General features: G+C 67.8%; 42 protein-coding genes. 17 read left to right on the top strand and 25 right to left on the bottom strand.

Annotated elements, in window-relative coordinates:
• From tsaB to OXQ33_RS12690, 4 genes are all read right to left on the bottom strand, one after another.
• Positions 1-502 (bottom strand): tRNA (adenosine(37)-N6)-threonylcarbamoyltransferase complex dimerization subunit type 1 TsaB (gene tsaB / locus OXQ33_RS12705; protein WP_267435064.1); only part of this gene is annotated, 502 nt, incomplete at its 3' end.
• An 8-nt stretch (positions 503-510) separates the two neighbouring features.
• Complete coding sequence (locus tag OXQ33_RS12700; protein ID WP_267435063.1) at positions 511-1,101, bottom strand: malonic semialdehyde reductase; 591 nt, start codon at positions 1,099-1,101, stop codon at positions 511-513.
• A complete protein-coding gene (locus tag OXQ33_RS12695; RefSeq protein WP_267435062.1) occupies positions 1,101-1,673 on the bottom strand; it encodes a NifU family protein in 573 nt (190 codons plus the stop codon). Before OXQ33_RS12695 ends, OXQ33_RS12700 begins: the two co-directional genes overlap by 1 nt.
• Positions 1,674-1,795: 122 nt before the next feature.
• The gene (locus tag OXQ33_RS12690; RefSeq protein ID WP_267435061.1) at positions 1,796-2,575 is read right to left on the bottom strand and encodes an aspartyl/asparaginyl beta-hydroxylase domain-containing protein; all 780 of its coding nucleotides are present in this window, start codon (positions 2,573-2,575) and stop codon (positions 1,796-1,798) included.
• Between the two features lie 218 nt (positions 2,576-2,793).
• On the opposite strand from OXQ33_RS12690, the gene OXQ33_RS12685 reads away from it, so the two are divergent.
• The 3 genes from OXQ33_RS12685 to OXQ33_RS12675 all read left to right on the top strand — a co-directional run bounded on the left by OXQ33_RS12685 (position 2,794) and on the right by OXQ33_RS12675 (position 9,570).
• Positions 2,794-5,733, top strand: coding sequence for an insulinase family protein (locus OXQ33_RS12685; RefSeq protein ID WP_267435060.1), 2,940 nt, complete (start codon positions 2,794-2,796; stop codon positions 5,731-5,733).
• Between the two features lie 249 nt (positions 5,734-5,982).
• Positions 5,983-7,824 (top strand): translational GTPase TypA, encoded by a 1,842-nt coding sequence (typA, locus tag OXQ33_RS12680; RefSeq protein WP_267435059.1) that lies wholly within the window; start codon positions 5,983-5,985, stop codon positions 7,822-7,824.
• A 126-nt stretch (positions 7,825-7,950) separates the two neighbouring features.
• The gene (locus tag OXQ33_RS12675; protein WP_267435058.1) at positions 7,951-9,570 is read left to right on the top strand and encodes an alpha-L-arabinofuranosidase C-terminal domain-containing protein; all 1,620 of its coding nucleotides are present in this window, start codon (positions 7,951-7,953) and stop codon (positions 9,568-9,570) included.
• 325 nt (positions 9,571-9,895) lie between these two features.
• Here the strand turns inward: OXQ33_RS12675 and OXQ33_RS12670 are convergent, their stop codons facing one another.
• Together OXQ33_RS12670 and OXQ33_RS12665 are read right to left on the bottom strand one after the other, a co-directional pair.
• Positions 9,896-10,783: a TIGR00730 family Rossman fold protein gene (locus OXQ33_RS12670; protein ID WP_267435057.1), complete on the bottom strand. Its 888-nt coding sequence runs from the start codon at positions 10,781-10,783 to the stop codon at positions 9,896-9,898.
• Between the two features lie 33 nt (positions 10,784-10,816).
• Positions 10,817-11,479, bottom strand: coding sequence for an extensin family protein (locus OXQ33_RS12665; RefSeq protein ID WP_267435056.1), 663 nt, complete (start codon positions 11,477-11,479; stop codon positions 10,817-10,819).
• 296 nt (positions 11,480-11,775) lie between these two features.
• Between OXQ33_RS12665 and OXQ33_RS12660 the strand changes: the two genes are divergently transcribed.
• The 5 genes from OXQ33_RS12660 (at position 11,776) to OXQ33_RS12640 (ending at position 17,614) form a co-directional block, all read left to right on the top strand.
• A complete protein-coding gene (locus OXQ33_RS12660; protein ID WP_267435055.1) occupies positions 11,776-12,933 on the top strand; it encodes a phosphoserine transaminase in 1,158 nt (385 codons plus the stop codon).
• A 98-nt stretch (positions 12,934-13,031) separates the two neighbouring features.
• Positions 13,032-14,609, top strand: a complete 1,578-nt coding sequence (gene serA, locus OXQ33_RS12655) for a phosphoglycerate dehydrogenase (RefSeq protein WP_267435054.1) — start codon at positions 13,032-13,034, stop codon at positions 14,607-14,609.
• Between the two features lie 158 nt (positions 14,610-14,767).
• The gene (locus OXQ33_RS12650; protein WP_267435053.1) at positions 14,768-15,109 is read left to right on the top strand and encodes a DUF559 domain-containing protein; all 342 of its coding nucleotides are present in this window, start codon (positions 14,768-14,770) and stop codon (positions 15,107-15,109) included.
• On the top strand, positions 15,106-16,212 hold the full coding sequence (locus OXQ33_RS12645; protein WP_267435052.1) for an ATP phosphoribosyltransferase regulatory subunit: 1,107 nt from the start codon (positions 15,106-15,108) through the stop codon (positions 16,210-16,212). The genes OXQ33_RS12650 and OXQ33_RS12645 overlap by 4 nt, the downstream gene beginning before the upstream one ends.
• 112 nt (positions 16,213-16,324) lie before the next feature.
• Positions 16,325-17,614, top strand: a complete 1,290-nt coding sequence (locus OXQ33_RS12640; RefSeq protein ID WP_267435051.1) for an adenylosuccinate synthase — start codon at positions 16,325-16,327, stop codon at positions 17,612-17,614.
• Between the two features lie 198 nt (positions 17,615-17,812).
• Here the strand turns inward: OXQ33_RS12640 and OXQ33_RS12635 are convergent, their stop codons facing one another.
• The 6 genes from OXQ33_RS12635 to OXQ33_RS12610 form a co-directional block, all read right to left on the bottom strand.
• Positions 17,813-18,229: a hypothetical protein gene (locus OXQ33_RS12635; RefSeq protein ID WP_267435050.1), complete on the bottom strand. Its 417-nt coding sequence runs from the start codon at positions 18,227-18,229 to the stop codon at positions 17,813-17,815.
• Positions 18,230-18,292: 63 nt separating this feature from the next.
• Positions 18,293-19,360 (bottom strand): chorismate synthase, encoded by a 1,068-nt coding sequence (gene aroC / locus OXQ33_RS12630; RefSeq protein ID WP_267435049.1) that lies wholly within the window; start codon positions 19,358-19,360, stop codon positions 18,293-18,295.
• Complete coding sequence (locus tag OXQ33_RS12625; protein ID WP_267435048.1) at positions 19,357-19,902, bottom strand: N-acetyltransferase; 546 nt, start codon at positions 19,900-19,902, stop codon at positions 19,357-19,359. The genes aroC and OXQ33_RS12625 overlap by 4 nt, the downstream gene beginning before the upstream one ends.
• Positions 19,903-20,111: 209 nt before the next feature.
• Positions 20,112-20,903 (bottom strand): enoyl-ACP reductase FabI, encoded by a 792-nt coding sequence (fabI, locus tag OXQ33_RS12620; RefSeq protein ID WP_267435065.1) that lies wholly within the window; start codon positions 20,901-20,903, stop codon positions 20,112-20,114.
• A gap of 8 nt (positions 20,904-20,911) precedes the next feature.
• Positions 20,912-21,883, bottom strand: a complete 972-nt coding sequence (locus OXQ33_RS12615) for a YihY/virulence factor BrkB family protein (protein ID WP_267435047.1) — start codon at positions 21,881-21,883, stop codon at positions 20,912-20,914.
• A gap of 7 nt (positions 21,884-21,890) precedes the next feature.
• Entirely contained in the window at positions 21,891-22,850 is a 960-nt protein-coding gene (locus OXQ33_RS12610; protein WP_267435046.1) for a J domain-containing protein, read from the bottom strand.
• A gap of 112 nt (positions 22,851-22,962) precedes the next feature.
• Between OXQ33_RS12610 and OXQ33_RS12605 the strand changes: the two genes are divergently transcribed.
• Positions 22,963-23,193 (top strand): hypothetical protein, encoded by a 231-nt coding sequence (locus OXQ33_RS12605; protein WP_175311729.1) that lies wholly within the window; start codon positions 22,963-22,965, stop codon positions 23,191-23,193.
• Between the two features lie 307 nt (positions 23,194-23,500).
• Here OXQ33_RS12605 and OXQ33_RS12600 read toward each other — a convergent pair whose 3' ends face one another.
• Both OXQ33_RS12600 and OXQ33_RS12595 read right to left on the bottom strand, forming a co-directional pair.
• Entirely contained in the window at positions 23,501-24,394 is an 894-nt protein-coding gene (locus OXQ33_RS12600; RefSeq protein ID WP_267435045.1) for a transglutaminase family protein, read from the bottom strand.
• The gene (locus OXQ33_RS12595) at positions 24,391-26,847 is read right to left on the bottom strand and encodes a circularly permuted type 2 ATP-grasp protein (RefSeq protein ID WP_267435044.1); all 2,457 of its coding nucleotides are present in this window, start codon (positions 26,845-26,847) and stop codon (positions 24,391-24,393) included. Before OXQ33_RS12595 ends, OXQ33_RS12600 begins: the two co-directional genes overlap by 4 nt.
• Before the next feature lie 163 nt (positions 26,848-27,010).
• Between OXQ33_RS12595 and pdxH the strand changes: the two genes are divergently transcribed.
• From pdxH to OXQ33_RS12580, 3 genes are read left to right on the top strand one after another with little or no spacing between them, the layout of a single operon-like run.
• Positions 27,011-27,592: a pyridoxamine 5'-phosphate oxidase gene (gene pdxH / locus OXQ33_RS12590; RefSeq protein ID WP_267435043.1), complete on the top strand. Its 582-nt coding sequence runs from the start codon at positions 27,011-27,013 to the stop codon at positions 27,590-27,592.
• A complete protein-coding gene (locus OXQ33_RS12585; protein ID WP_267435042.1) occupies positions 27,589-28,539 on the top strand; it encodes a cation diffusion facilitator family transporter in 951 nt (316 codons plus the stop codon). Before pdxH ends, OXQ33_RS12585 begins: the two co-directional genes overlap by 4 nt.
• Positions 28,539-29,342 (top strand): PhzF family phenazine biosynthesis protein, encoded by an 804-nt coding sequence (locus OXQ33_RS12580; protein WP_267435041.1) that lies wholly within the window; start codon positions 28,539-28,541, stop codon positions 29,340-29,342. The genes OXQ33_RS12585 and OXQ33_RS12580 overlap by 1 nt, the downstream gene beginning before the upstream one ends.
• 222 nt (positions 29,343-29,564) lie before the next feature.
• On the opposite strand, the gene OXQ33_RS12575 is transcribed toward OXQ33_RS12580, so the two are convergent.
• Together OXQ33_RS12575 and OXQ33_RS12570 are read right to left on the bottom strand one after the other, a co-directional pair.
• Entirely contained in the window at positions 29,565-32,951 is a 3,387-nt protein-coding gene (locus tag OXQ33_RS12575; protein WP_267435040.1) for an AAA family ATPase, read from the bottom strand.
• Positions 32,952-33,066: 115 nt separating this feature from the next.
• A complete protein-coding gene (locus OXQ33_RS12570; protein ID WP_267435039.1) occupies positions 33,067-33,528 on the bottom strand; it encodes a hypothetical protein in 462 nt (153 codons plus the stop codon).
• Positions 33,529-33,609: 81 nt separating this feature from the next.
• On the opposite strand from OXQ33_RS12570, the gene OXQ33_RS12565 reads away from it, so the two are divergent.
• Complete coding sequence (locus tag OXQ33_RS12565; protein ID WP_267435038.1) at positions 33,610-33,831, top strand: hypothetical protein; 222 nt, start codon at positions 33,610-33,612, stop codon at positions 33,829-33,831.
• Here the strand turns inward: OXQ33_RS12565 and OXQ33_RS12560 are convergent.
• A complete protein-coding gene (locus OXQ33_RS12560) occupies positions 33,828-35,105 on the bottom strand; it encodes an FAD-binding oxidoreductase (RefSeq protein WP_267435036.1) in 1,278 nt (425 codons plus the stop codon). The two genes, OXQ33_RS12565 and OXQ33_RS12560, sit on opposite strands and share 4 nt — an antisense overlap.
• A gap of 33 nt (positions 35,106-35,138) precedes the next feature.
• Between OXQ33_RS12560 and OXQ33_RS12555 the strand changes: the two genes are divergently transcribed.
• Entirely contained in the window at positions 35,139-36,152 is a 1,014-nt protein-coding gene (locus OXQ33_RS12555) for a 4-hydroxyproline epimerase (RefSeq protein WP_267435035.1), read from the top strand.
• 295 nt (positions 36,153-36,447) lie between these two features.
• Here the strand turns inward: OXQ33_RS12555 and OXQ33_RS12550 are convergent, their stop codons facing one another.
• Both OXQ33_RS12550 and OXQ33_RS12545 read right to left on the bottom strand, forming a co-directional pair.
• Positions 36,448-37,644 carry a Xaa-Pro peptidase family protein gene (locus tag OXQ33_RS12550; protein WP_267435034.1) on the bottom strand — a complete coding sequence of 399 codons (1,197 nt, stop codon included), beginning with the start codon at positions 37,642-37,644 and terminating at the stop codon, positions 36,448-36,450.
• Positions 37,645-37,850: 206 nt separating this feature from the next.
• Positions 37,851-39,362, bottom strand: coding sequence for a peptidase S10 (locus tag OXQ33_RS12545; protein WP_267435033.1), 1,512 nt, complete (start codon positions 39,360-39,362; stop codon positions 37,851-37,853).
• A gap of 149 nt (positions 39,363-39,511) precedes the next feature.
• Here OXQ33_RS12545 and uvrA point away from each other — a divergent pair, with 149 nt between their 5' ends.
• The 3 genes from uvrA to OXQ33_RS12530 all read left to right on the top strand — a co-directional run bounded on the left by uvrA (position 39,512) and on the right by OXQ33_RS12530 (position 43,651).
• Complete coding sequence (gene uvrA / locus OXQ33_RS12540; protein ID WP_267435032.1) at positions 39,512-42,412, top strand: excinuclease ABC subunit UvrA; 2,901 nt, start codon at positions 39,512-39,514, stop codon at positions 42,410-42,412.
• Positions 42,413-42,687: 275 nt separating this feature from the next.
• Entirely contained in the window at positions 42,688-43,089 is a 402-nt protein-coding gene (locus OXQ33_RS12535; RefSeq protein WP_267435031.1) for a glycine zipper 2TM domain-containing protein, read from the top strand.
• Positions 43,090-43,327: 238 nt separating this feature from the next.
• On the top strand, positions 43,328-43,651 hold the full coding sequence (locus tag OXQ33_RS12530) for a hypothetical protein (protein WP_267435030.1): 324 nt from the start codon (positions 43,328-43,330) through the stop codon (positions 43,649-43,651).
• Here OXQ33_RS12530 and OXQ33_RS12525 read toward each other — a convergent pair.
• From OXQ33_RS12525 to queA, 6 genes are all read right to left on the bottom strand, one after another.
• Entirely contained in the window at positions 43,639-44,676 is a 1,038-nt protein-coding gene (locus tag OXQ33_RS12525) for a cell wall hydrolase (protein ID WP_267435029.1), read from the bottom strand. The genes OXQ33_RS12530 and OXQ33_RS12525 overlap by 13 nt on opposite strands.
• Positions 44,677-45,319: 643 nt before the next feature.
• Positions 45,320-48,172 carry a pitrilysin family protein gene (locus tag OXQ33_RS12520; protein WP_267435028.1) on the bottom strand — a complete coding sequence of 951 codons (2,853 nt, stop codon included), beginning with the start codon at positions 48,170-48,172 and terminating at the stop codon, positions 45,320-45,322.
• 25 nt (positions 48,173-48,197) lie between these two features.
• The gene (locus OXQ33_RS12515; RefSeq protein WP_267435027.1) at positions 48,198-48,410 is read right to left on the bottom strand and encodes a hypothetical protein; all 213 of its coding nucleotides are present in this window, start codon (positions 48,408-48,410) and stop codon (positions 48,198-48,200) included.
• A 10-nt stretch (positions 48,411-48,420) separates the two neighbouring features.
• Positions 48,421-49,551: a tRNA guanosine(34) transglycosylase Tgt gene (gene tgt / locus OXQ33_RS12510; protein WP_267435026.1), complete on the bottom strand. Its 1,131-nt coding sequence runs from the start codon at positions 49,549-49,551 to the stop codon at positions 48,421-48,423.
• Positions 49,548-50,039, bottom strand: a complete 492-nt coding sequence (locus OXQ33_RS12505; protein ID WP_276040139.1) for an EF-hand domain-containing protein — start codon at positions 50,037-50,039, stop codon at positions 49,548-49,550. The genes tgt and OXQ33_RS12505 overlap by 4 nt, the downstream gene beginning before the upstream one ends.
• Positions 50,039-51,076 (bottom strand): tRNA preQ1(34) S-adenosylmethionine ribosyltransferase-isomerase QueA, encoded by a 1,038-nt coding sequence (queA, locus tag OXQ33_RS12500; protein WP_267435024.1) that lies wholly within the window; start codon positions 51,074-51,076, stop codon positions 50,039-50,041. The genes OXQ33_RS12505 and queA overlap by 1 nt, the downstream gene beginning before the upstream one ends.
• Positions 51,077-51,158: the final 82 nt, after the last annotated feature.

Below are 51,158 nucleotides of genomic sequence, written 5' to 3'. Positions count from 1 at the left end.
CCACCGCCAGGTCGGCGTCCAGCGCGGTCAGCCAGCGCACGCCGTTGCCGACCGCCGTCCGCCCCTCGAGCGACGCCAGCGCCGCCTCGGGCTTCATCGAGGCGAAGGGGGTGACCGGCGTCAGATCGCGGGCGAAAGCCTGTACGAAGACCTCGCCATGCCCGCCCTCCAGCACGACCGAGACGCTCTCGTCCGGCACGCCCGCGAAGAAGGCGGCGGCGACCAGCGCCAGCGAGTTGTAGCCCGACGCACTCACCCCCCAACCGAGCGCCAGTCCGCGCGCGGCGGCGATGCCGACGCGGATGCCGGTGAAGCTGCCCGGTCCGCAATCGACCAGGATACGCTCCGCCCGCCCGCCGTCCGGCAGGGCCGCGATCATCGGCACCAGCTTTTCGGCATGACCGCGCCCGACCACGTCATGCGCGCGGGCGATCACCCGGTTGCCGTCGAGCAGGGCGACCGAGCAGGCGGCGGTGGCGGTGTCGATGACCAGCGTGCGCAAGAGACGGCTCAGACGATCCGGTTGGCTTGTTCGAACGCCAGGCGCGGATTGCGCGGGTGCAGCGTGCTGCGGTCGCCATAGCCGATGGTCGCGATGAAGTTGGACCGCACGCCCGGCTGGTCGGCGAAGAAGGCCTTGTCCACCGCACCCTGATCGAAGCCCGACATCGGCCCCGTATCCAGCCCCAGTGCGCGCGCGGCGAGGATCAGATAGGCCCCCTGAAGCGAACTGTTGCGGAAGGCCGATGCCTCGCGCAGCTCGGTATTGCCGTCGAACCAGCTCTTGGCATCCACATGCGGGAATAGCTGCGGCAGATATTCGTGGAAATTCACGTCCATGCCGATGATCACGGTGGCGGGAGCGGCGCGGATCTTCTCGGCATTGCTGCCGCTGGCGCAATCGGCGAGCTTGTCCTTCGCCTCCTGGCTCAGGCACCAGACCAGCCGCGCGGGGCTCTGGTTGGTCGAGGTCGGGGGCATCTTCACCAGGTCCCAGAGCGCCCGGATCTCGTCCTCGCCCACGGGCTTGTCGAGATAATGGTTGAAGGTGCGCCCCTCGCGGAACAGCCGGTCCAGGCTGGCGTCGTCGATCGGGTTCATCAGACGGCCCTCACTTCGGTGACTTCCGGGACATAATGGCGCAACAACTGCTCGATGCCGTTCTTCAACGTCGCGGTGGACGAGGGGCAACCGGCGCAGGCGCCCTGCATCTTCAGGAAGACCTTGCCCTTGTCGAAGCCGCGATAGACGATATCGCCACCGTCATTGGCGACGGCGGGTCGCACGCGGGTTTCGATCAGCTCGCGGATCTGCGCGACGATGTCGGCATCCTCGGGATCGTCGGTGAAGGTCTCTTCCTCGCCCGGCACCGCGAAGTCCGCCGCGCCCTGCTTGAACAGCGGCATCTGCGCCGAGAAATGATCGAGCAGGATACCCAGCACATCGGGCTTCACGTCCGACCATTCGGCCCCCGGCGCGATCGTGACCGAGACGAAGTCGCGACCGAAGAACACGCCGGTCACGTCGCCTAAGTTGAAGATCGCCTCGGCCAGCGGGCTGGCACCGGCTTCCTCGGGGGAGGCGAAGTCGCGGGTTCCGCTGTCCATCACCTTGCGGCCGGGCAGGAACTTCAGCGTCGCTGGGTTGGGCGTGGGTTCGGTCTCGATCAGCATGGCCCCCATGTGGCGCGGGCGGCGGCGGGGATCAAGCGGGACACGGGAAAGGATGCGTTTCCAGCGTGCAACCTGGGGCTGGGCGGTTCGGCAAAATCCTCCCCGGTCCGGGGAGGATCGGATCAGATCCGCCCCCGCAACAACCGCAGCACCGCCTCCGCCACCCATTGCCCCGGCTGTCGCAGCGGACGGGCGAAGCGGATGCGCAGGACGATTCGCTGTCCTGCGGCGTCGTTGTGGATCTCGTGATCGAAGCTGTCGTCGAAGATCAGCGTCTCGCCCTCCGCCCAGCGGAGGATGCGATCGCGGACGCGCATCCGCGCCCCGCCGTCGCGCGGGACGACCAGTCCGAGGTGACAGGTGATCAGACCCTTGGTCGCGCCGCGCCGTGCCGGGATATGCGCATCCGGCGCGAGCGAGGCGAAGGCGGCGTCGTACAGGCCGGGGATCGCCCGAAGCGCCGCCAGGGTGCGCGGGCACCCCGCCGCACGGACGGCCACCGCCCCGCCGTCCTGCCAGAGCGGCATCAGGCCGGAGGGCGCCATCGCCACCGCCTCGGCGCGAATCGCGGCCCATTCGCGGCGCAGGCCGGCGGTCCAGGGGAAGTCGCGAACGTCGAGAACGGGATCGGTGGAGGCCAGCGAATGGAACGCGATCAGCCCGTCGAGCAGGCGGCTGAACCGGTGGAGCATCGCGCCGCCGGTCGGGCCGGGAGAAACGGTACCGGCGCCGGGTCCGGCGACAGGCGGCGGAACCAAGGTCGCGATACGCTCGACCCGGCCCGAATCGCTACGCAACGGCCGCGCGGCGGGCATCGGTCCATCGCCATCGGTTTCGCCCGATTCATGCCATATTGTGTCCGATGCCCGACGCCGGGCACCGGCATTCATCGACTTGGTCATCACGTTCCGTACATCCCCGGCCTGCTCCCGCATCCGGGCCTTTGACGGGCCCTTGTCATGCAGGATCAGTGACATCGCCCTAAGCGCATAGTGCGCCCAAATGATGGCGCGGCGGCCGGCGGCGCGGCGCGATCAAGGCGCTTTGGGGCAATTTAGGGGCGGCTGGCGAAGCGGCGGGCCACGGGTTAAGAGGGGGAATGGCGTTTCCGTCCCGCGCAATGCGCTGTCTTGCCCTGCCGGTCCTTCTCGGACTGGCACTTCCCGTCATCGGTCAGGCTCCCCGGACCGACCGGCCCCAGGACCCATCGGTCCCGCAGGGTATGCCGGTCCCCGCCACCGTGGCGACCGCGCCCCAGCAGCAGACGGCGCGCGATCCGCTCGCCCCGCTGCCGCCGATACCGGGCGTCGACCAGAGCCCGTGGCTCTACAAGGATTCCGACCTGCCGCAGGACAAGGCATGGAAGTTCGGCACCCTGCCGAACGGCCTGCGCTATGCCGTGCGGCGCAACGGCGTGCCGCCGGGGCAGGTGGCGGTCCGGGTGCGGATCGACGCCGGTTCACTCAACGAAAGCGATTCGGAGCGCGGCTTCGCGCATCTGATCGAGCATCTGTCCTTCCGCGGTTCGCAGCATGTGCCCGATGGCGAGGCCAAGCGCATCTGGCAGCGTCTGGGCGCGACCTTCGGTTCGGACTCCAACGCCTCCACCACGCCGACCCAGACCGTCTATCAACTCGATCTGCCCGGCGCGACCGAGCAGGGGCTGGACGAGAGCCTGAAGATCCTCGCGGGCATGATGTCCGCGCCGTCGATGACCAGCGAGGCGCTGAATGCCGAGCGGCCCGTCGTGCTGGCCGAGCGGCGCGAACAGCCGGGGCCGCAGGTCCGGTATTCGGACAAGCTGCGCGAGACCTTCTTCGCCGGACAGCCGCTGGCCGAGCGGTCGCCGATCGGCCAGCTCAAGACGCTGGAGGCCGCGACGCCCGACAGCGTGCGCGCTTTCCATGACCGCTGGTATCGCCCCGAAAATACGGTGGTGATCATCTCGGGCGATCTCGACCCGCTGCTGTTCGCGCGGCTGGTCGCCAAGAATTTCGGCGACTGGCAGGGCGTCGGTCCCAAGCCGCCCGCCCCCGATTTCGGCAGCCCCAAGGCGGATGCCGCCGTCGCGGGCGCGCTGGTCGAACCGGCGATCCCGCCGGTGGTGGCGATGGCGGTGCTGCGTCCCTGGAAATATCAGGACGATACCGCGATCTTCAACCAGAAGCGGATGGTCGACATGGTCGCCGCGCGGCTGATCAGCCGCCGTCTGGAGAATCGCGCGCGGGCAGGGGGCAGCTTCCTTCAGGCCAGCGTCGCGCTGGACGACGTGTCGCGCTCGGCCAATGTGACCACCGTCAATGTCATACCGATCGGCGACAATTGGGAAGCCGCGCTGAAGGACGTGCGCGCGGTCATCGCCTCCGCCATGGCGACCAAGCCGACCCAGGCCGAGATCGACCGCGAACTCGCCGATTACGATGCGATCCTGCGCACCCAGGTCGACACCGCGCGGGTGGAGGCGGGGGCCAAGCAGGCCGACGACATGGTCGGCGCGCTCGACATCCGCGAGACGGTGACCGCGCCCGAGACGAGCTATCAGATCCTGCGCCAGGCGATCGACAAGAAGATGTTCACGCCGGACTCGGTGCTCGCCTCCACTCAGAAGATATTCCAGGGGACGGCGACCCGCGCGCTGGTGAACACCCGCACGCCGGAGCCGGACGCGGTGGCGCGCCTGACCGCCGCGCTGAAGGCCGATGTCCGTCCGCTGGCGGAAAATCGTCGTCGCCAGGGCAATATCAGCTTTGCGCAGCTCCCCAGGCTGGGCACGCCCGGCAAGGTCGTGTCGCGCGAGAAGGTCGACGAGCTGGGGGTGGAGAAGATCACCTTCGCCAACGGCACGCGGTTGCTGCTGCTCGCCAATGACGGGGAGACGGGGCGCGTCTATCTACGTGCGCGGTTCGGGCGGGGCTATAATGCGCTTCCGGCCGACCGGGAGAGCCCCGCTTGGGCGGCCGATCTCGCGCTGGTCGCGGGTGGCGTCGGCAAGTTCGACCAGGGCGACCTCGACCGGCTGACCGCCGGGCGGCGTATGGGGATGGACTTCGATATCGACGACGATGCCTTTTCCTTCAACGCGCTCAGTTCGCCCGGCGACTATGCGGACAATCTGAAGCTGATGGCGGCCAAGCTGGTCGCGCCGCGCTGGGACGCCGCACCGGTCAATCGGGCCAAGGCGGCGATGCTGGCGGGCTATGACGGGTTCGACGCCTCGCCCGACGGGGTGCTGGGCCATGATCTGGAACGGTTGCTGCGCGACGGCGATCCGCGCTGGGGCACCCCGCCGCGCGCGGCCATCCAGGCGACCACGCCCGAATCCTTCAAGGCGCTCTGGGCGCCGCTGCTTGCCACAGGGCCGATCGAGGTTTCGGTCTTCGGCGACGTGAAGTCGGACGAGGCGATCGCGGCGGTGGCGAACAGCTTCGGCGCGATCCCGGCACGGCCCGCGACCGTGGGGCCGGTGCCGCCGGTCCGCTTCCCCGCGCATGTCACGACCCCGGTGGTGCGCACCCATACCGGCCCCGCCGACCAGGCGGCGGCGGTGATCGTCTGGCCGACCGGCGGCGGATCGGCGGACGACCGTATCCGCAACCGGCTGGACGTGCTGGCACAGGTCTTTTCCGACCGGCTGATGGACCAGCTCCGTTCGAAGGCGGGGGCGAGCTACAGCCCGCAGGTCGCCAGCCAATGGCCGGTCGGGCTACCCAGTGGTGGGCGGATGATCGCGATCGGCATGGTCGCGCCCGACAAGGTCGACTTCTTCCTGACCACCGCGCGCGCCATCGCCGCTGACCTGGCCGCCAACCCGATCGGCGCGGACGAGTTGCAACGGATCAAGCGGCCCATGGCGCAGCGTCTGGCGCGCATGGCCTCGGGCAACCAGTTCTGGATGCAGCGTCTGGCCGGGGCGGCCTATGACCCGCAACGGGTCGAGGCGACCAAGCGGCTGGCGCAGGACTTCGTCTCGATCGGTCCGGCGGATTTGCAGGCGGTCGCGGCGCGCTTCCTGCGGCCCGATACGGACTGGTCGGTGAAGGTGGTGCCGAAACAGAAGTAAATTCCTCCCCTTGCCAAGGGGAGGGGGACCATCCGAAGGATGGTGGAGGCGTGTCCCCGCCGGCCGTGATTCCCCTCGGTCAGCCCTGCGGGCTGCCGCCTCCCCTTACAGGGGAGGAACAAGGTGTCCGGCTGCACGTTTTCGCCCTGAACAAGCTTTGTGCGCCGCAAAATCCGCGCCGCCCTTTCGCTCGCGCCGCATTTCGGCTATGGGCCCCGGCGACATACCCTCCGAACAAGAGAAATTTGCATGAGCCTCCGCAACGTGGCGATCATCGCGCACGTCGACCATGGCAAGACGACCCTGGTTGATCAGCTGTTCCGCCAGTCGGGCACCTTCCGCGACAACCAGCGTGTCGAAGAACGCGCGATGGACTCCAACGACTTGGAAAAGGAGCGCGGGATCACCATTCTCGCCAAGCCGACCTCGGTCGACTGGACTCCGCCGGGCAGCGACGAGTCGATCCGCATCAACATCGTCGACACCCCCGGCCACGCCGATTTCGGCGGCGAGGTGGAGCGCATCCTGTCGATGGTCGACGGCGTCGTCCTGCTGGTCGATTCGTCGGAAGGCGCGATGCCGCAGACGAAGTTCGTGACCGGCAAGGCGCTGGCGCTGGGCCTGAAGCCCATCGTCGTCGTCAACAAGGTCGACCGCGCCGACGCGCGTATCCAGGAAGTGCTGGACGAAGTGTTCGACCTGTTCGTCTCGCTCGACGCGAATGACGAGCAGCTCGACTTCCCCGTCCTCTACGCCTCGGGCCGCAACGGCTATGCGTCGACCGACATGGACGCGCGCGAAGGCACGCTGATCCCGATGTTCGAGACGATCGTGAACCATGTTCCCGCCCCGAAGGTGGAAGTGGAGGACGTGCCCTTCACCTTCCTGGTGACGCTGCTCGACCGCGACAACTTCCTCGGTCGCATCCTGACCGGCCGCGTCAACTCGGGCACGGTCAAGCTGAACCAGGCGATCCACGCGCTCGACGCCGATGGCAATGTCATCGAAACCGGCCGCGCGTCGAAGATCCTGTCCTTCCGCGGTCTGGACCGTGTGCCGGTCGAGGAAGCCAAGGCGGGCGACATCATCTCGCTCGCCGGTCTGGCGGTCGCCACTGTGGCGAACACCATCGCCGACACCAGCGTCACCGTGCCGCTCCAGGCGCAGCCGATCGATCCGCCGACGCTGTCGATGCGTTTCGCGGTCAACGACTCGCCGATGGCGGGCCGTGAGGGCACCAAGGTGACCAGCCGCATGATCCGCGACCGCCTGATGCGCGAAGCGGAATCGAACGTCGCGGTGAAGGTCACCGAGAGCGACGACCGCGACAGCTTCGAGGTTGCCGGTCGCGGCGAACTCCAGCTGGGCGTTCTGATCGAAACGATGCGCCGCGAAGGCTTCGAGCTGGGCATCAGCCGCCCGCGCGTGCTGTTCGGCACCGACGAGAACGGCAACAAGACCGAGCCGTACGAAACCGTCATCATCGACGTGGACGAGGAATATTCGGGCACGGTCGTCGAGAAGATGAACCTGCGCAAGGCCGAGATGACCGACATGCGTCCCTCGGGCGGCGGCAAGACCCGCATCACCTTCTCCGCGCCGTCGCGCGGCATGATCGGTTATCATGGCGAGTTCCTGTCGGACACGCGCGGCACCGGCATCATGAACCGCCTGTTCGAGCGCTATGGCCCCCACAAGGGCAAGATCGAAGGCCGCAAGAACGGCGTTCTGATCTCGAATGGCGCTGGCGAAGCACAGGGCTATGCGCTGGGTCCGCTCGAAGAGCGCGGCATCCTGTTCGTCGGCCACGGCGAGGCGCTCTATGAGGGCATGATCATCGGCGAGAATGCCAAGACGGATGACCTCGAGGTCAACCCGATGAAGGCGAAGCAGCTGACGAACTTCCGCGCGAGCGGCGGCAAGGACGATGCCATTCGCCTGACCCCGCCAAAGAAGATGACGCTGGAACAGGCGATCGCCTATATCGACGACGACGAGATGGTCGAAGTGACCCCGAAGTCGATCCGTCTGCGCAAGCGCTTCCTCGACCCGAACGAGCGCAAGCGCGCCGCGCGGTCGAAGGCGGCGTAAGCGGAACACGCGAACAGGGAAGGGGCCGGGCGGAAACGTCCGGCCCTTTTTCTTTGTCCGTCCGATTTGCCCTCCGTCGAAAATGCCGGATAATGTCCGGCAAATAACGATCATAAGGGGAGTGGGATGACGCGATTGAGACAGACGGCCCTGCGTGTGTTGGGTGGGGCAACGGCGCTATTGACGATCCTGTCGGCCCCTGCGCTGGCGCAGGAGCAGGCGGCTCCCTCGACTCTATTGCTGCATGTCGACCAGCCCGGTCCCCGGATCGCCCCTGAAATCTATGGCCAGTTCGCCGAGCAGCTCGGGCGCGGCATCTATGAAGGCATCTGGGTCGGGCCCGATTCTCCCATCCCCAACACGCGCGGTATCCGCAAGGATGTGGTGGCGGCGCTGCGCGAGGTGAAGGTCCCGGCGGTGCGCTGGCCGGGCGGGTGCTTCGCCGACGGTTATCACTGGCGCGACGGGATCGGTCCCTATGGCAAGCGCCCGCGCGGGATCAACGCGGCCTGGGGCAACGAGCCGGACCGCAATGCCTTCGGCACCCACGAATATATGGATTTCCTCGAGCAGATCGGCGCCCAGCCCTTCGTCTCGATCAATGTCGGTTCGGGCAGCGTGCGCGAGGCGGACGAGTGGATGCGCTACATGACCGCGCCGCCCGAGAGCACCCCCGGCGCGGAGCGAGAGGCGAACGGCCATGCCGCGCCATGGTCGGTCCCCTATGTCGGTATCGGCAATGAAAGCTGGGGCTGCGGCGGCAATATGACCGCGGAGACCTATGTCGCGCAGTTCCGGCAATATGTCTCCAACGTCCGCAGCTTCTCCGGTCCCAAGGCCCGACTGATCGCGGTCGGCGCGGATACCGACGACTATGACTGGACCGAAAAGCTGATGGCGGGGGCGATGATGTGGCGTCCCGACCCGACGCCGCTCGCCTATATCGACCGCAACCCGTTGATGTGGGGTCTGTCGCTCCACTTCTATACTTTCACGGGCAATGACTGGTACGCCAAGGGGCGCAATGTCGATTTTACTCAGGCCGACTGGGCCAGGGCGCTGGCGCGTGCCAACCTGACCGATGAGATCGTCGCCCGCCATTCGGCGATCATGGACCGCTATGACCCCGACAAGAAGGTCGCGCTCGTCGTCGACGAATGGGGTGCCTGGTTCGACAGCGAAAAGGGCGCACCCTCGGCGCTCTATCTGGAAAGCACGACCCGCGACGCGGTGATCGCGGGGCTTAGCCTCAACATCTTCAACCGCCATGCCGACCGTGTCCGCATGGCGAATCTGGCGCAGATGGTGAACGTCATCCAGTCGCTGGTCCTGACGCGCGGCAAGGACATGGTGGTCACGCCGACCTGGCATGTCTTCGATCTGTACAAGGTGCATCAGGGCGCGACGCTGATCCCTGTCGATGTCGCGACGCCTGATTATGTCGAGGGCCAGACCCGGCTGCCGACGCTCAGCGCCTCGGCCTCGCGCGATGCGGGTGGCGTGGTGCACCTGTCGATCGTGAATCTCGATCCCGTGCGGCCTGCGCCCGTCCGTGCGGTGCTGACCGGGATGCAGGGGCGGAGTGCCAGCGCCCGCACGGTGACGGCGGAGCGGATCGACACGCGCATCCGGTTCGACGCACCCGATCCCTTCGTCCCGCGTGATCTGTCCGGCGTGGCGATCGCGGGCGACACCCTGTCGCTGACGGTTCCCGCCCGGTCGGTGACGATGGTCACGCTGCGTTAGGGTGGATCGACATTCGGTAGAGCTGTTTCTTCCCTCGCCCCCTCTTCGAGGGGAGAGGGTTGCGCAGACTTAGGCTTTGCGAAAGCAAAGGCTTAGTCGGAGCTGGGTGAGGGGTGTTGCGCTCGCGCAAGCGCGCGCGCGAGCCTGTGGCTCGCTCGACCCCTCACCCAAGCTGCGCTAGCCAGCAGGCTGGCAAGCTCCGCTAACCCTCTCCCCTGTCCAGGGGAGAGGGAAAGAAGAATCGATGGGGATTTTAATTCGACCTAAAACAAAAAGGCCGCCTTTCTTGCGAGGGCGGCCTTTTTCCATCCGGGGATGAGGGCGATCAGGCCTGTTCGGCTTCCTTGCGGGCGCGCTCCTCATAGAAGTTGCGGACCACGTCCCAGGCCTCTTCGGCGGTTTCGACATAGGTGAAGATGCCGAGGTCGCGCTCGGACACCACGCCTTCCTCGACCAAAGCCTCGAAATTGACGACCCGTTCCCAAAAGGCGCGGCCGAAGAGCAGCACCGGGATAGGCTGAATCTTGCCCGTCTGGATCAGGGTCAGCAGCTCGAACAGCTCGTCGAACGTGCCGAACCCACCGGGGAAGGCCGCGAGTGCGCGGGCGTGCAGCAGGAAGTGCATCTTGCGCAGCGCGAAATAGTGGAACTGGAGCGACAGCGAGGGCGTGACATAGGGGTTGGGGGCCTGTTCGTGCGGCAGGACGATGTTCAGCCCCACCGACTCGGCGCCGACGTCATGTGCGCCGCGATTGGCGGCCTCCATGATCGACGGGCCGCCGCCCGAGCACACCACGAATTGCCGCATGCCGCGATCGTCGCGGGGCAGGCGGCTGGTGATCTGCGCCAGTTCGCGCGCGATGTCGTAATATTTGCTCTTGGCGACGAGATTCTTGGCGATCTTGCGCGACTTGTCGTCATGCGCCAGCGCCAGCAGCGCCTCGGCCTTGGCGGGCTCCGGGATGCGGGCCGAGCCATAGAAGACGAAGGTCGAGGCGATCTTGGCCTCTTCGAGCAGCAACTGCGCCTTCAGCAGCTCCAGCTGGAAACGGACGGGGCGAAGGTCTTCGCGCAGCAGGAAGTCCATGTCCTGAAAGGCCAGCGTATAGGCGGGGCTTTCGGTCTGGGGCGTCGAGACGATCGTCTTGGCGCTCTCGGCGTCCTGGCTGGCATTGGGGAAGACGCGGTTCGGTACTTGGGTCTTATCGGTCATTTCGGATGATGTAGGGGATCGCATGGCCCCGCGCTACCGGCAAAAACGCGCGTTATCGTCCTCCAGGTGCAGGTGGTTGCGGTGCGCGGCATTGTAATCGGGGGTCAGCACCGTGCCGAAGCGCCGACAGGCCGAGGCGCGGATGGTCGTCCAGAATTGCCGGACCTGCGGATCGCTCGAATGCCAGTCGTTCAGCAGCGTGATCCGCCGCCCGTCCTTCAGCACGAAGCCGCCGACATCGACCGCATTGGCCAGCGCATGGCCCGACCGCCGGTCGCCCATCCGCGTGGTGCCGACGATGTTGCGACAGGCATAGCTGCCCATCCCCTCGACCTTGACCAGTGGCGAACCCAGTATCTGCCACGCGGCAGGAGCGACGGCGTTCCTGATCCACCCGGCAAAGGCCCGGGCATTGCCGCATCGCATCGCCGTGACGCCGGTGACGGGCACCCCGATATCGGTCAGTTGCACCGCGCCATAGAGGCCGCAGCCGGGCCCCAGTTCCTTGTCGGGCAGGCGGCGATAGGCGACTCCCTCGCGCCGCAGATCGGCCTCGCACTGCGCCGTTTTGCGTATCGGCGGGCGATAGGGTTCGGGGCGCGAGGCGGGCTGGCTGGGCCGGTCGGTCCGGCCACAGGCGGACAGGAGGACCATGCCGAGAATCGGGACGATCAGTGGAAAGGGAACGCGCACCATTGCCCTTCTTTCCGCTGCCGCTTCGCATTTGTCAGCCCCGATCCGTCATGCGGAGCCGTGCTTGCGACATGCTCCGCCGCCTATCCGGCGATGGAGCGAACTGCCTGCCATGGTCGGGAAATAGCCTCGCAATCAGGGGGATGGCTCGCGCCTCTGAAATTCCCTGAGGCGTGCGCTCACGGATGCATAATTGCGTCGCGACGATTGTGGTTGTCATCATCGATCGACACCGCTAGGGCCGTCGACGGGCCACGCGGTCCCAACGCCGCGCGTGCTCTCTGTGAGGAGAGTCTTAAATGACTGAAGTGATTGCCGCCGACGCCACTCTTGCGCCTGCGAAGCCCGCCACCAAACCGGCGCGTACCTATTTTTCCAGCGGTCCCTGCGCCAAGCCTCCCGGTTGGGATGCGGCCAAGCTCGCGACGGACAGCCTCGGCCGTTCGCATCGCTCGAAGCTGGGCAAGCAGCGGCTGCAATATTGCATCGACCTGATGCGTGAGCTGCTGAAGCTTCCCGACACCCATCGCATCGGCATCGTCCCCGGCTCCGACACCGGCGCGTTCGAGATGGCGATGTGGACCATGCTGGGTGCCCGTCCCGTCACCACGCTGGCCTGGGAAAGCTTCGGCGAGGGCTGGGTGACCGATGCGGTCAAGCAACTGAAGCTCGAGCCGACCGTCCTGCGCGCCGATTACGGCCAGATCGCGGACCTGAACGCGGTCGACTGGTCGAACGACGTGCTCTTCACCTGGAACGGCACCACCTCGGGCGTTCGTGTGCCGAACGGCGACTGGATCGCCGACGACCGCGAGGGGCTGTCCTTCGCCGATGCGACCAGCGCGGTGTTCGCCTATGACCTGCCCTGGGACAAGATCGATGTCGCGACCTTCTCGTGGCAGAAGGTGCTGGGCGGCGAGGGCGCGCACGGCGTCCTGATCCTGGGCCCGCGCGCGGTCGAACGCCTCGAAACCTACACCCCCGCCTGGCCGCTGCCCAAGGTCTTCCGCCTGGTGTCGAAGGGCAAGCTGGCCGAGGGCGTGTTCAAGGGCGAGACGATCAATACCCCCTCGATGCTCGCCGTCGAGGACGCGATCTTCGCGCTGGAATGGGCCAAGGGGCTGGGCGGCGCGAAGGCGCTGGTCAAGCGCTCGGACGCCAATGCGGCGGCGCTGAACAAGATCGTCGAGGAGCGCGACTGGCTCGGCCACCTCGCCGCCGATCCGGCGATCCGCTCGACCACCAGCGTCTGCCTGACGGTCGAGGGCGCGGACGAGGCGCTGATCAAGAAGATGGCCTCGCTGCTCGAAGCCGAAGGCGCGGCCTATGACGTGGCGGGGTATCGCGACGCGCCAGCCGGCCTGCGCATCTGGTGCGGCGCCACGGTCGAGACCGCCGATATCGAGGCGCTCGGCCCCTGGCTCGACTGGGCCTACGCCACCGCCAAGGCGGCCTGATCTTCTGACGTCGCCCCAGCGAAGGCTGGGGCCGCTCTCCCAAATCGTGCCCTTCGTGGCACCAGACCCCAGCCATCGCTGGGGTGACGAGGTGAACCATGCCCAAAGTTCTTATCAGCGACAAAATGGACCCCAAGGCCGCCCAGATCTTCCGCGAGCGCGGGGTCGAGGTGGACGAGATCACCGGCAAGACTCCCGAAGAGCTGAAGGCGATCATCGGCCAGTATGACGGCCTGGCGATCCGCAGCTCGACCAAGGTCACCAAGGAGATCCTCGAGCACGCCACGAACCTGAAGGTCGTCGGCCGCGCCGGGATCGGCGTCGACAATGTCGACATCCCCGCCGCCAGCGCCAAGGGCGTCGTCGTGATGAACACGCCGTTCGGCAACTCGATCACCACCGCCGAACACGCCATCGCCCTGATGTTCGCGCTCGCCCGCCAGCTGCCCGAGGCCGATGCCTCGACCCAGGCGGGCAAGTGGGAGAAGAACCGCTTCATGGGCGTCGAGCTGACGTCCAAGACGCTGGGCCTGATCGGTGCGGGCAATATCGGCTCGATCGTCGCCGACCGCGCGCTGGGTCTGAAGATGAAGGTCGTCGCCTTCGATCCCTTCCTGACGCCGGAGCGCGCGCTGGAAATGGGCGTGGAGAAGGTGACGCTGGACGAGCTGCTGGCCCGCGCCGACTTCATCACCCTGCACACCCCGTTGACCGACCAGACCCGCAACATCCTGTCGGCCGAGAATCTGGCCAAGACCAAGAAGGGCGTGCGCATCATCAACTGCGCGCGTGGCGGCCTGATCGACGAGGACGCGCTGAAGGCGGGCCTGGATTCGGGCCATATCGGCGGTGCGGCGCTCGACGTGTTCAAGGTCGAACCGGCCAAGGAAAGCCCGCTGTTCGGGACGCCCAACTTCATCTCGACCCCGCATCTGGGCGCGTCGACCACCGAAGCGCAGGTCAATGTCGCGATCCAGGTTGCCGAGCAGCTTGCCGATTTCCTGGTCTCGGGCGGCGTCACCAATGCGCTCAACATGCCCAGCCTGACCGCCGAGGAAGCGCCCAAGCTCAAGCCCTACATGGCGCTCGCGGAAAAGCTGGGCTCGCTGGTCGGCCAGTTGGCGCATGGCGCGGTGACGGGCATCGCCATCGAGGCGGAGGGTGCCGCCGCCGCGCTCAACCTGAAGCCGATCACGGGCGCGGTGCTAGCGGGCTTCATGCGCGTCCATTCGGACACGGTGAACATGGTCAATGCGCCGTTCCTTGCCAAGGAGCGCGGTCTGGACGTGCGCGAAGTGCGCCATGACCGCGAGGGCGATTACCACACGCTGGTGCGTGTCACGGTGACGACGGCGGACGGCGAGCGTTCGGTCGCGGGCACGCTGTTCGGCGACCAGGCCCCGCGTCTGGTCGAACTGTTCGGCATCAAGGTCGAGGCCGACCTGGCCGGGCCGATGCTCTATGTCGTCAACGAGGACGCGCCGGGTTTCATTGGGCGCCTGGGCACCACGCTGGGCGAGGCGGGCGTCAATATCGGCACCTTCCACCTCGGCCGCCGCTCGGCGGGCGGCGAGGCGGTGCTGCTGCTCTCGGTCGACGAGGCGGTGGATGCGGAACTGCTGGGCAAGGTGAAGGCCCTGCCGGGCGTGAAGACCGCGATGGGTCTGGTGTTTTAAATCCCAAAAGCCCTCTCCCCTCCGGGGAGAGGGTTGGGTGAGGGGCGGCCACGGGGGACTCTGTTAGTGAGTTGCCAAGCCCCAACCCCTCACCCCGGCCCTCTCCCCAGTGGGGAGAGGGAGTGGTACGCTCTTCCGAGTTATGGGGGAGCCATTCCATGAAGACCGATCCGGTCCTCCGCGACCGTGCCCGCGCCATGCGGCGGGAGATGACGGAACCCGAAAAGCGTCTGTGGCTCATCCTCCGCGACCGGCGCTTCCACGGCATCAAATTCTCCCGCCAAGTCCCCATCGGCCCCTATATCGCCGACTTCGCCGCGCGTTCTCACCGCTTGGTCATAGAGGTTGACGGCGATACGCATAGCGACCAATCACGCGACGCCCACCGCACCGCCTGGTTGCAGAGCCAAGGCTATGCGGTGATCCGCTTTCCCAATGCGGACGTCATGAAGAATCCTGACGGCGTTGCAGACACGTTGATGAACAGGCTGGCCCGATGACCGCGCTCCTTCCCGAAGGCTATCACGACCGTCTTCCCCCCTATGCCGATGCCGCCGCGTCGGTCGAGGCGCGGGTGCTGGAGGCGGCGCGGCTGCATGGCTATGAGCGCGCCGATCCGCCCTCGATCGAGTTTGCCGAGGCGCTGGGTTCGCGGTTGAAGGCGGGCGGCCTGCACGATGCAGTGCGCTTCGTCGATCCGGTGTCGCAGCGGACGCTCGCCATCCGGCCGGACCTGACCGCACAGGTGGCGCGGATCGCGGCGACGCGTATGGGCCATCACCCACGCCCCGTCCGCCTGTCCTATGCGGGCACCGTCGTCCGCCTGCGCGGCTCGGAACTGGCACCCGCGCGGGAATGGCGGCAGATCGGGGCGGAATTGATCGGGCTCGACTCCACGGCGGCGGCGACCGAGGTGGTGCGGGTCGCGGTCGAGGCGCTGGTCGCGGCGGGGACGACGGGCATTTCCATCGACTTCACGTTGCCCGATTTGGTCGACCTGCTCGCAGCAGGGCCCTTGCCGGTCGCCGCCGATCAGGTGGCGGCCTTGCGCGACCGGCTGGATGCCAAGGATGCGGGCGGGGTCGCCGCAATAGCGCCGGATTACCTCCCGCTGGTCGAGGCGGCGGGGCCGTTCGCCACGGCCATGGAGCGGCTGCGCGCGTTCGACCGCCAGGGTGTGCTCGCCAGCCGACTCGACGCGCTGGAGGCGATCGCCGCCGCGCTGGGGGAGGGGGTGTCGATGACGCTCGACCCGACCGAACGCCACGGTTTCGAGTTCCAGAGCTGGCTGGGCTTTTCGCTGTTCGTCGCCGGGCCCCCGCGTGAAGTCGGGCGCGGCGGCACCTACACCATCTTCCACGAGGACGGCACCGAGGAGAAGGCGACCGGCTTCTCGCTCTATGCCGACGCGATCGTCGCCACCGCGCCCCCGACCGAGCGGCGGCGGCTGTTCCTGCCCTTCGGCACCGATCCTGCAACGGGCGCGGGGCTTCGCGCGCAGGGCTGGGTGACGGTGCAGGCGCTGGAGGAGGGCGACACGCCCGAGGCGCAGCTGTGCACCCATATCCTCGACAAGGGCGAGCCGCGCCTGATCGCCGGTTGACATACGGGGCCGCAGCCCGCTAGGCGCGCCCCGCACATCTTTGGAAACCCCCTCGCGCCGAGTCCTGTCGAAGGGCGCATGGGGTCCGTCCGGCAGGCGGAGCATAGCATCCATGGCAAATGTAGCAGTCATCGGCGCGCAATGGGGCGACGAAGGCAAGGGCAAGATCGTCGACTGGCTGGCCGAGCGCGCCGACATGGTCGTGCGCTTCCAGGGCGGCCATAATGCGGGCCATACACTGGTCGTCGGCGAGAATGTCTACAAGCTGTCGCTCCTGCCCTCGGGCATCGTGCGCGGCACGCCCAGCGTCATCGGCAATGGCGTCGTCCTCGATCCCTGGGCGCTGAAGGCCGAGATCGAGCGGCTGGGCGAGCAGGGCGTCCATGCCTCGCCGGAGACGCTTCGCATCGCCGACAACTGCCCGCTGATTCTTCCCATTCACCGCGACCTGGACGGATTGCGCGAGGATGCGAGCGGGGCGGGCAAGATCGGCACGACTCGGCGCGGTATCGGCCCGGCCTATGAGGACAAGGTCGGCCGCCGCGCGATCCGCGTGTGCGACCTGGCGCATCTCGACGATCTGGGGCCGCAGCTCGACCGGCTTTGCGCGCATCACGATGCGCTGCGTGCCGGGTTCGGTGAGCCCCCGATCGACCGCGAGAGGCTGCTGGCCGATCTGCGCGAGATCGCGGCCTTCGTCCTGCCCTTCGCCAAGCCGGTGTGGCGCGACCTCAACGAGGCGCGCGCGGGCGGCAAGCGCATCCTGTTCGAAGGCGCGCAGGGCGTGCTCCTCGACATCGACCATGGCACCTATCCCTTCGTCACCTCGTCCAACACCATCGCGGGTGCGGCGGCGGGCGGCTCGGGCCTGGGGCCGTCGGGCGTCGGCTTCGTGCTGGGCATCGCCAAGGCCTATACCACCCGCGTCGGTTCGGGCCCGTTCCCGACCGAGCTGGAGGACGAGACCGGCCAGCGGCTGGGCGAGCGTGGCCATGAGTTCGGCACCGTCACGGGCCGCAAGCGGCGCTGCGGCTGGTTCGACTCGGTGCTGGTGCGCCAGTCGGCGGCGGTCGGCGGCATCACGGGCATCGCGCTGACCAAGATCGATGTGCTCGACGGGTTTGATGAAGTGAAGATCTGCGTCGGCTATAAGCTGGGCGACCAGACGCTGGATTATTACCCGACCCATGCGGCAGACCAGGCCAGGGTCGTGCCCGTCTATGAGACGATGGAAGGCTGGCAGGAATCGACCGCTGGCGCGCGGAGCTGGGCTGATCTTCCGGCGCAGGCGATCAAATATATCCGGCGGATCGAGGAGCTGATCCGCTGCCCGGTGGCGCTGGTGTCGACCAGCCCGGAGCGCGAGGACACGATCCTGGTTCGCGATCCGTTTGCGGATTGATTGGAAAGGCCCCGGCGATGCGTCGGGGCCTTTTTGTTTGAGGGTTTCCCTGGCCTTCGACTTCGCTCAGGCTGAACGGGGTTCAGTACCAACCTCCGTTCCGCCTGAGCGAAGTCGAAGGCCACGCTCTGAATCCAAATAAAAGGCCCGGTCGCTTTCGCGACCGGGCCTTTCCCGTAGTGACGAACCCGAAAGGGGTTACATGCCGCCGCTGCTGCCCGGCGGAGTGGTGGTGCCGCCGGTCGTGCCGGTGCCGACCTGACCACTGGTGGTCGTATCGCCGCCCATCGTGCTGCCGCTCACCGAGCCGCTGCCGGTCGTGGTGGACGACCCGGTCGCATCGGGCATGGTCGAGGGCGTGTTGACCGTGCTGTCCGGCGTGGTGGTGCGCGTCCGGCTCTTACTGCGCGTCGTCGAGCGGGTGGTGGTGCTCGGCGTCGTGGTCATGCTGTCACCGGTCTGGCCCATGGTCTGACCGGGCGTCTGCCCCGGCATCGTCTGACCCGGCATGGTTGTCTGGCCGGACATGGTTCCGGTCGCGCCGCCCGACACCTGCGCAAAGGCAGCGGCGGGGATCAAAAGGGCACCGGCGGCGATTACATGCATGTAACGCATTGATTCTCTCCTGCTTTTTATCTCGTGTTAGTTAACGAGGCAGGAGAACGTCCGTTCCTTCAGTTAACCACATTGACCGCGATGAAGCAACGCCTGATCGGCTAAAACCAGCGCGACCATGGCTTCGACCACCGGAACCCCGCGAATACCGACGCATGGGTCGTGACGCCCCTTGGTGGCGATCTGCGTTTCTTCGCCTGTTCGGGTGATGGTGTCGACGGGCGTCAGGATCGAACTGGTCGGTTTGAACGCAACTCGCATCGTCACCGGCTGACCCGTGGCGATGCCGCCCGCGATGCCGCCCGCATGATTGGCCAGGAAGCGCGGGGCTCCATTGCCGCTGCGCATCGGATCGGCATTCTGCTCGCCGGTCAGCGCGGCGGCGGCGAATCCGTCGCCGATCTCGAACCCCTTGACCGCGTTGATGCTCATACAGGCGGAGGCAAGTTCGCTGTCGAGCTTGGCATAGAGCGGCGCGCCCCAACCGGCGGGCACCCCGGTCGCTTCGCAGGCGACGATGGCGCCGACCGAGGAGCCCGACTTGCGCGCGCCGTCGACGATCGCTTCCCAGCGCTCGGCGGCGGCGGCATCGGGGCAGAAGAACGGATTGGCGTCGATCTGCGCGTCGTCGAACGCCTCATAGTCGATCCGGTCGCCGCCGATCGCCTCGACCCAGGCGCGGATGCGGACCTGCGGGATCACCGCCCGCGCCACTGCGCCCGCCGCGACCCGCGCCGCCGTCTCGCGCGCCGAGGAGCGGCCGCCGCCGCGATAGTCGCGAAAGCCGTATTTCGCGTCATAGGCGTAGTCGGCATGGCCGGGGCGATAGGCGAGCGCGACGTTGCCGTAGTCTTTCGACCGCTGGTCGACATTTTCGATCATCAGGCTGATCGGGGTGCCGGTGGTTTTCCCCTCGAACACGCCGGACAGGATGCGGACCTGGTCGGGCTCGCGCCGCTGGGTGGTGAAGCGGCTGGTGCCAGGACGACGCTTGTCGAGCCAGGGCTGGATGTCTTCCTCCGACAGCGCGATGCCCGGCGGGCACCCGTCGACCACCGCGCCCAGCGCGGGCCCATGGCTCTCGCCCCAGGTGGTGAAGCGGAACAGGCGGCCGAAACTGTTGAAGCTCACGCTGCGTCTCCCAGCCGGGCAAAGGCCGGCGCATGTGTGGCGGCCCCGCGCACGCCGCAGGGGATCAAGCCACCCTGAAGCGGGGCGGCGAGGAAATATTCGCCCGCATAGGGGCTGTCGAAGCCGCTCGCCACATCGGCGGCGAAACCGAACCGGCCGTAGAAAGCCGGATCGCCCAGCGCGAAGCAGAGGACGACGCCCTCCTGCTCCAGCCGTTCGAGTCCGGCGGCGACGAGCGCCTCGCCGACGCCCTGTCGGCGCCACTCGCGCGCGACCGCGATGGGGGCGAGGGCGACCGAATTGATCGGCTTGCCCGCGATGTCGACGGCCATACGGCTGAAGGCGATCGCGCCGATCAGCGTGTCGGTCGCCTCGTCGATCGCGACCAGCATCAGCACCATGTCGCCCTCGACGCACAGGTCGCGGACAAGCGCGGCTTCGGCGGGGGCGGGGAAGCTGGCGACGAGCAGCGCGTCGAGCGCGGCGACATCCTCGCCTCGCGCGGGGCGGATGGTGATGGCGGCGGAAGGCTGGTCGGACATGGTTTCGTCTTTAGCCGCGCCGGGGCGCAAGGCGCGATAGATAATGTTGGCGGACCCTATTCCTCCCCTGCAAGGGGAGGTGGCAGGGCGAAGCCCTGACGGAGGGGTATCGGCGTTCGCGATGGCGGGCTGTCCTCGCCATCGTCCATGCCCCTCCACCATGCTTCGCATGGTTCCCCTCCCCAAACATAGCTTGGGGAGGATTGAGATCAGGCCAGCGCGATGTCCGGTGCGTCCTCGGCCTTCATGCCGATGACATTATACCCCGCGTCGACATGGTGGATCTCACCCGTCACGCCCGACGCCAGGTCGGACAGCATGTAGAGCCCTGCGCCGCCGACATCCTCGATCGTCACGGTGCGACGGAGCGGCGAGTTCAACTCGTTCCACTTCAGGATATAGTTGAAGTCGCCGATGCCGCGCGCCGCCAGCGTTTGGATCGGGCCCGCCGAAATGGCGTTGATGCGGATATTCTCCGGGCCCAGGTCGACCGCGAGATACTTCACGCTGGTTTCCAGCGCCGCCTTGGCCACGCCCATGACGTTGTAATGCGGGATGACCTTTTCCGCGCCATAATAGGTGAGCGTCAGGATCGAGCCGCCCTCGGGCATCATCCGGCGCGCGCGCTGGGCGACGGCGACCAGCGAATAGGCCGAGATGTTCATGGTCATCAGGAAATTGTCGAGCGTGGTGTCGTAGTAACGACCGCGAAGCTGCGACTTGTCCGAAAAACCGATGGCATGGACGACGAAGTCAATCGTCGGCCACTCGGCCTTCAGCCCCTCGAACAGCGCGTCGAGCGACTCCATTTCCGACACGTCGCAGTCGAATAGGCGCGCCACGCCCAGCTGTTCGGCCAGCGGGCGGACCCGCTTCTCCATCGCTGCACCCTGATACGAAAAGGCGAGCTCCGCGCCCGCCTCCGAAAGCTGCTTGGCGATGCCCCAGGCCAGCGATTTGTCATTGGCCAGGCCCATGATGAGCCCCCGCTTGCCTGCCATCAATCCGTTCACGCCGTTACCGCTCCTGCCGGTTCACTGTCTTCAATCCCCCTCTCTAGCGCCGTTTCCGGTGGTTCCGCCAGTGCCGCGTTCAAATGCGCACCGAAAACGAGGCCAAGGCCGATCAGATAGAAGAACAGCAGCATCACGACGACGCCCGCCAGGCTGCCATAGGTCAGGTCGTATCCGCCCAGTTGCGACAGGACGATGGGCAGCAGCGCGGTCATGCTGACCCACCAGGCGGCGGTGAACAACGCGCCGGGCCATTTGGGGCAATCGCTCTCGCGATATTTGCCCGGCGTCACCGAATAGAAGAGCATGTAGAGCGCGCCGAACATCACCGCGCCGGGAATGAAGCGCGACAGGCCGACCCAGCCCGCAATGTCCTGCGCGAAGGGAACGAGGCGATAAATGAACTGCTCGGCGGCGGTCAGGATACCCGCGACCAGGAAGGACAGCAGCGCGATCACCACCGAGGCGACGATGACCAGCGTCGAGGACAGACGCGATCGCCAGAAGGCCGCCGTCGCCTTCACCCCGTAGGCGCGGTGGAAGATGTCGCGGATCGTCTCGATGAATCCGCCCACCGTCCACAGCCCGACCAGCCCGCCCAGCCACAGCAGCGATCCGGTCCGCGCCGCCAGCACATCGGCGATCGGCTTGCGCAACAGGTCGCTGACATCGGGGGGCAGGACGTGGAGGAAGCTCTCCACCGCATGCTGCGTCTCGTTGCTCTGCCCGAACAGCGAGAGCAGCGCGGCGGTGGTGATGAAGAAGGGAAACAGCGTCATCAACGCCAGATAGGCGAGATTCCCGGCATGGATGAACCCGTCGTTGAACACGCCCAGGCTGGTCCGTTTCAGCACCTCAAAGGCATAGGAGCCCGGCCGGACCTTGGCGATCTGCCGGTCCAGCCGCTGGCGGGCCTTGCCCTGATGATGTGCACGTTCTTCGGGGGTCAGGCCATTCGCATCGCTCATGGAACCTTCAGACGCCCATGGCGGCCCTCGGGTTCCTGCCGTCCTTCCATTCGGTGGCGAAGCGTTGCAGCTCTGCATCATCCGCCGGAATGTCGATGACCAGCGTGATCAGCTGATCGCCGCGCCCGCCGTTCTTCTTGTGAAAGCCCTTGCCCTTCAGGCGCAGCGTCTTGCCGGAGGTGGTGCCCTTGGGCACCGTCAGCATGACGGGACGCTCGACGGTGGGAGCCTTTACCTGCCCGCCCAGCACCGCTTCGGTCAGCGAGAGGGGCAGGTCCAGGCGGACATCGTCGCCGTCGCGGGTAAAGAAGGGATGCGAACTGACCTCGATCGTGACGATCGCGTCGCCCGCGCCGCCGGGACCGGGCTCGCCCTTGCCTGCCAGCCGCATCTGGGTGCCGGTCTCGACACCGGCGGGCAGCTTCAGGTCGATGGTCTTGCCGTCGCCCAGCGTCACCCGCTGCGGGCTGAGCGTCGCGGCGTCGATGAAGGGGACCTTCAGCGCATAGGCGATGTTGTTGCCCTTGGGCGCGGTACCACGGCGTCCGCCGCCGAAACCGCCGAAACCGCCGCTGAACCCGCCACGCCCCGCGCCGCCGAACATGCCCTCGAATATATCGGACATGTCGGCGCCTTCGCCGCCGAAATCGAATTGCTGGCGAAAGCCGCCGCCGCCCGGCCCCGGACGGGCGCCCCCGCCAAAGCCGCCCGCCGCGCCGCCGCCATAGCCGAAGGGCGAGGTCGGATTGCCGTCGCCGTCGATCTCGCCCCGGTCGAACCGGGCGCGCTTGTCCTTGTCGTTCAGCAGGTCATAGGCGTTGGTCACCTGGCTGAACTTCTCCGCCGCCTTGGGATTGTCCTTGTTGCGGTCGGGATGCAGTTCCTTCGCCAGCTTGCGATAGGCTTTCTTGATATCGGCTTCGCTGGCCGTTCGGCTTACGCCCAGCGTCTGATATGGATCGGCCACTCTTGTCCCCGTTGACAGTGTATTACCGATCTATGTGGGGCAGTCCGCGCCGGAGCGCAATGCGTTGCCCATGCGTTGCCCATGCGTTGCAGCAGGACGAAGGAGACGGATCATGACCCAGCCGATGCAGGCGACAGGAAACGACGGCAAGAAGGGCGCGCCCGACGGCGTCTCGGATGCGCCCGGCAAACATGGCGGCGAAAGCCAGGGCGGCGGTTACGAAGGCGTGCCGGAGCGCGAAGGCGACTTCCACGGCGGCCAGAGCGGCGCGGCCTATCACGGCAAGGGCGGACACCCGGACCCGGACAAGGACAATCCGAATGCGGTGACGGAGGAGGGGTAGGACTGGCCCGATCTCCGTTCAGCCTGAGCGAAGTCGAAGGCCATGGGAAGCGCTCGCGGCAAGGCAATGGGCGTGCACTTCGACTTCGCTCAGTGCGAACGGCGGTGGGATTGCGGGCGGAGTAGGGGGAGTTCATCCCTTGGCGCAGGGTTCTCGCGACAATAGCCTCAACCCCCGTTCAGCCTGAGCGAAGTCGAAGGCCATGGGACGATGCCCGCGGCAAGGCAGCGGACGAGCACTTCGACCTCACCCTGCGCAGACGGAGGCAGGATCGCGGGCTGAGCGGGGGATCGCGTAACCGAACGCGCTACCCCGCCACCAATTCCTCCACCGGTGCGACGTCGACGCTGACGTCCATCTTCTGCGCGCCCGAGCCCAGCACTACGCCGTCGACGGGCGCGATTTCCGCATAGTCGCGGCCCACCGCCACGATGATATGGTCGCCCGCCATCCAGATGCCGTTGGTCGGATCGACTCCCACCCAGCCACGGATCGGCCCACACCAGATCAGCACCCAGGCATGGGTCGCGTCCGCGCCGACCAGTCGCGCCTCGCCCGGCGGCGGCAGGGTGCGGATATAGCCCGAGGCATAGGCCGCCGGGATACCCGCCGCGCGCAAGCCCGTGATCATGATCTGGGCGAAGTCCTGGCACACGCCGCGCCGCTGGCGAAAGGCGTCCGCCGGGGGCGTGTCGACGAGAGTCGCGGCGGGGTCGAAGGCGAATTCGCGCTGGATACGACCCGCCAGCGCGAATCCCGCCTCCAGCGCGCCGCGCCCCGGCGAGAGGTCGGCGGCGCACCACTCGGCGATGGCGGGATCGAGCGGGATCAGCGGCGAGGGGAAGATGTAATTGGCCGGGCCCGCCGCCGACAGGTCGGGGCTGGACCGGGCCAGCGCCGATATCTCCGCCAGGGTCGGATCGTCGGGGGAGGGCATGGGCACCGGGCGATCGACCAGCATCCGCGCGCGGCTCTCGATGGTTAGGCTGCGCACCGGGCGATCCACCACCAAGCGGGTGACATGCGCCAGCCCGGCCTCGGCATGGGCGGAGCGGGTGCGTCCGACCGGCTCGACGATCAGGTCATAGCTTTCCAGCGTCTGGCCCGGCCAGTCGATCGGCTTCAACCGCAGATTGCACCGCGCATATTTGACCTGCGCGCCATAATCGAAGCGGGTGATGTGGCGGATGTCGTAGATCATGCCAGGGTAAGTCCCCCCGCGCGCAAAGGTTCGGCACCCTGCAGGAAATAGCGCCGCGCGATCGCTTCGGACAGCAGGCCCAGCCGCCGCTCGACATCGCCCAGCATGTCGGCGTCCAGGGTGCGGGCGTCCTGCGTCTCGACGGCGGCGCGGATCGCGATCGCCTGCGCCTGTTGCGGCTCAGCCATGTCGTCGTCGGACAGGACGGGCAGGCGCGACAGGCAGTCGGCGATGCGCGCTGTCTGATAGGCGAGCGCGCGCGGGTTGTTGGGGTCGAGCGCGACCAGATCGACCACCGCGACCCGTGCCAGGCCGGTCGGATAACGCTGGCGATAGCTGATCTGGCTGTTGGCGAGGTCGAGCAGCGTGGACAGGTCGTCCGCCGACGCCCCCGCCATGCCGAACAGCCGGGTCGCACGGGCCAGCGCGGTGGCGCGCTCCACCCGGCGGCCCAGATCGTGAAAGCGCCAGGCGGCGGTCCGCACCATATGCTCGGCGGACAGCCCGGCGATGGCGGCATAGCGGCGTTGCAGCGAGCCCGCCCGGTCGAGCATCCCGACATGGCTGGGGAAGGGCGCCTCCAGTAGCCGGACCATGTCTGCGGACAGGCGGTCGCGTGAGCCCTCGCTGATCCCCCGCGCCAGGCGGTTGATCCGCGCGACCGAGTGCCAGCCCTCATCCTCCATGGCGGTGCGTGCGAACTGGGTCAGCGCGGCGCGGTGCAGGCTGTCGGGATGCGGCGCGGCCCCCGCCCCGGTGATCAGGCCGACCAGCCGTCCGACCGTCCGCGGATCGAGCGCCGCGCCGCCATCGACGTCGATAGAATTGCCCAGCATCACCCGGATCGCCGCCAGCAGCGCCTCACCCCGCTCCAGATAGCGGCCCAGCCAATAGAAATTGTCCGCGACCCGGCTGGGCAGCGTGCCCGGATTGCGCCGGACGTGCAGCGAATCGGGCGCGGCGAGCAGCGACATCGGCGCGACCGGCTCCGGCCCATGGATGCAGACATCGGCGGACCACAGCCCTTCGCCGATCATCGCGGCGGTCGCCTCCGGATGGTCGCCGATCCGCCCGAAACCACCGGGCAGGACGGTCCAGTTCCCCTCGCCATCGCGCGCCGCGAAGACGCGCAAGGTGAAGGGGCGCGGCTCCAGCCGGTCGTCGATGACGACGGGCATGGTGGACAGGCGGACCATCTCCTGCCCGACATAATCCTGCGGCCGCTTGGCCATGTCGGCGATCAGGGCGGCACGCCCCTCGGTGGACAGGCTCGCCCCCGTGCGTGCACCATCGGGCAGGCCCAATGGCCGGGGGCCGAAGGCGGGGGCGATCAGCATCTGGTCGAGATGTTCGGCGACATGCGCCGCTTGAACCGGTCCGCCGCACCACCAGGTCGCGATGGTGGGAAGCGTCAGCGGTTCGCCCAGTATCTGCCCGGCGAGCGCCGGCAGGAAGGCGGAGAAGGCCGGGCTTTCGAGCACGCCCGCCCCCGGCGCATTGGCGATCACCACCTGTGCCTCGACATAGGCGTCGATCAGGCCGGGCACCCCGATCTGCGAATGGCTGTCGAAGGCCAGCGGGTCGAGCATCCGGGGATCGAGCCGCCGCCACAGCGCGTCGATCCGCTTCAGCCCGGCGACGGTGCGGACATAGACCTGTCCCTCGATCGCGGCGAGGTCCGCGCCCTCGACCAGCAACAGGCCCAGATAGCGCGCCAGATGCGCCTGTTCGGGATAGCTTGGGTTGAAGCGACCGGGCGTCAGCAGCCCGATGCGCGGATCGGCGCGGCGGCATTGCGCGGCGAGCCCGGCGCGAAAGGCGGCGAAGAAGGGCGCGTGCCGCTGCACGTTCAACCGGCTCTGCAACCCGCCCAGCGTCCGGCTGACCGCCAGCCGGTTCTCCAGCGCATAGCCCGCCCCCGCCGGATTGCGGAGGTGGTCGGCCAGGACCCGCCACTCGCCATCGGGCCCGCGCGCCAGGTCGAAGGCGACGAAGCTCAGATGATGGCCGCCCGGCGACGTCACCCCGACCATGGGTCGCAGGAAATAGGGGCTGCCGGTCGCCAGTGCGGCGGGGATATGGCCCTGACGGACCAGATCGCCGGGGCCGTACAGATCGGCCAGGATCGTCTCCAGCAGGGTGGCGCGCTGCTTCACCCCCGCCTCGATACCCGCCCATTCGCGCGTGTCGATCAGCAGGGGGACGGGGGAGACGGGCCAGGGCCGTTCGTCGGTCTCGCCGATGATGCGAAAGCCGGTGCCGATATCCGCCGCGTGCCGCTGCACCCGTTCGCGCGCATGGGCCAGGTTGCTGGCGACGGCGGCCAGTTCCTCCAGCATCGCGGTCCAGGCGGGATCGTTCGACCCGGCCAGCACGTCCGCCCGTCCGGCGGCGGCGCGATAGGCGGCGATCCAGGCGGCGGCCTGCGCGGGGCTGTCCTCGGAGGGGTCCATTGGGGGCGGAAAATCGCCGCATCGGCGCAAGGTTGCAACAGATGATTGCCAGGACGCTGGATATAGATCGCGAAATCACCGTTGCCCGTCACGGCGGATGCGCGATCCAGCGTTTCCGTTCGCAACATTGGTTTTCGATCGGCAGGGGCGTATGGACGCGCGCATGGCCGACGATCCCTTTGCCCTGTTCGATCTCTGGTTCGCCGAAGCGCGCGACAGCGAACTCAACGATTCCAACGCGATGGCGCTGGCGACGGTCGATGCGACCGGCCAGCCCTCCGTGCGGATGGTTCTGCTGAAGGGCCATGATGAACGTGGATTCGTGTTCTACACCAACCGCGAAAGCCGCAAGGCGCAGGATCTGGGCGAGGGGAGCAAGGCCGCGCTGCTGTTCCACTGGAAGTCGCTGCGCCGCCAGATTCGGATCGAGGGGCCGGTGTCCCGGGTCTCGGACGCCGAGTCGGACGCCTATTTCGCCAGCCGGAGCCGGGACTCGCAGTTAGGCGCCTGGGCCTCCGAGCAATCGCGCCCCCTTGACGCCCGCGAGACGTTCGAGGCGCGGTTCGAGGCAATGCGCGCCCGGTTCGAGGGCGGCGACGTGCCGCGCCCGCCGCATTGGGGCGGATACCGCGTGACGCCGCAAGCCATCGAGTTCTGGCTCGATCGCGAGCATCGGCTGCATGAGCGCCGCGTCTTCACCCGAACCAGCGAAACCGGCTGGGACGAAGGACTGTTGTTCCCGTGACCCAGGACGAACGCAAGAAGGTGATCCCGCTGGCGACCCGCGCGGCGCTGGCCAGCGTCGCGATGGCGCTGTTCCTACTGGCGCTGAAGGGCTTCGCCGCGTGGCGGACGGGCTCGGTCGCGATGCTGGGTTCGCTGGCCGACACCGCGCTCGACCTGCTCGCCAGCCTGGTGACGCTCTATGGCGTCCGACTGGCGGCGACTCCGGCGGATCATGACCACCGGTTCGGCCATGGCAAGGCGGAGGCGCTGGCGGCCTTGTTCCAGGTGGCGCTGATTACCGCCTCGGCGGCGGGCATCGCCTGGCGCGCGGTCATGGCGCTGGGCGCGGACAATCCCACCAGCGACGCCGAGTTCGGCATCGGCGTGTCGGTGATCGCGATCCTCGCCACCATGGTCCTGCTCGCCTATCAGCGCAGCGTGATCCGGCGGACGGGCTCGGTCGCGATCCTGGCCGACAATGTCCATTACCAGTCGGACGTGCTGCTCAACGGATCCGTGATCGTCGCGATGGTGCTGGACCAGTATTTCGGCTGGCACGGCGCGGACCCGGTATTTGGCATCGCCATCGCCTTGTGGCTCGCTTGGGGGGCGTTCCAAGCGTCCTCGACCGCGATCGACCAGTTGATGGACAAGGAATGGCCCGACGACCAGCGCGCCGCCTTCCTCGACGTCGCTGCGCGCCAGCCGGGGTTGAAGGGCATTCACGACTTCCGCACCCGCCGCTCGGGCAGCCACGACTTCGCGCAATTCCATATGGAGGTGGAGCGCGAACTCACCGTCGCCGCCGCGCATGACATCGTCGAGGGGGTGGAGGGTGCGCTGCGCCGCGCTTTTCCCAAGGTCGAGGTGCTGATCCATCTCGATCCCGAGGGCCATGTCGACACCGACAATCCGCTGGTCGAGGCGGACGTGACCCCGCACTGGTTCGGCAAGCGCGTTTACTGATGCGCATCCCCTTCACCCAGGTCGACGCCTTTGCAGAGGCGGCGTTCGGGGGGAATCCCGCGGCGGTGATGATGCTGTCGTCCTGGCCGGACGATGCGACCCTGCTGGCGATCGCGCGGGAGAACAACCTGTCGGAGACGGCCTTCCTGGTCGCGAGCGACGGGGGCGAGGCGGATTTCGAGTTGCGCTGGTTCACGCCGGGCGACGAGGTGGAGATGTGCGGCCATGCCACGCTGGCGAGCGGGCATGTCGTGCTGTCGTCGGATACGACGCGGCAATGGGTACGCTTCGCGACGCGTCATGCGGGGGTGCTGGAGGTCGCGCGGGACGGGCTGGGGTACAGCCTGTCGCTGCCCGAGCGGACGCCGGTGGCCGAGGCGTTGCCGGGGGTTGTCGATGCGTTGGGCGTCGAGGGCGTGGTCGAGACGCTGCTTCATCCTGCTGGTTACGCTGTGGTCGTCGTGGACGATGCCGCGACGGTACGGGCCTGCACGCCCGACTTCGCCGCGCTGGCCGGGGCCGGGCGCTATGTCGTGATCCTGACCGCGCGGGGCGGGGCGGGCGAGGCGGATGTGGTCAGCCGGGTCTTCGTGCCCGCCTTCGCGATCGACGAGGACCCGGTGACGGGCTCGGCGCATGCGGTGTTGACGCCATACTGGACGGCCAAGCTGGGGTGCGACGCCTTCGTGGCCGAACAGGCGAGCGCGCGGGGCGGGCGGTTGCGGTGCCGGATGGACGGCGACCGCGTCGTGCTCGGCGGCGGGTGCGTGACGGTGATCGAGGGCACGTTCCTGCTGCCTTGAGGGATTCCCGTGGCCTTCGACTTCGCTCAGGCTGAACGGGGGTGAGGGGCGTGTGGCCTCCCCAAAGTATTGCACGACCCCGGCGAAGGCCGGGGCCCAGGTTCCGCCACGCCGATAGCGCGCCGAGCGATGCGTGGGAGGCCAATGCACCTCGCCCTCCATAGCGCACTGCCACTGGACCCCGGCCTTCGCCGGGGCGGTCACGAAAGATTGCCCGAAACGCTATTCCGCCGCCAGCAACGTCTCCGCCGCCTGCAAATCCACCGAGACCAGCCTGCTGACCCCGCGTTCGATCATCGTCACGCCGAACAGCCGGTGCATCCGGCTCATCGTCACGGCATTGTGGGTGACGATCAGATACCGCGTGTCCGTCTCGCGCGCCATGCGCTCCAGCAGTCCGCAGAAGCGGTCGATATTGGCGTCGTCCAGCGGCGCGTCGACCTCGTCCAGCACGCAGATCGGCGCGGGGCTGGTCAGGAACAGGCCGAAGATCAGCGCCACCGCCGTCAGCGCCTGTTCGCCCCCCGACAACAGGGTCAGCGACTGGAGCCTTTTGCCCGGCGGCTGCGCCATGATCTCCAGCCCCGCCTCCAGCGGATCGTCCGAATCGATCAGCGCCAGATGCGCCGAGCCGCCGTCGAACAATGTCGCGAACAGCGTCTGGAAATGGCCGTTCACCGCCTCGAACGCCGCGAGCAGCCTTTGCCGCCCCTCGCGGTTGAGCAGCCCGATCGAGCCGCGCAACCGCGCCACCGCCTGCACCAGATCCTCGCGCTCGGCGGCATTGGCCGCGCCGCTCGCCTCCAGTTCGGCCAGTTCCTGTTCGGCGACGAGATTGACCGGCCCGATCCGCTCGCGGTCTGCGGACAGCTTGTCATGCGCGGCGGCCTCCGCCTGGGGCGAGCCGACGCCCGCACTCTCGAAACCCAGCCTTTCGGGCAGCACCGGGGCGGGGCAGGCGAAACGCTCGCCCGATACGCGGCCCAGCTCCACCCGGCGGAGTTCGTGATTCTCGACTCGCGCCAGCGCCCCGGCGCGCGCCTCCCGCGCTGTCGACAACAAGGCATTGGCCCCGGCATGGGCAGCCTCGGCGGCGCGCAGCGCATGTTCGGCCTCGGCTTCCTCTGCTTGCGTCCGCTCCGCGTCGGCCTTGGCGCTGTCATGCGCGGCGGCGAGGGTGGCGATCTCCTCCGCGAGCTGCGCGGGACGGTCGGCGAGCGCGGCGGCGTCGCGTTCCAGCGTCGCGGCGCGCGCGTCCATCTCGGCGATCCGCCCTGCCGCTTGCCCGGCGCGCTGGTCCCAGCTTTCGGCCTCGACCATCGCGGCGTCCCGTCGATCGCGGGTCTGCGCCAGGCTGCGTTCCAGCGTCGTCCGCTCCGACCGGGCGAGCGCCACCGCCGAACGCGCCAGTTGCGTCTCGGTCTGGAGCCGCGCCGTCTCCGCCGCACTCGCCGAGCCGTCGGGCAGGTCGGCCAACGCCGCCTCGGCGCGTTCGCATTCGGCCCGCGCCTCGTCCGTCTCGGCGGCCATGCGCTCGGCGCGCGCGGCCAGGTCGGCGCGCTGGGCGGACAGCCGTTCGATCATCGCCTGCGCCCGGTCCTCGGCGCGTTGGGCATCGCGCAAGGAGGTGACGGCGGTGGCGTGGAGCGTCCGTGCGCTGGCGGCGGCGGCGCGCGCGCGCGCGATGCGCTCCTCGATCACCGCACGCGCCTCCGTCGCGGCCTGGACCGCCGCCTCGGCCGCCGGGCGCTCGGCCTCCAACGCGGCCAGCCGGTTGCGCCGCTCCATCCGCTCGGCCGCCGCTGCGCCGCCGCCCTCGCCGATATAGCCGTCCCAGCGCCGCAGCCGGCCTTCGCGCGTGACGATCCGCTGGCCGACGCTGAGCTGCTGGCCCGAATCCACCTCGACCAAGAATATCTGCGACAGTCGCCGGGCCAGGGCAGGGGGCGCGGTGATCCGCTCGCCCAGCCGGAGCGTACCCACCGGCGGCGGCGGATCGTCGGGCAGGATCGGCGATCCATGCCAATCGATCAGCGGCGTTTCCAGTTCGTCGCCTAGCGCGGCAGCCAGCGCGCGTTCGTAACCGGGTTCGGCCTGCACCTCGTCGAGCAGTCGGTCGCCGCTCTTGCGCTCGGTCACACGAATCAGCGTTGCGATCTCGGCATCCAGCGCGGCGAGCGCGGCGATGGCGCGGGCGCGGGTCGCCTCGGCCGTGTCGCGCTCGGTCGAGGCGGTCGACTCGCTTTCCTCGGCCCAGCCCAGTGCGGCCTGCGCCTTGTCGGCATCGCGCTTGGCGGCGGCTTGGGTCGCGATGGCGGCGTCTCGCGCCGCCTCCTGTTCCGCCATGTCGGGCAACGCGTCGATGGCGGAGGCGACGCCCCGCGAATCGCGTTCCGCCCGGGCATGGCGGGTTCGCGCGGCGGTAAGCGCCGCTTCGGCGATCCGGCGTTCGGCCGCCTCGGCGGCTTGCGCGGACAGCGCGCGGGCCAGTGCCACCTCGGCATCGCGATTCTTCGTTTCCGCCTCGGCCAGCAGCGCGTCGAGCCGGGGCATCGCCTGCACCGCATGGGCGATGCGCGCGTCCAGATCCTCGCGTTCCTGGGCCAGTCGCTGGATCGCGGCGGCGGCGTCGTGCGCCAGCGCATCCTCGCGCGCGCGGTCCTGATCGATGCGGGTACGCGCGGCGGCCAGTTCCTCGATCCGGCGTTGCAGGCCGTGGCGGCGGTCGCGCGCGCGGGACAGCGCATGGCCCGCTTCGCTCAGCGCATCGCGTGCGGTCAGAGAGGCGGCCCGCGCCCTGGCGGCCCGCGCGACCGACTGTTCCTGTGCCTTGGCGGCGGCGCGTTCGGCGGTGGTGGCGTCGGTCACCTGACGCTCGGCGGCCTCGGCCTCGGTCTTGGCGAGGGTCGCCGCTGCCGCCGCGTCGCGCCAGCGGGCGAAGATCATCCGCGCCTCGGCCACCCGAATCTGGTCGGAGATCAGGCGATAGCGCTCCGCCGCGCGCGCCTGTCGCCGCAGGGTCGCGATGCGCGCGTCCTGATCGGCGATGGCTTCGTCCAGCCGGGTCAGGTTCGCTTCGGTCGCGCGCAGCTTCGACTCGGCGTCACGGCGGCGGACATGCAGTCCCGCGATTCCGGCGGCTTCCTCCAGCATGGCGCGGCGCTCGGCGGGCTTGGCGGCGATGACCGCGCCGATCCGGTTCTGGCTGACCAGAGCAGGGGAGTGCGCGCCGGTCGCGGCATCGGCGAAGAGGAGGGCCACGTCCTTGGCCCGCACGTCGCGCCCGTCGATGCGATAGGCCGAGCCAGCGCCCCGCTCGATCCGGCGAACAATCTCGGTCTCGTTCCCGTCGCGCTCGGCCAGGATGGTGACCTCGGCGAAGTCGCGCGGCGGGCGGGTGGCGGTGCCCGCGAAGATGACGTCTTCCATCCCCGCGCCGCGCATCGACCGCGCACTATTTTCGCCCATGGTCCAGCGCAGTGCTTCGAGCAGGTTCGACTTGCCGCAGCCATTGGGCCCGACAACACCGGTCAGCCCCGGCTCGATGACCAGATCGGCCGGATCGACGAAGCTCTTGAAACCCGAAATGCGAAGCCGCTTGATCTGCACGGACCCGGTGCCGTCCCCCGACGTCGATGGTGGTTATCGATAGCGCATGGGGACGCGTTGTCGAGGGGGGAGGAGCGGATGCCGTTTCGACATCCCGCCCGTCCGCCTCTATCCGTCAGAGAGTGAAACGGACGGAGTCGCCCCCGACCAGAATATTTCGAGGTGGCCCATCGGCGAAATTCAACACGGCGTCCGGCGATCCATCGGGACTGTGCATAATGACCGTCGAACCCTTCACGGTCACGATGGTGTAGGGTGGGGGCGACAACACATATTGTCCAGCATAGATGCCGTTGCGGAATAGGATGATCCGCTGGCCACCGTGCATGACGTTCGCCCCTATGGGCCGGTATCGGTAGCGATAGTCGTAGAGGGCAAAACGGCCTTGCTCTACGCGACCGATCTTCACGAATGACACGGCCTTGCCGGAGCATAAGAGCGGCCCGGTAAAATGCCCTTTGACGAGCGCCGCCCGCTTGCCCGCCATGCAGGAGGACGTGTTCGCCGTCGCCGCGACCACGGGCGTAGTCAGAATGACGGTTGCCGTTTGCATCACAAGCAACAGGAGCCGCGTCACCACACCCGCCTTTCACCGGAAATGGCGTGGATACGGCCCGAAGGGCTGGACCACGCCGCCAGCTGATGACATTCTTTCGGGATGATCCGCAAGCCTTCGACGATCACGCTGTGGCTCTTCCGGCTTGTGGCGGCCGTCTGGATTGCGACCGCCATCCCCATCGGGCCGGATAGCACGATGGAGGGTGTCTCCCTTTGGGGTGCGATGGCGGGATGGTTCTACATCACGCCTGTCATTCTGCTGGTGATCGGCCGCCGTTGGAATCGCCCGACGGCGGCCAGACACCGCGCAAATGGCGCTTAGACGAACCGTTCCAGCGCGAACGGCTCCATCGGCACCGCGACTGTCTCGCCATCCAGCATCCCCGACACCAATTCACCCGTAATCGGCGCCAGCGTCAGGCCCAGATGGTTGTGCCCGAACGCATAGGATACCCCCCGCGTCCCCGGTACTCGCCCGATCGCGGGCAGGTAATCGGGCAAAGTAGGCCGCGCGCCCATCCAGGGCTTCGCGTCCTCGCCGATCGGCAGGCCCAGCGCGGCGATATGGTGGCGCAGGCGGTTCCATTTGGCGGGGTCGGGCTTCGCTTCGGCGCGGGCGAACTCGACGATGCTGGCGGCGCGCAGACCCCCGGCAAAGCGGGTGACGATCATCGAGCGGTCCTCGAACACCACCGGCGGCAGGTCGGCGGGCCAGTCGACCTCGGGTCCGGTCTGGAGGTGATAGCCGCGCTCGGCGATGATCGGGGCCTTCAGGCCGAAGGGGCGGAGCAGCGCGGCGCTCGCCACGCCGGCCGTCACGACGATTTGCGCGGCGGCCAGGCGGCGGTTGTCCGATAGGCGGACCTCGCCGTCGCCGACCGCCTCGACGCGGGCGATGATGCGGATGCCGCCATCCGCCACGAAGCGCGCGGTCGCCGTCTCCGCCAGTCGCGTCGGGTCGGCGATCTGGCCGCTGCCCTCGAAGCGGATGCCGCCCGCAACGGGACTGCGGATGCGGGTGCGCCAGTCCTGCAACTCCGCCTCGGTCAGCGGGCGAAAGCGCGCGGTGCCGGTGTCCGCCGCCTGCCAGTTCGCCAGCCCCCGTGCGGCGCTATCCGGGCTTTCCCACAGCACGACATGGCCGTCCGGGCGCAGCAGTTCGGGCGCGCCGAGCGCGGCGACATGCCGCTCCCAGGCGGGCATCGCGTGCGCCAGCAATCCCGCCAGTGCCTGATGCGCGCGCTCGTAACGGGCGGGCCGCGCGGCCTTCAACAGGCGCAGCGAGAAGGGTAGCCAGGTCGCGATCTCGCGCGGCGGCAGGGCTAGCGCGCCGCCGCGGAAGAACAGCGGCTTGGCAAACCCACGCACCATCGCGGGCGAGGCGATCGGCTCGGCCTGTTCGGTCGCGATATGGCCCGCATTGCCCCAGGAGGCGGCGCGGGGCGAGTCCTCCGCCTCGATCAGCGTCACCATCCAGCCTTTGCGCTGGAGCGCCAGCGCAGTGGTCGTCCCCACCACCCCGCCACCCACGACGATGGCGCTGCGATGATCCGAGGACGACATGCTATTTTCCGGCTTGGGCATAAGGCGGGTCATATCGTATACGGATTTCCTAGCAAGGGAATCCCGATGACGTCACCCACAATCCGCCACACCTTTTTCTGCATCGACGGCCATACGGCGGGCAATCCGGTCCGGCTGGTGGCGGGCGGCGCGCCGCTGTTGCGCGGGGCCAGCATGGCGGAGCGGCGGCTGGACTTTCTGGAGCGGTTCGACTGGATTCGCACCGGGCTCTGCTTCGAGCCGCGCGGACATGACATGATGTCGGGCGGCTTCCTCTATCCGCCCTGCGAGCCCGACAGCGATGCCGCGATCCTGTTCATCGAGACGAGCGGCTGCCTGCCCATGTGCGGCCATGGCACCATCGGCATGATCACCTTCGGCCTGGAACATGGCCTGATCACCCCGCGCGAGCCCGGCAAGCTGAAGGTCGAGGTGCCCGCGGGCACCATCCATATCGAATATGAGAAGGAAGGGGCGAAGGTCACGGCGGTCCGCATCCGCAACGTCCCCGCCTATCTGGCGGCGGAGGGCATCCGGATCGACGTGCCGGGCTTCGGGCCGCTAACGCTGGATGTCGCCTATGGCGGCAACTACTATGCCATTGTCGAGCCGCAGGGGGCCTATACCGGGCTGGACGATCTGGGCGCGTCGAAGCTGGTCGAACTCAGCCGCACGATCCGCGAACTGGTGCGCGAACAGTTCGAGCCGGTCCACCCGCTCGAACCCTCCATCCGGGGGGTCAGCCATGTGCTGTGGGCGGACAAGCCCTCGGCGGAGGATGCCGATGGGCGTAACGCGGTCTTCTATGGCGAGCGGGCCATCGACCGTTCCCCGTGTGGCACCGGCACCTCGGCGCGCCTCGCCCATCTGGCGGCCAAGGGACGGTTGAAGGTCGGCGACCGCTTCGTCCATGAAAGCTATATCCGCAGCCGCTTCATCGGCCGGGTCGAGGCGGAGACGGAACTGGGTGGTCAGGCGGCGATCGTGCCGTCGATCCAGGGCTCGGCGATCGCTACGGGTTTCAATACGATCTGGATCGACCGTGAGGACCCATTCTGGGCGGGGTTCACCGTGGTTTGAAGTGATTGTTCACGCGAAGACGCGAAGCCGCGAAGGAAAATAGGGTTCGCGCGGTGACGCGGAGACGCGGAGGGGCAGGCTCGCCGCGTCAGCGGCCCTCCCTGTATTCCTCCCCTTGCAGGGGAGGAATGGGATGAATGGCGATCCGCCCTGAACAGCGGTCCGTTGACGATTCCAAAGCGCGGCCGCGCGGGCCGTCATCTCCGCGCCTCCGCGTCTCCGCGCGAGCAAAATGTCTTCGCGTCATCGCGGCTTCGCGTGAACCTGTTGCCCCGGCCTTCGCCAAGCCCACCCTTCACCCCAGATCGTCGATGGCGGGCTGGGGTTCGGTGAACCAGGCCGCACCCGTCTCGGTGACGTAGAAGTGATCCTCCAGCCGCACACCGAAACGCTCCGGCACCACGATCATCGGTTCGTTGGAGAAGCACATGCCCGGTGTCAGCGGGGTTTTGTCGCCGCGCACCAGATAGGCGGGCTCGTGGATCGACAGGCCGATGCCATGCCCGGTGCGGTGCGGCAGGCCGGGCAGGCGGTAGTCGGGACCGAGGCCGGAGCGTTCGAGGACCGCGCGCGCGGCATAGTCCACCGCCTCGCACGGCTCCCCCGGACGCACGGCGGCGAAGGCGGCGGCCTGGGCCTGCTTCTCGATGTCCCAGATGCGGCGGACCTCGTCGCCGACCTCGCCGAAGGCATAGGTGCGGGTGATGTCGCTATGATAGCCGTCGATCAGCGTGCCGGTATCGACCAGCACCACATCGCCCTCGCGCAGCACATCGTCCTGCGGCAGGCCATGCGGGAACGCCGTCGAGCGACCGAACTGGACCGCGCAGAAATAATTGCCGGTCGACGCGCCCAGCGCGCGGTGCGCTTGGTCGATGAAGCGGATCACCTCCGATGCGCGAATGCCCTCATGCAGGATGCGCGCGGCGCGACGATGGACCTCCAGCGTCATGTCCATCGCCTGTTGCATCAGCGAGATCTCGGCGGGCGACTTGATCGAGCGGCAGCCATCGACCGCGGGCGCGCCGCTGACCAGCGCCACGCCCGGCGCGGCGGCGCGGATGCGGTCGACGAACAGGAAGGCGAGCGCCGGGTCGATGGCCAGCGTCTTCGCGCCGTTCAGCGCCTGCGCGACAAGCGCGGAGGGGCTTTCATCCTCTTCCCACAGCCGGATGTCGGTGGCGGGGACGGACAGACTCGCCTCGAACGAGCCGAGCTCGAAGGCCGGGCAGATGAAGATCGGATCGCCCTGGACGGGCAGCAGCATCGCGACCAGCCGTTCGGTCGCACCCCAGGCGACGCCGGTGAAGTAACGCAGGCTTGCGCCGGCACCGATCAGGATCGCGTCGGCGCCCATCAGCCCCGTCAGTTCTCGCGCGCGGTCCATCCGGCGGGTGCGCTCCTCGGCGGTGATGACGGGGGCGGGATTCGCCCAGGGCGACAGGCTCGCCAGTTCGCATTCCGCCGTCGATCCGCCGATCATCCCTGCCATTCGCCTCACTCCATTTCGTATACGGTTGGGCGTCTAGCGTGGCGCGAGGCGGGACGCTAGCGGGCTCATCATACTCGCCGCCGTTCGGCCTGAGCGAAGTCGAAGGCCAAGGGAATCCCTTCGCCAAGGATCAGGCGGCGGGGCGTATGCTTCGACTTCGCTCAGCACGAACGGAGGTGCGGGCTGACGTCGAAACGGAGAAGTCCTCACCCCCCATACATCGCCATCGCATCCCGCCGGAACGCCGCGCCGCTGTCCGACCGGCTGTAGAACATGTGCCCGCCCGGATAGACGTTCAGTTGCACCCGCTGCGCCACGCCATAGCTGGGCATCTGGTCGACGATCAGGCGCGAGGCGAAATAGGGGCAGGACAGGTCGTCCCAGCCATGGACGATCATCACCTTCATCTTGGGATCGTTGGCGATCGCCTTGCGCAGGTCGGTGACGGGGGTGTCGTCGGGCTTGCCGCGATCCCAGGCGCTGTTCACCTCATAGGACAGCGCGTGATAGCGGGCGTCGGTCTTCCACCCCACTTCGCGCGTCACGAAGTCCACCATCGCGCTGGTCGTCGGCGCGATCAGCGAGTCGAGCAGCGGGTCGTTGGAGCGCTGCTGCGACGACCAGGGGAAGGGGTCGAAGGCGGTGACGTTGGAATCGTAGATGCTGCCGATGGTCGAATCGTTGCGGTGGATCTCGCGCAGATAGGTCCGCGTATCGACCCGCCCGCCCAGCTTGCGGACCAGTGCAGGGTCGAGCCCGGTCAACTCGGTCACCCGTGTCACGATCCGGTCGACCGCCTGGGTGTCCGACCGCCCGCGCATCAGGTCGCGCAAGTAATCGCCACGCGCATAGGCCTCGACCTCTGCCATCGCGGTCGGAGTCAGCTTGCCCTGTCGCTCCAGTTGCGCCGCGGCCATCGAGGGAAGGTCGATCATCCAGGGCAGGGGCGACAGCGCGGTCGCATCGTCGCCCGAGGCGGGGTCGAGATAGGGCGATACCATCACCAGCCCGTTCACCCCGACGCCGATCTGCGATTGAAGTTCATAGGCGATGCGCGGTGCCCGGTAACCGCCATAGCTTTCGCCCATGATATATTTGGGCGAGCGCAACCGGCCTTCCTTGACCAGCCAGTCATAGACGACCTTCGACAGATATTTGATGTCCGGATCGTTGGCGTAGAAAGCCTTTTTGGTTTCCGCCTCGTCCACCAGGCTGCGGCTGAAGCCGGTGCCGATGGGGTCGATGAAGACCAGGTCGGTGAAGTCCAGCCAGCTATTGGCATTGTCACTGGTGATCGGTGCGTCGGACGGCGCATCGCCCTGTGCGCCGAACTGGACGCGCTTGGGGCCGACCGCGCCCAGGTTCAGATAGACCGACGCCGCGCCCGGCCCGCCGTTGAAGGCGAAGGTAACGGGCCGCCGTACATCGCCGCCGGGCACGGTATAGGCGGTGTAGACGACCTGGCCGATTTCCTTGCCCTTGTCGTCGCGCACCGCGATCTTGCCGATGGTCGCCTTGTAGGTGATCACCCGACCGCCGATCCGCGCGCTTTGCGTGATCGTCTTGTCGTCGGGGAGCGGCGGGCGCTTGCTATCGTCGTCCTTCTTTTCGGTCGTGGTCGTCTTGGTCTCGGTCTTCTCGGCCTTTTGCGCCAAGGCGGGGGAGGCGGCGCTGGCGGCCAGCAGCAACAGGGCGGTCAGGTGCAAGCTCTTCGACACGTTGGAAACTACTCCCCCTCGAACGGTTATCGGGTGGGATCATGCGCGCATCTCCCGCGTTCCCGCAAGCCTGTCCCCCTCGAAATACGCCACCCCCTTTCCTATCTCCCCTCTGGCATTCCTCCCGGAACAGAAGTAGAACTAGCCCCATGCTGACCAAGATTTCCGTCCGCGGCGCGCGCGAGCATAATCTCAAGGATGTCGATATCGACATTCCCCGTGACACGCTGACGGTGATCACCGGCCTGTCGGGCTCGGGCAAGTCTTCGCTGGCGTTCGACACCATCTATGCCGAGGGGCAGCGGCGTTACGTCGAGTCGCTGTCGGCCTATGCGCGCCAGTTCCTGGAGATGATGCAGAAGCCGGACGTCGATCATATCGAGGGGCTGTCGCCCGCCATCTCGATCGAGCAGAAGACGACCAGCCGCAATCCGCGATCGACCGTGGCGACGGTCACCGAAATCTACGACTATATGCGCCTGCTCTGGGCGCGCGTCGGCATTCCCTATTCGCCCGCCACCGGCGAGCCGATCGCGGCGCAGACGGTCAGCCAGATGGTCGACCGGGTGATGACGCTGCCCGAGGGCACACGCCTCTACCTGCTCGCCCCCGTGGTGCGTGGCCGCAAGGGCGAATATCGCAAGGAAATGGCCGAGTGGCAGAAGGCGGGCTTCACCCGCGTCCGCATCGACGGCGAATTGTACGAGATCGACGAGGCCCCGGCGCTCGACAAGAAGTTCAAGCACGATATCGAGGTGGTGGTCGACCGCCTGGTGGTGCGCGAGGACATCGCGACGCGCCTAGCCGACAGTTTCGAGACCGCGCTGAAGCTGGCCGATGGCCTCGCCTATGTCGACCCTGCCGATCCGGTCGAGCCCGCCACGCCCAAGTCGGTCGTGCTGGGCAACAACGCCCCCGAAGGCCGGATCGTCTTTTCGGAGAAGTTCGCCTGCCCGATCAGCGGTTTCACCATCTCGGAGGTCGAACCACGCCTCTTCTCCTTCAACGCGCCGCAGGGGGCGTGCCCGGGCTGTGACGGGCTGGGCGAAAAACTGATCTTCGACGAAGACCTGGTCGTCCCCAATCACGAACTGTCGATCAAGAAGGGCGCGGTCGTGCCCTGGGCCAAGTCCAACCCGCCCAGCCCCTATTATATGCAGGTGCTGGGCAGCCTGGCGCGCGAATTCGGTTTCTCGCTGGAGACGCCGTGGAAGGATCTGGACGAGAAGGTCCGCGACGCCATCCTGTACGGGACGAAGGGCAAGGCGGTCACGCTGACCTTCATCGACGGCAAGAAGTCCTACGATGTGAAGAAGCCGTTCGAGGGCGTGATCGGCAATCTCAACCGCCGGATGCTCCAGACCGAGAGCGCCTGGATGCGCGAGGAACTGTCCAACTATCAGTCCTCGCAACCCTGCGAAGTCTGCCACGGCGCGCGGCTGAAGCCTGAAGCGCTGGCGGTGAAGATCGCGATGCAGGACATCAGCTACGCCACCCATTTGTCGGTGGTCGATGCGCTGGCCTTCTTCACCGGCCTGCCGGAGCATCTGACCGACCAGCAGCGCGCCATCGCGCAGCCGATCCTGAAGGAGATCGTCGAGCGGCTGGGCTTCCTGAACAATGTCGGGCTCGATTACCTCAATCTCGACCGGACCAGCGGCACGCTGTCGGGTGGCGAGAGCCAGCGGATTCGGCTGGCGTCGCAGATCGGTTCGGGGCTATCGGGCGTGCTCTATGTGCTCGACGAGCCGTCCATCGGCCTGCACCAGCGCGACAACGACATGCTGCTGGCGACGCTGCGGCGGTTGCGCGACCTAGGCAACACCGTGCTGGTGGTCGAGCATGACGAGGATGCGATCCGCACCGCCGACTATGTCATCGACATGGGGCCGGGCGCGGGTGTGCATGGCGGCCAGATCGTCGCGCACGGGACGCTGAAGCAGTTGCTCAAGTCCAAGACCAGCGTGACCGCCGATTACCTGAACGGCACCCGTGAGATCGCGGTCCCGGCCAAGCGCCGCAAGGGTTCGGGCAAGAAGCTGACCGTGCACAAGGCGACCGCCAACAACCTGCAGGGCGTGACCGCCAGCATCCCGCTCGGCACCTTCACCTGCATCACCGGCGTGTCGGGATCGGGCAAGTCCAGCTTCACCATCGACACCCTCTATGCCGCCGCCGCGCGGACGCTGAACGGCGCGCGCATATTGGCGGGCAAGCATGAGAAGATCACCGGGCTGGAGCATCTCGACAAGGTGATCGATATCGACCAGTCGCCGATCGGCCGCACGCCGCGCTCGAACCCGGCGACCTATACCGGCGCCTTCACCCAGATCCGCGACTGGTTCGCGGGGCTGCCCGAGGCGCAGGCGCGTGGGTACAAGCCCGGCCGGTTCAGCTTCAACGTGAAGGGCGGCCGGTGCGAGGCGTGCCAAGGCGACGGCGTGCTCAAGATCGAGATGCACTTCCTGCCCGATGTCTATGTGACCTGCGACGTGTGCCACGGCGCGCGCTACAATCGCGAGACGCTGGAGGTTAAGTTCAAGGGCCACTCCATTGCCGACGTGCTCGACATGACGGTCGAGGACGCCGCCGAATTCTTCCAGGCGGTGCCGCCGATCCGCGACAAGATGGCGATGCTGGTCGAGGTGGGACTCGGTTACGTCAAGGTCGGTCAGCAGGCGACGACCCTGTCGGGCGGCGAGGCGCAGCGGGTGAAGCTGGCCAAGGAACTCTCGCGCCGGGCGACGGGCAACACGCTCTACATCCTCGACGAGCCGACCACGGGGCTGCATTTCGAGGATGTGCGCAAATTGCTCGAAGTGCTCCATGCGCTGGTCGAGCAGGGCAATACGGTGGTGGTGATCGAGCATAATCTCGACGTCATCAAGACCGCCGACTGGATCGTCGATCTGGGCCCGGAAGGCGGCGTGAAGGGCGGCGAGATCGTCGCGGTCGGGACGCCCGAAGTGGTCGCGGCGGAACCGCGCAGCTTCACGGGGAAATATCTGAAACCGTTGCTCGACAAGGGCCAGGTGCAGGCGGCCGAATAACGATCCTCCCCGGCACGGGGAGGGTGACCATGCGCAGCATGGTGGAGGGGGCTTTCGGCAAGGGACACCCTGTGTGGAAGCCCCCCTCCGTCAGGCCTTCGGCCTGCCACCTCCCCGTGCCGGGGAGGATTGGGTTGCGTTCTGGCGGATTTCCTTGGGCCCCTTCGACAGCCTGCCAAGGCAGGCATGCCCTACCGCCACCAGCGCCCCCTAACACATCGCAACTTTTCCGCGCTCGAAACGATTCCCCCGCATCACTCATAAGGGAGGATGCGATGCGTGCACTGACACTCGGCCTGGTGGCGGCCGCGACCCTGGTTTCGGGCTGTTCGACCTATGGCGGCGGCGGTTATGGCGGCCCGCGCTACGCCTATGACTATAACCGTCCCGATCCCGCTTATGGCGGCTATTATGCCGACCGTTATTATGTCGACAACCAACGCTATCGCGAACGGCGGTTGAGCCGCAACGACCGCGTCTATGTCGGTCAGGACGGTCGCTATTATTGCCGCCGCAACGACGGCACCACCGGCCTGATCGTCGGCGGCATCGCGGGCGGTGCGCTGGGCGCCGCGATCACCTCGGGCGGCTCGCAGACGCTGGGCACGCTGCTCGGTGCCGCTGGCGGCGCACTGGCCGGACGGGCGATCGAGCGGAACAATGTCCGCTGCCGCTGACGATGACACCGTGTCCGCATAGCCGGACGAGAAGGCCGTTGCCGACGCCCTCTCCTTGGGGAGGGGGCGTACCGGGACGGCGATCGATCCCGCGCGGTCGATGCGAAGATGAACGAAGCGTCACGGGTTGCGACACTTGATGACAGAATCGTCAGGTGTCTGGGACAGCTTTGCGATCATCCCTCCCCATATAGGGGATCGGGCCAGTATTCGCCCGCTTTGTAATGGGAGTAACGTCATGAAGGCCATGATTCTCGCAGGCTTGGGGTTCGCCACGATCGCGGTTCCGTCGGTCGCCGATGCGCAACGCTGGACCCCGATCGCCCAGCGGCAGGGCCAGCTTCAGTCGCGGATCGATCAGGGCATCCGCTCGGGCGCGCTGAACCGGCGCGAGGCGGTGCGTCTGCGCACGCAGTTGCGCGATCTGAGCCAGCTCGAATATCGCTATCGCCGTTCGGGTGGCGGGCTGAGCGCGTCGGAGCGTAACGACCTCGACCGTCGCTATGCGGTGCTGACCCGTCAGGTCCGGTTCGAGAAGAACGACCGCAGTTATCGTCGCTGATCGGTGACGGGGGCCGCGCCGGGTGTTGCCGGGCGCGGTCCGTCCGGCCGTTCGATGGGGCGGCCGCTGTCCTTCCACTTGTCGAGTATCTCGCCCGACCGGGCCAGCCGCTCGCTGATGACCGCGCCACTCGCCGATACCGGCGGTGGCGCGTTCCGCGTGTCGCGCGGGGCGGGGGACGGCAGGGGACTGGTGGAGGCGGTCGGCGGCGGTGGAACGGGCAAGGCATTGGCGACCGGCATCTCGCTCGCGTCCGCCGGCGTCCCACCCGGCACCGGCAGGCTGGGCAGCACCTCCCCGCCACGATAGGCCCGAGTCATCACCGCCGCGGTGCCCCAATATCCCTTCCATCGATGGAAAAGATGCGCGCCGACCATATCGGTCATCACCATCGCCCGGTTCCAGGGCGGGGCGACCGCGAAGCTGTGGTAATGGGTGGCGAGCCCGACCGGGGCGAAGACGCCGCCCGACAAGGCCGATGCCGCGATCCGCGCCGCCCGCGCCCAGCCGAAGACGGCGGGGGCACGCGACAGGGCGCCGTCGCAGACGAAGCTGAACTGGCAATGCGCCCGTTCCACCCCCTGATAGACGACGCCGCAGACCGTGCCCGGAAAGGCGGGATGGCGGGCGCGGTTCAGCACCACCTGCGCTACCGCGCGCTGGCCGTCGATGCTTTCGCCATTGGCTTCGTAATAGATGGCGGCGGTCAGGCACTGCATCGCGCGCGCACGGTCGATCGCATTGGCCGGGCCCCAGAGGAAAGGACGGGCGGCGGTGACGCCGCTGTCGGTCAGGACTGCGCCCGGCGGAATGGGCAAGGCGGGCAGGGCGACCGTGCCGGTACTGCCGTCGATCGCGGGCAGCGCATCGGCGGCTGGGTCAGCCCGAGCGACCGGTGCCGGGGCGGGAGGGCGCGAAGCGGCCGCCACCGTCTGCGACGCCGACCGTCGCCATGCGCCCCGCGCCGCCAGCACCAGGCCGAAGGTCAGCATCAGGCCAAGCAATGCCAGCCAGACCTGCACCATTCGCCTTACCGTCTGCCTCGCCACCCGCAACGCGTGGATTTCCTTGCCGAACCTGGATCGTTCGGCCTGCTATAGCCGAGAGTGTTAAGGATTTCGCATAGCGTGGTAGGCGTCGTGGCCCTGCCGTTCGCATGTTGCCAGGCCCGATCGACATTCGAGCCGCTCCCCTTCCCTCGCCCCTCATAGAGGGGAGAGGGTTGCGCAGACTTAGGCTTTGCGAAGCAAAGGCTTAGTCGGAGCTGGGTGAGGGGTGAGCGCTCGCGACGGCGAGCGCGCGAGCCTGCGGCTCGCTCAACCCCTCACCCAAGCTCCGCTAACCCTCTCGCCTGTCCAGGGGAGAGGGAAGAAGACGCGGAATGAATGTCGGTCCAATGTAGGGGCGACCGACATTCATTCCATTCCTCCCCTGGAAGGGGAGGTGGCAGGCCGAAGGCCTGACGGAGGGGTGTCGCCGTTGGAGAGAGAGGACCTTCCTCGCGGGCGGTGGCACCCCTCCACCAGCTTCGCTGGTCCCCCTCCCCTTGCAGGGGAGGAATGGAGGCGGCGCGGCCGGACCCGAAATCCCATCCTGACGCGACCTGGGCCTCCGCCGGGGTCGCGCATGGTTTTGGGCCATGTGCCGATCCGCGCGGAAGCCCCGATTTCAGCGAAGCTTCGGGGTGTCGAGGTTGACCGCGTCCGCCGGGATCACCTCGACCTGCGGATGCGCGGACTTCAGCGCCGGCAGGAACTGCTTGGCGTCGCCGACCACGACGATGCTCGCTGCGTTGGGATCGAGCAGCGCGGCGGAGGCGGACTGGACCGCCGCCGAATCGACCGCCTGCACGCGCGGGATGTAGCGGCTGAGCTCGTCCAGCGGCACGCCCTGAAGCGTGTAGCTGGCCAGGATGTCGGCGATCCCGTCCGTCGTCTCGATCGTGCGGCCGAAACCACCGACCAGCACCGCCTGGCGCGTCGCCAGTTCGTCCTGGGGCACGGGGGCGGTGCCCAGCTTCGTCATCTCGGCATCGATCAGCCCGACCACTTCGGCGGCCGACGGGTTCTTGGTCTGGGTCCGGGCGGAGATCAGGCCGATATCGCGACCGGTCGCCACCGAACTGCCCGCGCCATAAGCTAGCCCGCGCTTGATACGGATTTCCTGGTTTAGCCGCGAGGAGAAGCCGCCGCCCAGCACCGTATTGGCGACCGCCAGCGGGTAGTAGCGGTCATCGGCGCGGCGGATGCCGGAGCGCGCGACGACCACGCCTGCCTGTCCGGCATCGGGCATGTCGACGACGATGACGCGCGGCGCGGGGAAGGCCGGCTCGGCGGGCTTGGCCGCTACCGCCGTCGCACCCGCCACACGCCATGCCCCTAGATGACGCTCGGCCAGCGTCCGCGCCTGGGCGGGGGTGACGTCGCCGACGAGCAGCAGGGTCGCCTGTCCGGGCTTCCAGCTTCGGGCATAGGCGGCGGTCAGGTCGGCGCGGGTCAGGGCCTTCAGCGAGTTGGGCGTGCCCGACAGCGGCTGGCCATAGGCGCGCGCGCCATAGACCACACGGTCCGCAACCATCGCCGAAAGCTGCGCGGGGTTCTTCATCGCGACGTTCAGGCTGTCGATCGACTGGGTCCGTGCGCGGTCGATCTCATCCTGTGCAAAGGCGGGCTGGGTGGCGACATCGGCCAGGATGGTCATCGCCGTGTCCGCCTGGGCCGATGGGACGGTCAGGTCGATGCTGGCCCCATCATCGGTCGCGCTGCTGGCGATCGATCCGCCCAGGCTTTCGACCGCGCGGGCGATCTCGGTGGCGGAGCGGGTCCGCGTCCCCTTGGTCATCAACTCGGCGGACAGGCTGCTCGCCCCCGCCTTGCCTGCCGGATCGGTGGCAGCGCCGCCCAATGCGACCAGCGAGGCGGTGACCAGCGGCAGGTCATGCCGCTCGACCGTCACGACGCGCAGGCCGTTGGACAGGGTGGCGACCACCGGTTGCGGCAAGGTGGGAGCGATCGGAGCGCCGGGGGCGGGGGGCAGGATGCGCTGACCCTCGGGCGCAGGGATGACGACCGCGATATCGGCGGGCGGGGTGAGCGCCGCCGTCTGGACCGTCGGTGCGATCTCGATCGGCATCAGGCGCACATTCGCGGGGCGGTCCGATTCGGGCAGGTAGCGGATGGTCGCGCTCTGGCTGTCCTGCAGATAGGCGCGCGCCACGCGCTGCACATCGGCGGCGGTGACCGTCTGGACAGCGGCGATCTGGCGGTCGGCGGCGGTTGGGTCGCCATCGACGATGACGCTGTTGGCGATCAGGTTGGCCTTGCCCTCGGCGGTTTCGCGCTGCTTGAGCGCGGCGGTCAGCAACTCGTTCTTCGCCTCGGCCAGTTCGGCGGCGGAGACCGGCGCGTCACGCAGCCGCGCGATCTCCTTCTTCAGCGCCGCCTCGCCCTCGGCGACCGGCTTGCCGCCCGCCATCATCGCATAGGCGACGAAATTGCCGGTCGATTGCTTGGTGTCGAGGAAGGTCGCGGCGGACTGGGCGAGCTGGTCGCGATAGACCAGATCCTCGTACAGCCGCGAGCTTTCGCCCGCCGACAGGATCGCGTTCAGCACCATCAGCGCGGGCGTATCCGCGCTGCGCTCCGGCGGGATATGATAGCTGATCAGGACGGCGGGAAGCGGGACATTCGCCTCATAGACGCTGCGCGTGACCGCCTCGGTCCGCTTGGGCTCCTGCACGGTCACGCGCGGAATCGGATTGGCGGGACGCTTGATGGTCGCGAAATACTGGTCGACCCAGCGGTCCAACTGGGCGGGGTCGAAATTGCCCGCGACGACCAGCACCGCATTGTCGGGCCGGTAATAGGTGGCGTGGAAGGCGCGGACGTCATCGATCCCCGCCGATTCCAGTTCCTTCAGGCTGCCGATGCCGGGGCGGGCATAGGGGTGCACCGAATAGGCGAGCTTGGGGTAATAGATGGAGAAGAGCTTGCCATAGGGCTGGGCCAGGGTGCGCTGGCGCAGTTCCTCCTTCACCACGTCGCGTTCGCTGGCGAAGCTCTTGGGCTCGACCACCAGCGCGGCCATGCGGTCCGCCTCGGCGAAGAGCAGGCGTTGCAGGTGGTTGGCGGGCACCACCTCGAAATAATTGGTATAGTCGTCGGCGGTGGAGGCGTTGTTATAGCCGCCGACATCCTCGGTCAGGCGATCCATCTGTTCGGGGACGAGATTGCGCGTCGCCTTGAACATCAGATGCTCGAACATGTGGGCAAAGCCCGAGCGGCCCTTGGGATCGTCCTTCGACCCGACATCGTACCAGACCTGGACCGAGACATTGGGCGTCGCGGTATCGCGAATGGCATAGACGCGCAGGCCGTTGGGCAGGGTGCGCGTGGTGAAGGCGATGGGCTTCACGCTTTCCGTGCGCGCGCCCTTTGCATTTGGGCTTGGCGCGGTTTGCGCCCCGGCCAGCGTGGGAAGGGCGGCGACGCCGAGCAGAAGCGCGGCACGGAAAAGGCGCATGAAAACCCTCTTTATGGAATGCGGATTACTTGGACTTGTTGCGGGTGCCGTACAGCACCGCCGCCGCGACCGCGGCCGAACCGATGCCGACACCCAGGCCGATCTTGCCCAGCGGCCAGTTGCGCGTCCGCTCCTTGATCGACTCGGCGGTCGCTTCGGCGGCGGCGACGGCATGCTCCTTGGCCTCCTTGGCGGCGGCGAGGATCTCGTTGGGGGCGTCTTCGGTGTGATCGGTCATGGTTACTCTCCTACTGTCCCGCAGCGTAGCGCGCCCGGAAGTCGTCCGCAAAGGCCGTCAGCCGTCCTTCGGAAATCGCGGCGCGCAGATCGGCCATCATCTGCTGGTAGAACCATATATTATGCTCGGTCATCAGCATCGCGCCCAGGATTTCCCCGGCGCGGACCAAATGATGGAGATAGGCGCGGCTCCAGGTCGCACAGACCGGGCAGCCACAGGCGGGGTCGAGTGGCCCCTGATCCTCGGCGAAGCGGGCGTTGCGGATGTTGATCGGGCCCTGCCGCGTAAAGGCCTGCCCGGTGCGGCCCGAGCGGGTCGGCAGCACGCAGTCGAACATATCGACCCCGCGCTCGACCGCGCCGACGATGTCGGTCGGCTTGCCCACGCCCATCAGGTAGCGCGGCTTCTCGACCGGCAACTGCCCCGGTGCGAAGTCGAGGCAGCCGAACATCGCCTCCTGCCCCTCGCCGACCGCCAGACCGCCGATCGCATAGCCGTCGAAGCCGATATCGATCAGCGCATCGGCCGAGGCCTTGCGAAAGCCCTCATCCAGCGCGCCCTGCTGGATACCAAAGATCGCATTGTCCTCGGCATGCTGGCCGCCCGCATTAAAGGCGTCGCGGCTGCGCTTCGCCCAGCGCATCGAGCGTTCCATGGCGCTCGCCTGCACGTCGCGGGTCGAGGTGGTCGGGACCAGCTCGTCGAACGCCATGACGATGTTGCTGCCGAGGAGGCGCTGAATCTCGATCGAGCGTTCGGGGCTGAGCAGATGGCGGGTGCCGTCCAGATGGCTCTTGAACGCCACGCCGTCCTCCGACCGCTTGGTCAGCTCGGCCAGGCTCATCACCTGATAGCCGCCCGAGTCGGTCAGGATCGGCCGATCCCAGCCCATGAAGCCGTGCAGCCCGCCCAGCCGGTCCACCCGCTCCGCGCCGGGGCGCAGCATCAGGTGATAGGTATTCCCTAAAATGATGTCCGCGCCGCTTGCGCGAACGTCGCCGGGCTTCATCGCCTTGACGGTGGCGGCGGTGCCGACGGGCATGAAGGCGGGGGTGCGGATTTCGCCGCGCTTCATGGTGATGGTGCCGGTGCGGGCGCGCCCGTCGGTGGCGTGGATGGCGAAGGAGAAGCGGGCGGTCATTTTCTTTTGTCTCGGGGCGCGAGCGGGCCGGTGGGGCCATGGGCGTCGGCGGGAATGGTGCGGATGGTCAACGCCTCGGCACGGCTGATCGCGCCGTCATGGTCGCGGTCGAAGCGCGAGAAGAGGCGGGAGAAATGCGCCTGGAGTTCGGGCAGCGTGATCCGGTCGTCGCTGTTCTTGTCGACATCGAACGGGCTGGGCAGCGCGTTGCGGTCGCCCAGCCAGCGTTCCGCCCAGTCGGCGAACTGGAGATAGCCGATCGATCCCTGGTGTGCGGTGTCGATCAGGTCATAGGAGCGCTTGACGCCCGCCTCCATCTCCTCTCGGCTGGTCTTGCCGTCGCCGTCCGCGTCGAAGGCGGCGATCATCATCGCCACCGGCTCCACCACCATGGTCGCGGGCGTCTGCGCGAAGGGGGCGGGGCGGGCGGTGACGGTCACCGTCTCGTTTGCGCCGGGCGTCACCTGAAGCAGCAGCGCGAGCAGCATCACGCCGCGTGCTCCGGCAGCAGTAGCGAGGCGTCGCCGTAAGAATAGAAGCGATAGGCGTTGGCGATCGCATGGGCATAGGCGGCCTGCATCCGCTCCAGCCCCATCAAGGCGGACACCAGCATGAACAGGGTCGATCGCGGCAGGTGGAAATTGGTCATCAGCCCGTCGATGCCGCGAAAGCGATAGCCCGGCGTGATGAAGATCGCGGTGTCGCCCTCGAACGGGCGGATCATGCCATCCTCTCCGGCGGCGCTTTCGATCAGGCGCAGCGAGGTGGTACCGACCGCGATCACCCGGCCGCCGCGCGCCTTGACGGCGTTCAGTCGGTCGGCGGTGGCGGCGTCGATGCGGCCCCATTCGGCGTGCATCTTGTGATCGACCGTGTCCTCGGCCTTGACCGGCAGGAAGGTGCCCGCGCCGACATGCAGGGTCAGTGTCGCATGTTCGATCCCGGCGGCATCGAGCGCGGCGAGCAGTTCCGGCGTGAAGTGCAACGCCGCCGTGGGGGCCGCGACCGCGCCGGGCTCGTTGGCGAACATCGTCTGATAGTCGTCGGCGTCCTTCTCAGTGATGCCACGCTTCTGCGCGATATAGGGGGGCAGCGGCATGGTGCCCGCCCGCTCCAGCAGCAGCTCGACCGGCTCGTCGCCGGCGAAGTCGAGGGCGAAGCTGCCATCCTCGGCCCGGTCGCGCGCGGTGGCGCTGACGCCCGCGCCGAAGTCGATCACGTCGCCGTAGCGCAACCGCTTGGCGTTGCGGATGAAGGCGCGCCAGCGGCGGGCGCCCTCGCGCTTGTGCAGCGTCGCGCCGATCTTCGCCTCGCCCCGGACGCCCTCAAGCTGGGCGGGGATGACGCGGGTGTCGTTGAACACCAGCAGGTCGCCGGGGCGGAGGCAGGTCGGCAGGTCGCTCACCCGCTGATCGCGGGTGGCGTCGCCGTCGAGGACCAGCATCCGCGCCGAATCGCGCGGAGAGGCCGGATAAAGCGCGATCCGCTCGGGCGGCAGCGCGAAGTCGAAAAGATCTACGTTCACTTGGTGGCCGTTGCCGCCTTCTTGGCCGGAGCCGCCTTGGGCGCGGGGCGGCGCACCGCGGCCGGCTTGGTGGCGGGCGCGG

This window comes from Sphingomonas sp. GM_Shp_1 (assembly GCF_026540895.1).
Lineage (GTDB): Bacteria > Pseudomonadota > Alphaproteobacteria > Sphingomonadales > Sphingomonadaceae > Sphingomonas.
The sequence above is the reverse complement of the archived record's forward strand: the minus strand, read 5'-3'. Positions and strand labels throughout refer to the sequence as shown.

Coding starts and splice junctions, on each gene's coding strand:
- OXQ33_RS12530 (WP_267435030.1), top strand. CDS start 43,328: ATGAAGGCCATGATTCTCGCAGGCTTGGGGTTCGCCACGATCGCGGTT.
- OXQ33_RS12535 (WP_267435031.1), top strand. CDS start 42,688: ATGCGTGCACTGACACTCGGCCTGGTGGCGGCCGCGACCCTGGTTTCG.
- OXQ33_RS12525 (WP_267435029.1), bottom strand. CDS start 44,676: ATGGTGCAGGTCTGGCTGGCATTGCTTGGCCTGATGCTGACCTTCGGC.
- OXQ33_RS12650 (WP_267435053.1), top strand. CDS start 14,768: ATGAAGACCGATCCGGTCCTCCGCGACCGTGCCCGCGCCATGCGGCGG.
- OXQ33_RS12685 (WP_267435060.1), top strand. CDS start 2,794: ATGCGCTGTCTTGCCCTGCCGGTCCTTCTCGGACTGGCACTTCCCGTC.
- tgt (WP_267435026.1), bottom strand. CDS start 49,551: ATGACCGCCCGCTTCTCCTTCGCCATCCACGCCACCGACGGGCGCGCC.
- OXQ33_RS12595 (WP_267435044.1), bottom strand. CDS start 26,847: ATGGACCCCTCCGAGGACAGCCCCGCGCAGGCCGCCGCCTGGATCGCC.
- OXQ33_RS12645 (WP_267435052.1), top strand. CDS start 15,106: ATGACCGCGCTCCTTCCCGAAGGCTATCACGACCGTCTTCCCCCCTAT.
- OXQ33_RS12560 (WP_267435036.1), bottom strand. CDS start 35,105: ATGACCCGCCTTATGCCCAAGCCGGAAAATAGCATGTCGTCCTCGGAT.
- uvrA (WP_267435032.1), top strand. CDS start 39,512: ATGCTGACCAAGATTTCCGTCCGCGGCGCGCGCGAGCATAATCTCAAG.
- OXQ33_RS12625 (WP_267435048.1), bottom strand. CDS start 19,902: ATGTCCGACCAGCCTTCCGCCGCCATCACCATCCGCCCCGCGCGAGGC.
- OXQ33_RS12580 (WP_267435041.1), top strand. CDS start 28,539: ATGCGCATCCCCTTCACCCAGGTCGACGCCTTTGCAGAGGCGGCGTTC.
- OXQ33_RS12605 (WP_175311729.1), top strand. CDS start 22,963: ATGACCCAGCCGATGCAGGCGACAGGAAACGACGGCAAGAAGGGCGCG.
- pdxH (WP_267435043.1), top strand. CDS start 27,011: ATGGCCGACGATCCCTTTGCCCTGTTCGATCTCTGGTTCGCCGAAGCG.
- OXQ33_RS12640 (WP_267435051.1), top strand. CDS start 16,325: ATGGCAAATGTAGCAGTCATCGGCGCGCAATGGGGCGACGAAGGCAAG.
- OXQ33_RS12700 (WP_267435063.1), bottom strand. CDS start 1,101: ATGAACCCGATCGACGACGCCAGCCTGGACCGGCTGTTCCGCGAGGGG.
- OXQ33_RS12635 (WP_267435050.1), bottom strand. CDS start 18,229: ATGCGTTACATGCATGTAATCGCCGCCGGTGCCCTTTTGATCCCCGCC.
- OXQ33_RS12515 (WP_267435027.1), bottom strand. CDS start 48,410: ATGACCGATCACACCGAAGACGCCCCCAACGAGATCCTCGCCGCCGCC.
- OXQ33_RS12660 (WP_267435055.1), top strand. CDS start 11,776: ATGACTGAAGTGATTGCCGCCGACGCCACTCTTGCGCCTGCGAAGCCC.
- OXQ33_RS12675 (WP_267435058.1), top strand. CDS start 7,951: ATGACGCGATTGAGACAGACGGCCCTGCGTGTGTTGGGTGGGGCAACG.
- OXQ33_RS12505 (WP_276040139.1), bottom strand. CDS start 50,039: ATGCTGCTCGCGCTGCTGCTTCAGGTGACGCCCGGCGCAAACGAGACG.
- OXQ33_RS12565 (WP_267435038.1), top strand. CDS start 33,610: ATGATCCGCAAGCCTTCGACGATCACGCTGTGGCTCTTCCGGCTTGTG.
- OXQ33_RS12615 (WP_267435047.1), bottom strand. CDS start 21,883: ATGAGCGATGCGAATGGCCTGACCCCCGAAGAACGTGCACATCATCAG.
- serA (WP_267435054.1), top strand. CDS start 13,032: ATGCCCAAAGTTCTTATCAGCGACAAAATGGACCCCAAGGCCGCCCAG.
- OXQ33_RS12600 (WP_267435045.1), bottom strand. CDS start 24,394: ATGATCTACGACATCCGCCACATCACCCGCTTCGATTATGGCGCGCAG.
- OXQ33_RS12665 (WP_267435056.1), bottom strand. CDS start 11,479: ATGGTGCGCGTTCCCTTTCCACTGATCGTCCCGATTCTCGGCATGGTC.
- OXQ33_RS12550 (WP_267435034.1), bottom strand. CDS start 37,644: ATGGCAGGGATGATCGGCGGATCGACGGCGGAATGCGAACTGGCGAGC.
- OXQ33_RS12670 (WP_267435057.1), bottom strand. CDS start 10,783: ATGACCGATAAGACCCAAGTACCGAACCGCGTCTTCCCCAATGCCAGC.
- OXQ33_RS12690 (WP_267435061.1), bottom strand. CDS start 2,575: ATGACCAAGTCGATGAATGCCGGTGCCCGGCGTCGGGCATCGGACACA.
- typA (WP_267435059.1), top strand. CDS start 5,983: ATGAGCCTCCGCAACGTGGCGATCATCGCGCACGTCGACCATGGCAAG.
- OXQ33_RS12555 (WP_267435035.1), top strand. CDS start 35,139: ATGACGTCACCCACAATCCGCCACACCTTTTTCTGCATCGACGGCCAT.
- fabI (WP_267435065.1), bottom strand. CDS start 20,903: ATGGCAGGCAAGCGGGGGCTCATCATGGGCCTGGCCAATGACAAATCG.
- OXQ33_RS12520 (WP_267435028.1), bottom strand. CDS start 48,172: ATGCGCCTTTTCCGTGCCGCGCTTCTGCTCGGCGTCGCCGCCCTTCCC.
- OXQ33_RS12695 (WP_267435062.1), bottom strand. CDS start 1,673: ATGCTGATCGAGACCGAACCCACGCCCAACCCAGCGACGCTGAAGTTC.